Raw genomic sequence first — 48,813 nt, 5'->3', positions numbered from 1 at the left:
CTTTAGCGAAGATGCCCGTGGCCGTTGGTACTTCAACGTGTGTGTTGAGGTCGAACGTACTTGCCCAGCCGGACAGGATGAAATCGGTATCGACCTTGGGTTGAAAACCACGGCCACCTGTAGCGACGGCAGCGCCCTTGAGGCTGGACGGTTCTACCGTGACCTTGAAGGCAAGTTGGCCACTGCCCAGCGTGCCGGCAAGAAAACCCGCGCCCGAGCCATCCACGCCAAGATCGCGAACCGTCGCAAGGATGCACTTCACAAATTCAGCACCGCGCTTGTGCAGCGGTGCGGGCTGATCGTTGTTGGCAACGTCAAGCCCAAAGCGTTGGCTAAGACCCAAATGGCCAAGTCGGTGCACGACGCCGGTTGGGGCATGTTGAAAACGATGCTGTCTTACAAGTGCGATAGCGCAGGCATCGTTTTTCGTGAAGTCAACGAAGCGTACACCACCCAAGCCTGTTCGCATTGCGGCGTACTCCCGCCCAGTAGTCCGAAAGGTAGGACCGGCCTTGGAATAAGAGAATGGACGTGTGAGTGTGGTGTCACTCACGACCGCGACATTAACGCGGCGAAGAACATTCTCGCGGTCGGGCATGGCCGTCTACCTGTAGGAATCCCCGTCCTGTAGGGCGGGGAGGATGTCAAGGGCGAAACTCCAGCAGATGGCTTGACCCTATAGTGGCTACAGGGTGTTCACTTGGCAACAGGCCCATTTAAGGACGATCCCATGAACCAGCCTGTCAGCCACGATCATGATCACGAGCATGCCCACGCCCACGCGTGCTGTGGCTCGCATGCCGCGCCGTCCCGGGTGCAATTGACCCAGGACGCCAGCGACTCGGCTCAGCTCAGCCGTTTTCGCATCGAGGCCATGGACTGCCCCACCGAGCAGACTCTGATCCAGGACAAGCTGGGCAAGCTGGCAGGCATCGAGCAGTTGGAGTTCAACCTGATCAACCGCGTTCTCGGGGTGCGCCACACATTGGGCGATACCATCGAGATCGAGCGCGCCATCGACAGCTTGGGCATGAAAGCCGAGCCGCTCGATGCTGCCGAGGAGGTCATTGGCAGCGCAGCGCAGTCCCATGCGACCCGCTGGTGGCCGCTGGCACTGTCTGGCGCCGCCGCGATCGCTGCGGAGATCGTGCACTTCGCAGCGCTCGCCCCTGAGTGGGTCGTGGCGCTGTTGGCGTTGGCCGCCATCCTTGGTTGTGGCCTGGGGACCTACAAGAAGGGCTGGATCGCCCTTAAGAATCGCAATCTGAACATCAACGCGCTGATGAGCATCGCCGTGACCGGCGCGGTACTGATCGGCCAGTGGCCGGAGGCCGCCATGGTGATGGTGCTGTTCACCGTCGCCGAACTGATCGAGGCGCGCTCGCTGGATCGCGCGCGCAATGCCATCAGCGGCCTGATGCAGCTGACTCCGGACATGGCCACGGTCAGGCAAGCGGACGGCCAGTGGCGCGAGGTCGAGGTCCGTGAGGTAACGGTGGGCGCGCGTGTGCGACTGCGCCCCGGTGAGCGGGTCGGTCTGGACGGTGAGGTCACCAGCGGGCAGTCCAGTGTCGATCAGGCACCTATCACCGGTGAAAGCCTGCCGGTCGAGAAGACCGTGGGCGATCAGTTGTTCGCCGGCACGATCAACCAGGCTGGTGCGTTGGAGTACCGGGTCACGGCCGCTGCCGGGCAATCGACTCTGGCGCGGATCGTCAAGGCGGTGGAGGAGGCGCAAGGTGCGCGGGCACCCACGCAGCGCTTCGTCGACCGCTTCTCGCGGGTGTACACCCCTGCGGTGTTCGCCTTGGCGTTGGCCGTGGCGATCATTCCGCCGCTGTTCATGGCCGCTGCCTGGTTCGACTGGGTTTACCGGGCCCTGGTGTTGCTGGTGGTGGCCTGCCCCTGTGCCTTGGTGATCTCTACCCCGGTGACCATCGTCAGCGGACTGGCTGCCGCGGCGCGTAAAGGCATCCTGATCAAGGGGGGTGTGTACCTGGAGGGCGGCCGTAAGCTGGACTTCCTGGCCTTGGACAAGACCGGCACGCTGACCCATGGCAAGCCGGTGCAGACCGACGCCCAGGTGCTCGACCCACGGGTCGAAGGCCGGGCCCAGGCGCTGGCCGCCAGCCTGGCCGAGCGCTCGGACCATCCGGTCTCGCGCGCCATTGCCCAGTTCGCCAAAGCGCAGGGCTTGCCGCTGAGCGAGGTCGATGGTTTCGCTGCCCTGGCGGGCCGTGGCGTGCGCGGTGAGATCGACGGTGAAACCTACCATCTGGGCAATCACCGCCTGGTCGAGGAGTTGGGGCTGTGCTCGCCGGCACTGGAGGTGCAGCTCGATGCCCTGGAGCGCCAAGGCAAGACCGTGGTCCTGTTGCTCGACCGCGCCGGCCCGCTGGCGCTGTTCGCCGTGGCTGACACGGTCAAGGACAGCAGCCGCGAGGCCATCGCCGAATTGCATGGGCTGGGGATCAAGACGGTCATGCTCACCGGTGACAATCCGCACACTGCCCAGGCCATCGCCGCCCAGGTGGGCATCGACCGCGCCGAAGGCGACCTGCTGCCCGCCGATAAGCTGCAGAGCATCGAGCGGCTATATGCCGAGGGCCATCGGGTGGGCATGGTCGGCGATGGTATCAACGACGCGCCGGCCTTGGCCCGCGCCGAGATCGGCTTTGCCATGGCTGCGGCTGGCACCGACACGGCTATCGAGACTGCCGATGTGGCGCTGATGGATGACGACTTGCGCAAAATCCCCGCGTTCGTCAGGCTGTCCCGCCAAAGTGCGGCGATCCTGATGCAGAACATCGTTCTGGCGTTGGGCATCAAGGCGATTTTCCTGGCGATCACCTTTGCCGGTATGGCCACTCTGTGGATGGCGGTGTTCGCCGACATGGGTGTAAGCCTGCTGGTGGTGTTCAACGGTCTGCGCCTGCTGCGCAAGTAATGAGGTCCTGCAATGCTGAGTGCCGAGCTCAAAGCCTTCTACATGGTGGCCCGTCTGGGCAGCATCACCCAGGCGGCGAAGAAGCTCGGGCTCAGCCAGCCGACGGTGACCACCCAGATCCGCAACCTGGAGAGCCAATACGCGGTGGAGCTGTTCTTCCGCGGGGGCCGGCGTCTGGTGCTGAGCGAAGCGGGCGCACGCCTGCTGCCTAGGGTCAAGGCGCTGCTCCAGCAGGAGGCCGACATCGAGTTCGAATTGCGTAACAGCGGCCAACAGCAGGGCAACCTGCGTATCGCCGCCACGGCGCCTTACTACATCCTCGACCTGGTGAAGATTTTCCGCGAGCGACTGCCCCAGGTCGAGGTGGCGATGGAAATCGGCAACTCTCAGCAGGTGCTGGAATTGCTCGAGGACTACCGGGTCGATATCGCGGCTTCGTCGCAACTGGTCGAAGACACGCGCCTGGTGCGGCGGGTGCTGGGGACCGACCCGTTGGTGGTGGCCGTACACCGCAATCACCCGCTGGCGCAACGCCAGAGCGTGTCCATCGAGGCCCTGGCCGGGCACTGCCTGTTGATGCGTGAGCAGGGTTCGATCACGCGCAGGCTCACCGAGCAGATGATGCACGCGGCGGGGGTCAAGGCCGGGACGCTGTTGGAGATCGGCAGTCGCGAGTCGATCCGCGAGGCGGTGCTGCGCAACATCGGCATCAGCGTCATCGCCCGCCATGAGGTGCCGCATAACGCCGAGCTGCGGGTGTTGGCGCTGGAGGATGCGCCGGTGATGCACGAATACCTGTATTGCCTGAAAGAGCGGCGCCAGGCCCGGTTGCCGGCGGCCTTTCTGGGGGTGGCGCAGGAAGTGGCCGGGTCGCAGTTCTAGCGTCGTCTTCTTCGCGGGCAAGCCCGCTCCCACAGGTACTGCTTCGCTCTCTGGCTCCGTGCAGTACCTGTAGGAGCGGGCTTGCCCGCGAAAGGGCCCTCAAGTTCACTACAAAATCTACCTATACCACTATCACCCGCTTTTGCCCTAAAGCCACACAACCTTCGCACTGCCTTCCTAGCATGGCCTCACTTGTTCGATGAGGCCTCGCCATGAACCACGCCACTCCAGGCGCACAGATGAAAGTGCGCGGTATCCACAAACGTTTCGGCGCTTTCACCGCGCTCAACGATGTCTCGCTGGACGTTTCCGCTGGCGAGCTCGTGTGCCTGCTGGGCCCGTCGGGCTGTGGCAAGACCACCCTGTTGCGCTGCATCGCCGGGCTCGAGCGCCAAGACCGCGGCGAGCTGTATATCGGCGAGCGAGACATCTCCGAACTGCCGCCCCAGGCCCGTGATTACGGCATCCTGTTCCAGTCCTACGCGCTGTTCCCCAACCTCACGGTCGAGGCCAACATCGCCTACGGCCTGACCGGCAGTGGCCGCGACGCGAGTCGCCAGCGAGTGGCCGAGATGCTCGAACTGGTTGGCCTTGCCGGCAGCGAAAAGAAATACCCCGGCCAGTTGTCCGGTGGTCAGCAGCAGCGGGTGGCGCTGGCCCGGGCGCTGGCCCCGGCACCTTCGTTGTTGCTGCTCGATGAGCCGATGTCGGCGCTCGACGCCCGTGTCCGCGAGCATTTGTGCGGTGAACTGCGCCAACTGCAACGCCAGCTCGGCATCACCACGCTGATGGTGACCCACAACCAGGACGAGGCCATGCTGATGGCCGACCGTATCGCCGTGATGAATAACGGCCAGGTCGAGCAGTACGCCCCACCGCAGGCCATCTACGAGCGCCCGGCCACGCCGTTCGTTGCTGATTTCGTCGGCCAAGGCAATTGGTTGCCGTTCCAGCGCAGCAGCGACAGCCATGCGCAGGTCGGTGGCATGAATATGCGCTTGGCCCCGGGTGTTGCGCCGTTGGCCAATGGCCGACTGTTCTGCCGCCCGGAAGCGATCACCGTCAACCCATTGGTGCACGAGGAAAACCTGTTCCCGGCCAAGCTCAACGAGATTACCTTCCTTGGCAACCGTTGCCGCATGAGCTTCGAGTTCAAGGCCCTGCCAGGTCATTCGTTGCTTGCCGAGCTGGCGCCGGAAGCCATGCCATGTCTGGGCTCGCAAGACATCTGGGTGGCGGTGCCGCCGCACAGCCTGCAGGTGTTCGCCTGAGATGGCCGCGCCAATGACCCTGCCCCTCGGACAGGCCAAGCGTGCCTCGTACGCTGCCACTGCCGCGGGCGATCGATTGTTCGTGATCGGCGGTAAGAGCTTGCTGCTGGTGCTCCTGCTGCTGGCGGTGGTGATGCCGTTGCTGGCGATCTTCTGGCGTGGCTTGAGCGGTGACGCCGGACAGGGCGGTGGCTTGCTGGCGGCACGCGAGATGTTCGCCAGTGCCAACTTCCGCTGGCTGCTGGGCAACAGTCTGGCGGTCGCCTGCACCGTGGCCGCCGTCGTGGTGCCGCTGGCCTATCTGTTCGCCTATGCCCTGCAACGCACGCTGATCCCGGCCAAGGGCCTATGGCGCGGCATCTCGCTGTTGCCGCTGCTGGCGCCGTCGATGCTGCCGGCCATCGCCCTGGTCTACCTGTTCGGCAACCAGGGCCTGCTGCGCCATTTGCTCAGCGACAACATCTATGGTTTCTGGGGCATCGTTCTGGGCGAAGCCATCTACACCTTCCCGCATGCGCTGATGATCCTGCTCTCGGCCCTGTCGCTGGCCGATGCGCGGCTGTTCGATGCGGCGTCGAGCATGGGTGCCGGGCCGTGGCGGGCGTTCTCCAGCATCACCTGGCCGGCGTCGCGCCAGGCGGTATTCGCGGCTTTCTGCCTGGTGTTCACCTTGACCATCACCGACTTCGGCGTTCCGGTCGTGGTCGGTGGCGACTACCAGGTGCTGGCACTGGAGGCGTACAAGGCGGTGGTCGGTCAGCAACAGTTCGGCCGTGGTGCGTTGATCGGCATGGTGCTGCTGGTGCCGGCGCTGCTGAGCTTCGCCGTCGATGCCTGGCTGCGTCGACGTCAGGGCGACGCCATGAGTGGTCGTGCCCAGGTCTTCGAGCCCAAGCCGTCACGGATGCGTGATGCCTGCTTCCTGACCGTGGTGGCGTTGGTCTGCGCGGTGCTGCTGGTGGTGATCGGCATGGCGGTGTATTCGTCGCTGGTCACCTTTTGGCCATACAACCTGACCTTGTCGTTCAAGCACTACCTGTTCGAGGACACGGCAGGCGGTGGCTGGCTGGCCTACCGCAATAGCGTGACCATGGCCATTTGCACCGCGCTGGTCGGCAGCCTGGTGATCTTCACCGGGGCCTACCTGATGGAGAAGACCCAGGGTCAGCGCCTGCTCAACCAGATCCTGCGCCTGCTGAGCTTCATCCCCATGGCGGTGCCGGGCCTGGTGCTGGGGCTGGGTTACGTATTCTTCTTCAACTTCGCCGGCAACCCGTTGCACGTGTTCTACGGCAGCATGGCGCTGTTGGTGCTGTGCACCGTCGCTCACTACCTGACCACTGCGCAGATGACCGCGACCACCGCGCTGCGCCAGCTCGATGGCGAGTTCGAGGCCGCCGCGCTGTCGCTCAAGGCGCCGCTGTACAAGCACTTCGTACGGGTCACCGTGCCGATCTGCCTGCCTGCGCTGCTGGATATCGTTCGCTACCTGTTCGTCTCGGCGATGACCACCGTCTCGGCGGCGATCTTCCTCTACAGCCCCGACACCATCCTGGCTGCCGTCGCGGTGCTGAACATGGACGACGCCGGCAACGTCGGTGGTGCTGCCGCCATGTCGACCCTGATCCTGCTCACCAGCGCTGCCGCGTCCCTGCTGCTGGCCGCGGCTTCGCGTGGCCTGCTGCGCCGCTCCCAGGCCTGGCGCCAACGTGCGCCCGGTCACTGACCGATTGCCCAAACGATAGGAACCGCATCATGTTCAAGCCCCTCGCACTTGCCGCTGCCGTATCCGCCGTCTTCAGCCTGCAGGCTTCGGCCGCAGCCACCCAGTTGACCGTCTACACCGCCCTGGAAGCCGAGCAGCTGCGCAGCTACAAGCAGGCGTTCGAAAAGGCCAACCCGGACATCGAGATCAAATGGGTGCGTGACTCCACCGGGATCATCACCGCCAAACTGCTGGCCGAAAAAGACCGCCCACAGGCGGATGCGGTCTGGGGGCTCGCAGCGTCCAGCCTGGCCATCCTCGACCAGAACGGCATGCTTGAAGCCTACGCACCGAAAGACCTGGGCAAGATTTCGCCCAACTACCGCGATGCGGCCAATCCGCCGGCCTGGGTCGGCATGGACGTGTGGGCCGCGACCATCTGCTTCAACACCATCGAGGCCGAGAGGCAGGGCTTGAGCAAGCCGGTGAGCTGGCAGGACCTGACCAAGCCTGAGTACAGGGGCAAGATAGTCATGCCCAACCCGGCCTCGTCCGGCACGGGCTTCCTCGACGTGAGCGCCTGGCTGCAGACCTTTGGCGAGCCGCAGGGCTGGACCTACATGGATGACCTGCACCAGAACATCGGCCAATACGTTCACTCCGGTTCCAAGCCTTGCAAGCTGGCGGCGTCGGGTGAATTCCCAATCGGTATCTCGTTCGAGTACCCGGCAGTACAGCTCAAGCGCCAGGGCGCGCCGCTGGACATCGTGCTGCCCAAGGAAGGTCTGGGTTGGGAAATCGAGGCCACCGCGGTGATCAAGGGCTCGGCCAAGGCCGATGCCGCCAGGCGCCTTGCCGATTTCTCGGCAAGCCCGGCGGCGATGGAGCTGTACAAGGAAAACTTCGCGGTATTGGCCGCGCCCGGGATCGCCAAACCCCAGACAGAACTGCCGGCCGACTATGAACAGCGGTTGATCAAGAACGACTTCGCCTGGGCTTCGAAGAACCGCGACCAGATTCTGGCCGAGTGGCGCAAGCGCTATGACGGCAAGTCGGAGAAGGTGGCGCAGTAGGGTCTGTCTTGAGGGGTGTGGTGTTCACGAGATCGAGCGCCGCGCGGGCGGCGCTCGATCTCAACGGCGCTACACCTCTCAAGCCAGCCCTTACAGCCCCCTTAAATCTGCAAAACCAGCGCCTCGAGTTGCTCCTGCCGCTCCGCCTGGTTCACCTTCGCCCCTGGGTTGAGCGTCGACCACTGCGGGTGCGCCCTTGCCTTGCTCAAGGCCTCCGGCAGCTTGCCTTCGCGCCAGGCCTTTTCATCCAGCGGTGCGAGGCGAATGCTGTCCTGCGCTGCATGCCCACGGCGGTCCAGCGCCGCCATCAACTGCTGTTGGCGCAAGGCCAGCAACCGCAGCACGGTGTCATCCACGGTCAGTTCCCGCTGCCCCTTGAGCTTGCCCATCAGCCGCGACCCATAGTTGCGCGCCGTTTGCAGCGCGCCTCCGGCAACGGCACCGGCCAGTGCGGCGATGCCGAGGGTCAGCCCGCCCACCAGCAGGTCGACCCCGGCTCCGGCTGCGGCACCCGCTGCCACGCCGCTGCCCAGGCGTACACCGAGCAATTTCAGGGTTTCAGGGTTGAACAGGTCATCGCCCCAGCGGCCATCGAGCAGTGGCAGGTCTCCCGCGTTGGCGTCCTCGCGGCGGAAGGCATACAGCTTGAGCAATGCCTCGACGCAGCGTTGCTCGCGCTGGCGAACGTCTTGGCGCAGCGCCTCGATGGCCTTGGCTTCGGCGGCAGGTTCGGCCTGGACACTGCGCCGGCAGGCGGCGCAGTCGAGCAGCAGTTCGGCGATCAGGCGCTTGCCGCTGTGCTGACGGGCCAGACGCTGCGCCTGCTGGTCGTCGATCAGCCGTTGCAGGGCCGGGCGGGCATCTTCGAGCAGCAACGCCAGGCTTTCGTAGAGGCGCCGCTCGCCATCTTCTGGCGGCGCCACGCTGTCGAACCGCACCAGCGCATGCAGGCCAAGGCGGGCCAGGGCTTCGCGCCATTCGGGCTCGCGGTGCTGGTCGCTGGCCACGAAGTTCAGCACCGGCAGCAATGGCTTGCCGCAGCCGGCGAGTACCTCCAGCTCGTCGCGGTACTTGGCCAGCACCGGCTCGCGTACGTCGATCACATACAGGCCGGCATCGCTGGCCAGCAACTGGCGCAGCACCTTGGCCTCCTGTTCGAATCGCTGGCGGGCCTCGCTGCCTTGCAGGAAGCGAGCGAGGCGCGCCGGACCGTCCAGGCGTTCGCCTGGGCGCTCCAGGCGTTCCAGGTAGTCGAGCAGGGCGATGGCGTCTTCCAGGCCAGGGGTGTCATAGAGTTCAAGCAGTGGCTCGCCGTCCACCGACAGGCGTGCACCTTCGACGTGGCGGGTGGTGCTCGGACGGTGGGAAACCTCGCCAAAGCCGATGTCGCGGGTCAGGGTGCGCAGCAGCGAGGTCTTGCCGACGTTGGTGTGGCCGACCACGGCCAGTTTCAGCGGCTCAGTCATGGCCATGCTCCAGCCAGGTCAGGGGCGAGGTGTCGGCGTGGGGCAGGCCGAGGCGGTCGAGGGCTTCGTGCCAATCGCCCAGGCGTTGCGCGTCCAGGGCCTGGCCCGGCTCGGCCTGGAGCAGCCAGATGCGCGTCGCACCGGCGTAACGCGCCAGCTCCGCGAGCAGTGCCAGGCTGCCGCGGTCGGGCGAGCGCCGCGGGTCGCAGGCGATGGCCAGGCGCGCCGGCGGAAAGCGGCTGAGCTGTTCGAGCAGGCGGTTGCGCGACTCGCGGCTGTCGAGCACGCCGGCGTTGGTCACAGCCTTGGGCATTGCCGGCGGCCAGGGGCGCTGCTCGTCCAGTTCGAGGCCGACCAGAAGGGCACCGCTGCTGCCGCTTTCCAACTGGCCGGCCTGGAATTGCGGCAAGCTCTCGGGCGCGGCATCCTGCACACCGATCCGCTCGCTGCGCGGCATCAGGACCTCGCGCAGTTGCGCATAGCCCGGCAGGCTGAGGTCCAGGGCCAGGCGCTCGCGGCCCTGGCGCCAGCGCCACAGGCACAGGCCGGCCAACAGCAGGCGCGGCAGCAGGCCATAAACCAGGACTACGCCGAGCAACCAACTGGCCCAGGCCTGACGGGCGATGTCCAGGGCCGGAAGGGTCGCGCCGCTGGCGCGGATCATGGTTTCGTCCGGCACGGCGAAGCCCAGCAGCGAGGGCAGGGCGCCGAGGGTCTGGGTCAGGCGAATGAACGGTTCGGCCGCCAGCAACGTGGTTTCCCAGACGAAGCCATAGCGGCGGGTGGCCAGCAATGCCAGAAGCATGGCGAGTGCCGTCAGCATCGCCAGTAGCCACAGGCCATGCACCAGCGCGCCCAACACCCAGCGGTTCAGGCGCTGGCGTTGCAGCAGCACGAGCAGGGCGGGGGCCAGCTGGGCGGCCTTGGCATCGCGGGCGAAGCGTTCGCTCAACCACAGCCACAACCGCCCGAGGCTGGCGCCATGCTCGCCGCTGAGCATCAGACCCGCAGCCCAGCCCAGCAGCATCAGCAGGTTGAGCCCCAACAGGCTGCCCAAGGCCCAGAATACGTTGACCGGTCGCTGGCCATCGCCCAAGGCGGCGAAGGCCAGCCCAGAGCCGCTGACCACGGCCAGCAGCGCCAGGGCCAACAGCGCCAGGCGAGCGCCTTGCTTCCAGCGACCCAGGGCGGCGCTCATGCCGTCGCGCTCGGCCAGGAACAGCGCCCGGGTCTCGATCCGCGTAGCCAGGTCGCCGCCTTGCTGTCGGGCATGGCGGTTGGCTTCCTGATCCTCCAGGGGACCAGCCTGTTCCTCGCGCAGGCGCACCGCTTCGGTGAGCCAACGTTTGTCCAGTGATGTAGGTGCAGTCACAAGCTCTTCCATTGCACGGTTCAGGGCAGAAGCATAACCCACACGCCGGGTGCTATCCTCGCTGGCATGAATACATCACTTCCCCTCAGCCTGATCGCGGCTCATGCCGAGAACCGCGTCATCGGCATCGACAATTCCATGCCCTGGCACCTGCCGGGGGACTTCAAGTACTTCAAGGCAACCACCCTGGGCAAGCCGATCATCATGGGCCGCAAGACCTGGGATTCGCTGGGGCGGCCGTTACCGGGGCGGCTGAACGTCGTGGTCAGTCGTCAGCCGGGTCTGCAATTGGCTGGCGCCGAGGTGTTCGCTTCGCTGGAGGCTGCGCTGGTGCGAGCCGAGCAATGGGCGCGCGAACAAGGCGTGGGCGAGTTGATGCTGATCGGCGGGGCGCAGTTGTACGCGCAGGCGTTGGAGAAGGGGCTGGTGAGCCGGATGTACCTGACCCGGGTCGAGCTGCAGCCGGAGGGCGACGCCTGGTTCCCCGAATTCGATATGGCGCAGTGGCAGCGGGTGTCGAGCGAGGCGCAGGCTGAAGAAGGCAAGCCTGCGTATCATTTCGAGGTTTGGGACAGGCGTTGAGTTTATCGGGGCTGCACTGCAGCCCCGATAGCTCAGGAGTGCTTCAACTCGGCATGCTCATCGCCGCCCAACAAGTCTTTGTCGGTTTCCTTGAGCAGTTGGCTGGTCACCACGCCCGCGGTCATCGAACCATTCACGTTCAACGCCGTGCGGCCCATGTCGATCAGCGGCTCCACGGAAATCAGCAGCGCCACCAATTCGACTGGCAGGCCCATGGCCGGGAGCACGATCAGGGCGGCGAAGGTCGCGCCACCGCCCACCCCGGCCACCCCGGCCGAACTCAGGGTGACGATGGCCACCAGCGTGGCGATCCACAAGGGGTCGAACGGGTCGATGCCCACGGTCGGGGCGACCATCACCGCCAGCATCGCCGGGTACAGTCCGGCGCAGCCGTTCTGGCCGATGGTGGTGCCGAACGAGGCACTGAAACTGGCGATCGACTGCGGCACGCCCAAGCGGCGGGTCTGCGCTTCGATGTTCAGTGGAATGCTGGCAGCGCTGGAGCGGCTGGTGAAGGCGAAGGTCAGCACTGGCCAAACCTTGCGCAGGAACCGCAGCGGATTGACGCCGGTCAACGCCTGGATGATGGCGTGCACCCCGAACATCAACCCCAGGCCCAAGTACGACACCAATACGAAGCTGCCGAGCTTGAGGATGTCGTCCAGGTTGGAGCTGGCGACCACCTTGGTCATCAAGGCCAGTACGCCATAGGGCGTGAGCCGCATCACCACACGCACCAGACGCATGACCCACGCTTGCAGGGTATCGATGGCCGACAGGGCGCGCTCGCCCTGGGCGGCGTCATCCTTGATCAATTGCAGCGCGGCAAGGCCGACGAATACTGCGAAGATCACCACGGCGATGATCGAAGTCGGTCGTGCCCGGGCCAGGTCGCCGATCGGGTTGCTGGGGATGAACGACAGCAGCAGCTGCGGAACGTTGATGTCGGCGACCTTGCCGGCGTAGTCGCTGTGGATGGCCTGCAGGCGCGCGTGTTCCTGCACCCCGGCCACCAGGCCTTCAGCGCTCAGACCGAACAGGTTGGTCAGGCTGATGCCGATCAGGGCGGCGATGGCGGTGGTCAGCAGTAGTGTGCCGATAGTCAGCACACTGATGCGGCCGAGCATCGAGGCATTGTGCAAGCGTGCCACGGCACTGAGGATCGACGCGAAGATCAGCGGCATGACGATCATCTGCAGCAGGCCGACATAGCCGTTGCCGACCAGGTCGAGCCAGCCGATGGTGGCCTTGAGCACCGGGTGGCCGGCGCCGTAGACCGTGTGCAGGGCCAGGCCGAAGACCACGCCCAGCACCAGACCGAGTAACACCTTCTTGGCCAGGCTCCAGTCGGTGCGGCGGGTTTGTGCCAGGCCCAGCAGCAGGGCCAGGAACGCCAGCAGGTTGAGAGACAGCGGCAGGTTCATTGAAGCTCCAGGAGAATGCAGTAGGGGGCGTCGCTTCTGTGAGCGATTGCGAACGCAAATGCTAACAGGCTGAAAACAAACGAACTTATATCCAAAAATAATTTGCATAGTCGTTTTTGGAATATAGGCACGTCGCTCACACCTACGTCCACGACGCCCAGAGTTGCATGAGGGTCGCTGTCGGAGCCCGCGAACCTGGATGATTGCACTAGCGTCTTTGGGTCTTTTCAGGAGAAACGCACATGAAGTTCGCTTCGAAAGCCCTCGCGGGCGGCTTGGCCCTGCTGTGCTGTGTCGAATCCTTTGCCACCGAGCTCCAGCACTGGCCGGCGGACGCCGCCCGGCAGTTGAATGCCATGATTGCTGCCAACGCCCACAAAGGTAACTTCGCGGTGTTCGACATGGACAACACCAGTTACCGCTATGACCTCGAAGAGGCCCTGCTGCCTTTCATGGAAAACAAAGGCCTGCTGACCCGCGACAAGCTCGATCCGTCGCTCAAGCTCATACCCTTCAAGGACACCGCCGAGCACAAGGAAACGCTGTTCAGCTACTACTACCGCCTGTGTGAAATCGACGACATGGTCTGCTATCCGTGGGTGGCCCAGGTGTTCTCGGGGTTCACCTTGAAGGAACTGAAAGTGCAGGTGGATGAGCTGATGGCCGCCAACAAGCCGATCCCCAGCACCTATTACGAAGGTGACCAGGTCAAGTCTATAGAGGTGCAGCCGCCGAAGGTGTTCAAGGGCCAGGCTGAGCTGTACAACAAATTGATGGAGAACGGCATCGAGGTCTATGTGGTGTCTGCGGCTTCCGAGGAACTGGTACGCATGGTCGCCTCGGATCCCAAATATGGTTACAACGTCAAACCGCAGAACGTGATCGGTGTCAGCCTGCTGCTCAAGGACCGCGCTAGCGGCCAGGTGACGACCGCGCGCAAGCAGGTCGCCGAGGGACACTACGATGCCAAGGCCAACGAGCGACTGGAACTCACGCCTTATCTGTGGACGCCGGCAACCTGGATGGCGGGCAAACAGGCGGCGATTTTGACCTATATCGATCAATGGAAGAAGCCAGTGCTGGTCGGCGGCGATACACCCACCAGCGATGGTTACATGCAGTTCCATGGCGTCGACGTGAGCAAGGGTGGCATCCATCTGTGGATAAACCGCAAAGCCAAATACATGGACCAGTTGAACGGGATGATCGCGAAGAATGCGGCGGCGCAGGCCAAGGAAGGGTTACCGGTGACGGCAGACAAAAACTGGGTGATCGTGACGCCGGAGCAGATTCAGTAAGGAGCAGGTTCTAAGTTGTTACGGCTGAGCCCTGGCATCGCAGACTGTCAGGGCTCCTTTAGCCATTCTGGATGGGCCGCATACATACCGGGCACGAACATCCCTCACGGCAGTGGTGGGGGGTAAACCCAGTGGTCAAGTCAATCGGGCCCGCTAGCGTAACGGGTCAGTGCAGTCTCGGTGGAGGTAATTTATAAGAACAAAGACACGCCCAGTCTTCCAATCAGAAAGACCAAGATTAGTAGAAAGAGGGTTCTGATCAATCCGCTTCCGTATCGCAGCGCCAGGAATACGCCTGTCACAGAACCAGCGATGTTGCAGGCAGCCACCAGTCCGCCGATCATCCACAAAACATTCCCTGATGATATGAAAAATACCAGTGCTGCACCGAAGGTCCCCACGTTTACCAGCTTTGCTGATACTGAGGCATTGAGAAAGTCAAACCCGAAAAACCGGACAAATACGAACAGTAGGAGACTGCCGCTACCAGGACCGAAGATACCATCATAGAAACCAATAGCCCCTCCCAAGACAGTACCGAGTAGTACGGTTCGAGTAGTCAGATCTAAATTCCGGTCGACGTGGCCGAAATCCTTTTTGAAGAAGGTGTACGTCGCCATGGTTATAAGAAGACTAAAAACCACGTACTCCATGAAAATTTTGGGAATAATTGATACAGAATAAGCCCCGAGATAGGAAGATGCGAGTGCAGATAACGACATGGGTGCCACAAGCTTCCATTTTATTCTGATGTTTCTTGCATAGCGAAGTGTTGATGTTAACGTGCCTGCTAGCACCGCTAGTTTGTTCGTCCCGAAAACGGTAGCCAGGCTGTACTGAGGGAGCGCGTGCAGTAGAGCGGGAACTTGTATTAGTCCGCCTCCCCCCACCGCTGCGTCAATTAAACCACCGCAGAAAGCAAAGAACCCTAAAGCTAACAGTGCATAGTCAACGGTCATAAATGATACCGAGTTTATGGCGTGGAGGATGGCCGTTCTCATTGCCCGTCGATGAATTAACCACCAAGTCCGTGCTGTAAAAGGGCTTGATGCAGAGAGCAGAAGGCTTTGCCGACGCGCTGATTATAATCAATCATCTTTTCCTTGAGTTTACATAGATCGAAATCCAAGTTGGCGAGTTGATGGTACTTCTGCACAGCAGCTAGCGCGTGTAAACCATGGCGACTTTCAACGGTGCCGGAGTGACTCATTACATATCCATTCGCCTTGCGCAGTGCGACGTTATCGTTGGCTAGAGAGGGGTGCATGTCTATGATTTTATTGTTTATATATTGCGCTAGAAAATTATATTCGCTTCCGTTCCACAGTTCTGAAGCCACAGCGGTCATCATTGCGTTTATCACAGCGTATCTGTATTGATCAGACTCGACAGGGAGTTTATGTCCTGCTACACCGGTCCGGTATAGAAATTCAGAAAATTCGCTACATTCATCTACTGAGTACTGGCAATTCTCCCAGCCGTGAGCTCCGAATGCTGCAGCCATGCTCGGAAACATTCCGTCATGGCCGGAGTGTCCCAAACCCAAGTCATCTTTCGCTACCTCGTACATATGCGCCATTACAGTGTTGTGCATATGTTGTTCCGCAATGTTGACGTACAGGGCGTCCCGGGATAGCCGCACGATCAGTTTGGCCGACACCAGACTTGTTGTCTTGTGTGTTTCGTTCCATCCATGAAAGAAAATTAACAGGCCAATGTCTGCATTTCGTTTGTCGAGAAAGGTAAGTAGTGCACGCTCGGCTCGCTGCTGGGACAAGACTGTCTCAGGGTGGTGAAATACATCTTCCAGCATTGCTTTTATTTCACTTGCGCGTTCTATTTGAGCAAGCAGCGGTCTATGACGCAAGCCGTTGATGTATTCTCGCTCAGGTATTTTGAGCCTCTCGATATGCTTTTCAAAATTGCTTATGAAAAGTGTAGAGAAATCTTGCATGGATCTGGCTTTCATGTCACGCATTGCGGAGCCTCATTTAGTTATTTTTAAGCGAGTTATACGCGAAGCGAAAATCCATTAGCTTTGTCGAAAGGTATAAGCGCGTGCAGTAACTTTAGGTACGGTTACTGGGTGTGTGTGAATTGGTTATCGGATGCTTGAATAAGAGCACGCGTTTCAAATGTCGTCAATGCACTTTTTCGTGCTCGTTGAAATATCAGAGAGTTCCTACGGATACGTCTTCTTGCTCAGTAGGATGGTTCTGTAGTTGGGTTGGATAGAAGATGTTGCGGCGATGACTTGTTCTAGTGCGCTGAAATGCCACTCCCCTTTAATTGCATGCGACATCGCTCAGGGCTGGCTTGGTAGAGACGATATAGGATTTATTACGTCGTGGAGATTATCCGGATATTTCGTAATGGAGCGGGCTGGAGGGCTGGTCTTGCATTTCCAGGCACTGTAAGAAGATTGATTTCTTGTGCACGATGTTCCGAGCTCAAAAAAGTGCACAAGTGCATTGATTGTCCTGACCCGAAATGAAAAACCGGCGCTTGAAGCGCCGGTTTTCTTTTGCCATGAAACCCTTACAGCCCTTCGAGCATCGCCTTGTTACGCACTGCACCCTTGTCGGCGCTGGTGGCCAGCAGGGCATAGGCCTTCAGCGCGGTGGTCACCTTGCGCGGGCGGACTTCGGCGGGCTTCCAGCCTTTCTTGTCCTGCTCGATACGGCGGTGGGCCAGCTCTTCATCGCTGACCTGCAGGTTGATCGAACGGTTGGGGATGTCGATCAGGACCTTGTCGCCATCGCGCACCAGGCCGATGGCGCCGCCGGCAGCGGCCTCTGGCGAGGCATGGCCGATCGACAGGCCCGAGGTACCGCCCGAGAAACGGCCGTCGGTGAGCAGGGCGCAGGCCTTGCCCAAGCCTTTGGATTTGAGATACGAAGTCGGATAGAGCATCTCTTGCATGCCCGGGCCGCCTTTCGGACCTTCGTAGCGGATGATGACGATATCACCGGCCTTCACCTCGTCGGCGAGGATGCCGCGTACGGCGCTATCCTGGCTCTCGAAGATCTTCGCGGTGCCTTCGAACACCAGGATCGACTCATCGACACCGGCAGTTTTCACCACGCAGCCGTCCAGCGCGATGTTGCCATAGAGCACGGCCAGGCCGCCCTCTTGCGAGTAGGCGTGCTCGACGCTGCGGATGCAGCCGTTCTCGCGGTCGTCGTCGAGGGTTTCCCAACGGGTCGACTGGCTGAAGGCGGTCTGGGTCGGGATACCGGCTGGGCCTGCCTTGAAGAAGGTGTGCACGGCTTCGTCATCGGTCTGGGTGATGTCCCATTTGGCGATGGCTTCTTCCATGCTGCGGCTGTGCACGGTCGGCAGGTCGGTGTGCAGTAGGCCGCCACGGGCCAGTGAACCGAGGATGCTGAAGATGCCGCCGGCGCGGTGGACGTCTTCCATGTGGTACTTCTGGATGTTCGGCGCCACCTTGCACAGCTGCGGCACCTTGCGCGACAGGCGATCGATGTCGCGCAGGTCGAAGGCGACCTCGCCTTCCTGGGCGGCAGCCAGCAGGTGCAGGATGGTGTTGGTTGAACCGCCCATGGCGATGTCGAGCATCATGGCGTTCTCGAACGCCTTGAAGTTGGCGATGCTACGCGGCAGCACCGAGTCGTCGTTTTCGCCATAGTAACGCTTGCACAGCTCGACGATGGTGCGCCCAGCGGTGAGGAACAGCTGTTCGCGGTCGGCATGGGTGGCCAGGGTCGAGCCGTTGCCCGGCAGGGCCAGGCCCAGGGCTTCGGTCAGGCAGTTCATCGAGTTGGCGGTGAACATGCCGGAGCAGGAACCGCAGGTCGGACAGGCACTGCGCTCGTACTCGGCGACTTTCTCGTCGGAGGCCGAAGAGTCGGCGGCGATGACCATGGCGTCGACCAGGTCCAGGCCATGGCTGGCCAGTTTGGTCTTGCCAGCTTCCATCGGGCCGCCGGAGACGAAGATCACCGGGATGTTCAGGCGCAGGGCGGCCATCAGCATGCCGGGGGTGATCTTGTCGCAGTTCGAGATGCAGACGATGGCATCGGCGCAGTGCGCGTTGACCATGTACTCCACGGCGTCGGCGATGATCTCGCGGCTCGGCAGGGAATACAGCATGCCGTCATGGCCCATGGCGATGCCGTCGTCGACCGCGATGGTGTTGAATTCCTTGGCTACGCCACCGGCGCGTTCGATCTCGCGAGCGACCAGCTGGCCCAGGTCCTTCAGGTGCACATGGCCTGGGACGAACTGGGTGAACGAGTTGGCGATGGCGATGATCGGTTTCTTGAAGTCTTCGTCCTTCATCCCGGTGGCGCGCCACAGGGCACGGGCGCCGGCCATGTTGCGGCCTTGGGTGGAAGTCTTGGAACGATAATCAGGCATGTAACACTCCTGGCGGCTTGATCAGGTCACGAATAGGGGAGTGAGCTTCTCTTGTCCTTAGCGCCGCAGGCCGGTTGCCACTGGCACGGATGGGGCCAAGACTTCGCGGGATCGCCGCGTGCTTGGCCAGAGCTCATAAACCCGCCGGGGATGACTGGCGATGAATACGCCGATTCTACACCGCTGGCGCGGCGAGGGAATGAATTAGCGTGTGCAAGCCGAGGTGCGGTCGTGCCCAGCTAACTATATAGGGCCCGTTGCAGGCGCAGATCAGTAACCTGGCAGGGACTCATCGACCCCAAAAGGACTTGATCATGCAAACTACTTACACCGGTTTTTGCCTTGGCGGCCTGCTTTTTGGCTGGCCACAGCGGCGCAGGCGCACCGTGCAATTGAGTGAGCTGCCCCTGCCGAGTACCCACGACACGGCAACCTGCTTTCTACGGGTCTCGTTTCGGTAGGGGAGGTCGACTTGATTGCCAATATCATTGCCAATAACCACCACGTCGCGCATGACTTGGGGAAATGATTTGTAGGTCGCTTCTGAAACGCACATCCCTGCCTTTTTCCCTGCAGACGCGGCTGGCCACCTTGCCTATTATCCCCACGCCGCATGTGCGGCTCGACGAGATTCATTCTTGATGGACCTTCCCAGTTTTCGGTTCGACACGAACCCACGATCTGGCACTGAGTGCGTTGTCGCCAGGGCTTGCGAAGACCTGAGCCTGTCTGGCTGAGGTCTCCGGGCGCCTGCGTCGGCGCCTGGAGAACTGCATGCAACCTGTTTCCGATTTTCGTGATACCCCACGGGCCCTGCGCCTGGCCGCCCAGACCCGCCGCGATGAGCTTCTGCAGCCGGAAGGCTATGGCGACGGCACGGCTGGCCGCTTGATGAGCGGCGATTATTCGAGTCTCGATGCCGGCCTTACGGCCAGCCAGGCCATCGACATGCTCCGTCGGGAAGCGGCAGACGCCGAAACCATCTATCAGTCCTATGTGCTCGATGCGCAGCGTAACCTGCTGGGTACGCTGTCCTTGCGAGAATTGATACTCGCCGCGCCTGATCAGCCCATCGAGGACATCATGGTGCGCGACGTGATCAGTGTTCGCACCGCAACCCACCAGGATGAAGTCGCACGGCGGATCCGCGAGCACGAGCTGCTAGCTGTGCCGGTGCTCGACGAAGCGGGCTGCCTGGTGGGAATCGTCACCTACGACGAAGTGCTCGATGTGGTGGTGGGCGAAGCCACAGAGGATTTCCACAAGGGCGCATCGATCACCAACCATGTCGGTAACCTGGGCGATGCCACGGTCGGCCTGTTATACCGCAAACGCGTGCTGTGGCTGGTGGTACTGGTGTTCGGCAATCTGTTCTCAGGCGCGGGTATCGCCGCCTTCGAAGAAACCATCGCTGCCAATATCGTTCTGGTGTTCTTCCTGCCGCTGCTGGTGGACAGTGGAGGCAACGCCGGGGCACAGTCGGCGACCTTGATGGTGCGTGGCCTGGCGACGGGCGAGGTGGTCATGGCGGACTGGCTGCGCATGCTCGGGCGTGAATGCGGTGTTGCGCTGGCGCTTGGCTGCACCATGGCGGTGGCGGTGGCATCGCTTGGGGCGCTGCGCGGTGGTGCGGAAATTGCCCTTATCGTCGCCAGCAGCATGCTGGTGATTGTCCTGGTGGGCAGCTTGATCGGCATGAGCCTGCCGTTCATGTTCACCAGGTTGAAGCTCGATCCGGCCACTGCCAGTGGCCCACTGGTGACCTCGATCGCCGATGCGGCCGGGGTGTTGGTGTACTTCGGGATCGCATCGTATGTACTGAATCTCTGATTCGGTACTTGCACGAGGTCGATTGGCCCGAGTGCCGGCAAGCCGGCGCTCGGGCCAATGCGGATCAGCTGTTGGGCAGCAACCGGCAGGTGATGCTCTTGATGTAGCGGGTTTCGGCGATGGCCGGGTGGACCGGGTGATCAGGGCCCTGGCCGCCGCGCTCGAGCAGTTGCAGGTTGCGGTCCAGGTGGCGGGCGCTGGTCAGCAGGATGTTGTGCAGATCGTCCTCGGGCAGGTGCATCGAGCACGAGGCGCTGACCAGGATGCCGTCCTTGGTCAGCATGCGCATGGCCTGTTCGTTGAGGCGACGGTAGGCCGCTTCGCCGTTTTTCAGGTCCTTCTTGCGTTTGATGAAGGCGGGTGGGTCGGCAATGATCACGTCGAAGCGTTCTTCGGCGGCCTTGAGCTCGCGCAGGGCCTCGAATACATCGCCTTCGATGCAGGTCAGCTTCTCGCTGATGCCGTTGAGCGCGGCGTTGCGTTCGACGCCGTCCAGGGCAAAGCCCGAAGCATCGACGCAGAACACCTCACTGGCGCCGAACGCGCCGGCCTGCACGCCCCAGCCGCCGATGTAGCTGAACAGGTCGAGTACGCGCTTGCCTTTCACATAGGGCGCCAGGCGTGCGCGGTTCATGCGGTGGTCGTAGAACCAGCCGGTTTTCTGGCCTTCGCGTACTGGGGCTTCGAACTTCACGCCGTTCTCTTCGAGCGCCACCCAATCGGGCACTTCGCCGTAGACGGTCTCGACGTAACGTTCAAGGCCTTCGGCGTCACGGGCGGCCGAGTCGTTCTTGAACAGGATGCCACTTGGCTTGAGCACCTGTACCAAGGCGGCGATCACGTCGTCCTTGTGTGCTTCCATGGTGGCCGAGGCGAGTTGGACCACGAGGATATCGAAGAAGCGGTCGACCACCAGGCCCGGAAGCAGGTCGGAGTCACCGTAGACCAGGCGGTAGCAGGGCTTGTCGAACAAGCGCTCGCGCAGCGACAGGGCGACGTTCAGGCGGTGCACCAGCAGCGATTTGTCGAGCGGCAGCTTGGCATCGCGCGACAGCAGGCGGGCACAGATCAGGTTGTTCGGGCTCAGCGCGACGATGCCCAGGGGTTTGCCGCTGGCCGCCTCGAGGACTGCTTGCTGACCGGCCTGAAGGCCTTGCAGTGGGGTGGCGGCAACATCGACTTCGTTGCTGTAGACCCACAGGTGGCCGGCGCGCAGGCGGCGGTCGGCATTGGCTTTGAGGCGAAGGCTGGGCAGGGACATGACGTCGCTCCGGAAAAAAGAGCGGGATTATAGCGTGTTGGTCCCTGGGGCGGTGCGGGGTTCGACAAAGTGTTGGGCCCCATCGCCGACAAGCTCGCGCCTGCAGCGATGGGACCGCAGAGATGGATCAGCCTTTCAGGGCCTTGATCAATGCTTCGTTGAATGCGGGGATATCATCCGGTTGGCGACTGGTGATCAGGTTACCGTCGACCACCACCTCTTCATCCACCCAGTTGCCCCCTGCATTGCGGATATCGTCCTGCAGGGTCTTGTAGCTGGTCATGCGCTTGCCTTCGACAAGCCCGCAAGACACCAGCAGCCAGCCGCCGTGGCAGATCACCGCCAGTGGTCGACCTGCGGCGGCATGGCTTTTCACCAGCTTTTGCGCACCAGGGATCAGGCGAATGGTGTCGGAATTCTGTACACCACCTGGCAGTACCAGGGCATCGTACAAGTCCAGGTTGGCGGCTTCGAACGTCGTGTCGACGGCAAATTCATCCGCCGGTTTGTCGTGGTTCCAGCCGCGCACCGAGCCTTGTTTGTCGCTGAGGATATCCACGACCGCACCGCACTGTTGCAGGGCATCGCGAGGGCCGGTCAGCTCGACCTGCTCGAAACCATCGGTTACCAGGAAGGCGACGCGCTTGCCGTTCAAATCGGTACTCATCGGTGGTACTCCTTTTTCAGTAGGGCTGTACCAGAAGGCCTGCGCTGCGAGGGCAAAGTTCCTGCGCAATGCGCCAATGGTTACAGCGCTGCCGATTGCTGCGTCAGGCGCTGGACAGAGGTTAGAATCGCCCGTCCCCATCGAGTAAGCACTAATGTCCCAGGAACTCAGCGCCGAGCAGATCCAGCAAGCCCTGCAAGGCATCACCATCCCGCCGCAACCGCAGATCATGGTCGACCTGCAGTTCGAGCAATACATGCCCGACCCCGACCTCGAGACCATCGCCAAGCTGATCTCCCAGGATCCGGGCCTTGCCGGCGCCCTGCTCAAGTTGGTGAATTCGCCGCATTTCGGGCTTTCCAACAAGATCGGCTCGATCCAGCGTGCAGTTAACCTGTTGGGTAGCCGCTCGATCATCAACCTGATCAACGCCCAGTCGATCAAGGGCGAGATGAGCGACGAGACCATCGTTACCCTCAATCGCTTCTGGGACACCGCCCAGGACGTGGCCATGACTTGCCTGACCCTGGCCAAGCGTACCGGCATTCAGTCCGCGGACGAGGCCTACACCCTCGGCCTGTTCCACGATTGTGGTGTGCCGTTGATGCTCAAGCGCTTTCCGGAATACATGGAGGTGCTGGAGGATGCCTACGCCAAGGCCGATGAGCGGACCCGGGTAGTGGACACCGAGAATCGAGTGTTCAACACCAACCATTCGGTGGTCGGCTACTTCACCGCCAAGTCCTGGCGCCTGCCGGAGCACATCAGTGCGGCGATCGCCAATCACCACAATGCCCTGGCGGTGTTCCGCGAAGAGTCCTCGCGCAACGCCCAGACTCAGCTCAAGAACCTGCTGGCGGTCCTGAAGATGGCCGAGCACATCTGCGCCTCCTATCGAGTGCTGGGCAATCAATCGGTCGATCACGAGTGGCAAGCGGTCGGCCCGCTGGTACTGGACTACATCGGTCTGTCGGAATACGACTTCGAGCAGCTCAAGCAGAACATCCGCGAGCTGGGAGGGCACTGACGCATGCCAGAACTACCAGAGGTCGAGACGACCCGGCGCGGTATCGCTCCGCATCTGGAGGGCCAACGGGTCAGCCGTGTGGTGGTGCGCGACCGCCGCCTGCGCTGGCCGATCCCGGAGGACCTGGATGTGCGCTTGTCCGGGCAGCGTATCGTCACCGTGCAGCGACGGGCCAAGTACCTGTTGATCAACGCCGAGGTCGGCACGTTGATCAGTCACCTGGGCATGTCGGGCAACCTGCGCCTGGTCGAGGTGGGGCTCCCCGCGGCCAAGCATGAGCACGTGGACATCGAATTGGAATCGGGGCTGATGCTGCGCTATACCGACCCCCGTCGGTTCGGTGCGATGCTGTGGAGCCTCGACCCGCTCAATCACGAACTGTTGCTGCGCCTGGGCCCGGAGCCGTTGACCGACCTGTTCGACGGCGAGCGGCTATTCCAGCTGTCCCGTGGGCGTTCGATGGCGGTCAAGCCGTTCATCATGGACAACGCAGTGGTGGTGGGGGTGGGCAACATCTACGCCACCGAGGCGCTGTTCGCCGCTGGCATCGATCCGCGCCGGGAGGCAGGCGGGATCTCGCGAGCCCGTTACCTGAAGCTGGCCATCGAGATCAAGCGGGTACTGGCGGCAGCCATCGAGCAAGGCGGTACTACCCTGCGCGATTTCCTCGGCGGGGATGGGCAGCCGGGATACTTTCAGCAGGAACTGTTCGTCTACGGGCGCGGTGGCTTGCCCTGCAAGCTATGCGGCACGACTTTGCGCGAGGTGAAGCTCGGGCAGCGCGCCAGTGTGTTCTGCCCGCGCTGCCAGCGCTGATACAGGCGCCCCTTCGCCGGCTTGTCGGCGATGGGGCGGTGATCAGTCCTTGCCGGTGATGCGGCGGTACTTGGCCATCAGTTGCTCTTCGGTCTCCGGGTGCGCTTCATCCAGTGGGATGCAGTCGACCGGGCAGACCTGCTGGCACTGCGGCTCGTCGTAATGGCCTACGCACTGGGTGCACAGGTTGGGGTCGATCACGTAGATCTCTTCGCCTTGGGAGATGGCCTCGTTCGGGCACTCGGGTTCGCAGACGTCGCAGTTGATGCAATCGTCGGTGATGATCAGGGACATGGGGGCTCCGGCCTGGGCATTGGGCCCGGGCATGTTCAAACGCAATGGGCACAATTGTGCCGCATTCGCGCCCGCAGTGCACGCGGGCGCGATGATCAGGCGGTGTAGCTCACTTCTTGAAGCGCTCGGTCAGTGCGTCGGCCACCGCCGGGTGGACGAACTTGGTGATGTCGCCGCCCAGCGCCGCGATCTCCCGGACCAGGGTCGAGGAAATGAACGAGTAGCGCTCCGAGGGCGTCAGGAACAGGCTTTCGACGTCCGGGGCCAGTTGCCGGTTCATGTTCGCCAACTGGAACTCGTACTCGAAGTCCGATACCGCTCGCAGGCCGCGCAGGAACACGTTGGCGCCTTGTTCCTTGGCGAAGTGCGCCAGCAGCGAGGAGAAGCCGATGACTTCGACATTGGGCAGGTGCTTGGTGACCTCACGTGCCAGCGCTACCCGTTGTTCCAGAGGAAACAGGGGGTTTTTCTTCGGGCTGGCCGCTACCGCGATGATCACGTGGTCGAACAGCCGCGAAGCGCGCTCGACCAAGTCGCCATGGCCTTTGGTAATGGGGTCGAAGGTACCTGGGTACAACACTCGGTTCATCGCGTCATCCTGGCTGGAGTGCGTCGGGAGTCGGATGGTAGCGCAGCGAACGCGCTGCGGCCAAGTGACACGGTCGGCCGAAGGTAATTATGGACAGTCTCTGGGTTCGTCTTCATGCGCCGTTGGCCAGGCGGCGGGCAAGCGCATCGGTGAGTCTGGCACTGATGGCATATACCGACAGTTGTGGGTTGGCGCCGATGCTGGTGGGGAATAGCGAGCCGTCGTGAATCGACAGGTTTTCCAGTTGGTGATGGCGGCCCAGGCTGTCGCAGACTGCCTGGCGCGGGTCTTCGCCCATGGCGCAGCCACCCATCACGTGGGCGCTGCCCAGACGCGTACGAAACGGCTCCAGGCGCAGGCGGTCGATCATCCCACGTGTCTGCGCCAGCTCGCTGGCCCGGCCGGCATCGCTGTGCAGCGGCATGACCTCGGTGGCACCAGCGGCGAACTGGATCTGCGCCATGCTGTGGTACGCCCGGCGCAGGCCATCGCGCAGGTAGTCGGTGATCGGGTAGTCGAGTACCGGCGAGCCATCGCTGCGCAACGTCACGTTGCCGCCAGGGCTGTCGGGGTGGAAGCCATCACGCAGCAGCGCCAGCATCACGTGGGTGTGCGGCAGTTCGGCCATGCGCTGGGCGTTGTCGGCCCCATGTCCGCCGAACAGAGTGCTGGCCAGGGCCGGATGCAGCGGCGGTACCTCCAGTTTGTAGCCGACGGGCCCGGTGACGCCCGCCGCCCACTGAAAATGGTCGCTGTAGATCGATTGCGGAGCACCGTAGTACGGGTCGATGCGTTCACTGAAGCGCGCGGCACTGAAGTTGACCAAGTGCAGGAAAGTCCGCCGACCCAAGCGTCCATGCGGGTCGGGGGCCTCGGAGCGCATCAGCAGGGCGGGGCTGTTGATGCCGCCGCCCGCCAGAATGTAGTGCCGGGCGCGTATCCGGATGGTGCGCCCGGTACGCTGAACGCCTTGGGCGTCCAGCGCCTGGCAATGGAGGTGGGCGATGCGCTCGCCGTCGTGCTCGAAGCGCTCTGCACGGGCCAGATACAGCAGTTCGCCACCCTGTTCGAGGGTGGCGGGGATTCGGGTGACCAGCATCGACTGCTTGGCGTTGACCGGGCAGCCCATGCCGCAATAGCCGAGGTTCCAGCAGCCACGCACGTTACGCGGGATCACCGCCCAGCGGTAACCGAGCTGTTCGCAACCGCGGCGCAGCACTTCGTTGTTGGCATTGGGGGGCATGGCCCACGGCGTGATACCCAGTTCCTGTTCCATGCGCTCGAACCACGGGCGCAGGGCGTCGGCGTCCAGGCCGGTCACACCGTGTGCCGCAGCCCAGTGGGCCAGGGTCGGTGCTGGCGTGCGAAAGCACGAGGCCCAGTTGACCAGGGTGGTGCCGCCCACGGCGCGGCCTTGCAGAATGGTGATGGCGCCATCCTTGCTCATCCTGCCCAGGCCTTCCTGGTAGAGGCTGGCGTAGGCCTCGTTCTCCAGCAGGTGGAAGTCGCTGCTGGTCTTGAGCGGGCCTTCCTCGATCAACAGCACCTTGAAGCCCGCCGCACTGAGCATCTGCGCGCTGGTGGCGCCACCAGCGCCGCTGCCGATCACGGCGATATCGGCCTCCAGGTTCAGGTTCTGCTCCAGGCGCGAGCCGTCGTAGGTGATCCAGCCGCGCTCCAGGCCTTGGCGAAAGGGGTCGGTCACTGGCATTTGCGATGCTCTTGTGGGTTGTCGGTCAGATGTTCGGTGGCCCAGGATAGCCGCAGGCAGCCCACGCTTCCGGGCGCTCGTACCAGGCCATCAACAGCAGTTGCAGCAGCGAGGCATGCCCCATGCGCAGCAGGTTCAGCGAGCTGTCCTGCCAGCGTTGCAGGAAGGCCGTGACCTCCCCAGGACTGGCCTCGGACCAGGCGCCCCAGATACCGGTCAACGGACCTCGCGTCAGGGGCAGGCTGAGCACGTCGAACAGCTGTCGGGTGAGCTTGAGCATTTCCGGCGACAGCGCCGCCAACGTGTGGTCAAGGCTATGCAGGACCAACGTGTCGCTGGCGCCTGTGCCAGCAAGGACCACTGGGATCAGCGCCAGCAGCACGGGCAGGTCGTCTTCGCGCAGCGCCTGGTAACCGCTGGCAGGCGTTTGTTGGGTGCAGCCGAGCAGGCTGGCGGTGCCGAGGAAAACACTGGCACCGAGGCTCAAACGCAGCAGATCACGACGATGCATGGCCCGGACCTCAGCGGATGAAAAGCTTGTAGACCAGGCGCTGCAACGCTTTGCCATAGGGCGGGTAGATCAGCCGGGCGGCATTCAGGCGCTGTTTGGCCAACACGGCCTTGGCCTTGCTGAAGGTCAGGAAACCATCGTGACCGTGGTAATGACCCATGCCGGAAGGGCCGATGCCACCGAATGGCAGGTCATCCTGAGCCACGTGCAGTAGGGTGTCATTCAGGCAGACGCCGCCGGAATGGCTGTGCTGCAGCACCCGGCGTTGCTCGGCTCGATCGTATCCGAAGTAGTACAGCGCCAGTGGGCGCGGGCGCTGGTTGATATAGTCCAGAGCCTCATCGAGGTGGTCGTAGGGCACCAGCGGCAGCAAAGGGCCAAAGATCTCGTCCTGCATCACCTGCATGCCGTCGTTGACCCCCAGCAGCAGATGGGGCGGCAGGCGTCTGCCTTGGGGGGCCTCGCCAGGGTACAGGTCGATGACCTCGGCACCTTTTCTGCGGGCATCGTCCAACAAGTGCTGCAAGCGCTGCCACTGCCTGGGGTTGATGATCGCGCTGTAGTCGTTGTTGTCAGCGATGCGCGGGTACAACCGGTGCACCGCCTCGCGGTAGGCCTCGCTGAACGCCTGCAGGCGTGCTCGGGGCACCAGGACGTAGTCGGGGGCGACGCAGGTCTGGCCGGCATTGAGGGTCTTGCCGAAGGCGATGCGCTCGGCGGCTGTCGCCAAGGGCACGTTGGCCGAGACGATGGCCGGAGACTTGCCGCCCAGTTCCAGGGTCACTGGCGTGAGGTTTTGCGCGGCGGCCAGCATGACCTGGCGTCCGATAGAGGTGGCGCCAGTGAACAGCAAGTGGTCGAACGGCAGCCTGGCGAAGGCCTGGCCGATCTCGATCTCGCCCAGCACCACGCTGACCAGGTCTGCCGGGAACACCCGCTCGAGCAGCGCCTTGAGTGCCTGGGCTGTGGCCGGTGTGGCCTCGCTGAGCTTGAGCATGACCCGGTTGCCAGCGGCCAGCGCGCAGGTCAGCGGGCCGATGGCGAGAAACAGCGGGTAGTTCCAGGGCACGATGATGCCGACTACGCCCAGGGGCTGGTAGAGCACCCGGGCATTGGCCGGCTGGAAGGCCAGGCCGACGCTTCGCCTGGCCGGGCGCATCCAGCGTTGCAAGTGGCGCTCGGCATGGCGGATGCCTTGCACCGAGGGCAGTAGCTCGGCCAACAGGGTCTCATCGGCGCTTCGGCCGTCGAAGTCCTGGTCGATGGCAGCGATCAACGCCTGTTGCTCTGCCAGCAGTGCTGCCCGCAGGCTTTTCAGCCATTGTCGGCGCTGCGCCGCAGGGGGCATGGGATTGCCGGCGAAGGCCTGGCGTTGGGTGGCGAACGTCCACGCCAGGTCGGTGTCCGATGGCACAGCAGTCAGGGCGATGGGCGAGGTCACGGCGGTGTCCCGTCTCGGCTGGTTTTTTCTAGAGCCTATACTCTAAAAGTGACCCTGGCGCGATTTTTTTTCACGCAACCCGACGGTGCATCAGCAGCGCGATACACCGTAATATGGCGGCATTATCGAGAGCCTGCAGATTGGGAGCTGAGCATGGCCCCGCGCATGAAGACCCGCGAGCGCATCGTGCACAACAGCCTGGAGCTGTTCAACCAGCAGGGCGAGCGGAGCGTCACCACCAATCACATCGCCGCGCACCTGGAAATGTCGCCCGGCAACCTGTACTACCACTTCCCCAACAAGCAGGCGATCATCGCCTTGCTGTTCAGCCAGTACGAAGCGCTGGTGGACAGCTTTCTGCGTCCGCCGCAGGGGCGCGCGGCCACTGTCGAGGACAAGCGTTTCTACCTCAAGGCGTTGCTCGCGGCGATGTGGAACTACCGTTTCCTGCACCGCGACCTGGAACATCTGCTCGACAGCGACCCCGAGCTGGCTGCCCGTTATCGGCGTTTTTCCGAGCGCTGCCTGCGCCAGGGCCAGGCGATCTACCGTGGTTTCGTCGAGGCCGGGATCCTGGCCATGGAGCCGGCGCAGATCGAGTCGCTGACCATCAATGCCTGGATCGTCCTGACCTCATGGGTACGTTTTCTCAGCACCACCCGCGAGCATTCGGCGCACTTGGGGGAAGAAGCCTTCAAGCGCGGTGTCTATCAGGTATTGGTGCTGGAGCTCGGCTTCGTCACCGCCAATGCCCGCGGTGCCGTGGAAACGCTCTGCGAAGAATTCCACGTTCCGTTCAATCAGGCCCTGGAGCACTAGGCCAGGGTCACCGTGCCATCGATCAGGAGACTGTCATGCCCCTTGCGCAATTGATCACCCCGCAACAGCTGGCCGAGCGTCTGGACTCGCCCAAGCTGGTGATCCTCGATTGTCGTTTTGCCCTGGAGGATGCCGACTACGGCCAGCGCAGCTATGCCGAGGGGCACATCGCCGGGGCGCATTTCGCCGACCTGGAACGTGACCTGAGCGGCCCGGTGAGCAAGGGCAGGACCGGCCGCCATCCGCTGCCGGATGCGCGCCGACTGGTCGAACGCCTGCGCGAATGGGGTGTGGACGACGACAGTGAGGTGGTGCTGTACGACGATGGCCCCGGCGCTTTCGCTGCCCGTGCCTGGTGGTTGCTGGTCTGGCTGGGCAAGCGCAGCGGTGTGGCGATCCTCGATGGAGGTCTCAAGGCCTGGCACGCTGCCCATCTGCCGCTGAGCCTGGATCCGCCGGCCAAACGCGAGGGTAGCTTCGAGGGCGAGCCGGACCCCAGGCTGTTGATCGATGCGGAGCACTTGGCCAAGCGCCTGGGCAGCGCCGAGTTGACCCTGGTCGATGCGCGGGCGTTGCCACGTTTTCGCGGCGAGGTGGAGCCCATCGATCCAGTGGCAGGACACATTCCCGGCGCCCAATGCGCGACATTCACCGACAATCTCGGTTCGGATGGGCGCTTCCTGGCGCCAGAAGCGCTCAAGCAGCGCTTTGCCCAGCTATTGGCCGGGCGTGCGCCCGAGCAGCTGGTGGCGTACTGCGGGTCCGGGGTGACGGCGTGCCACAACCTGTTCGCCTTGGCACTGGCAGGCTACCCGCTGGGCCGGCTGTATGCCGGGTCGTGGAGCGAGTGGATCAATGATCCGCAGCATGGCGTGGCCATTGGAGAGTAGCCCAGGCTGAAGGGTTTAACTGCCTTCGACCAGCCACTGCGGAATTCGCCGCTCCAGGTAATAGCTCGGATTGCGCAGGCTGCCCTCGACGAAGCCCACGTGGCCGCCGCGCGCATGCAACTCTAGCTGCGTCCTTGGCGCCAGTTCGTTGGTCGTTGGCAGGCTGTGGCTGGAAACGAAAGGGTCGTCGGCGGATTGAATGATCAGTGTCGGTGTGCGGTTCTGCCCCAGGAAATAGCGGCTCGACGAGCGGCGATAGTAGTCCTGGGCATCGGCGAAACCATTGAGCGGGGCTGTCACCTTGCCGTCGAAATCCCAGAACGTCCGCAGGTTGCGCAAGGGTCCAAGGCGGTCCAGGGTGGCCAGCCGTTCGTGGTGCCCCTGGTCACGGAAGTGACGCTGCTTGACCTGCACATAAGCAAGCATTTCTCGCATGAAATGTGCCTGGTAGACCTTGGAAAAGCCCTGGCCAATGCGGTCGGCGCATAGATCCAGGCGAAACGGCACCGACACCGCCACGGCCGCCTCCAACCCGCTGGCCGTACCGCTTTCACCCAGGTACTTGAGCAGCACGTTGCCGCCCAGCGAATAGCCCACGGCATACAGTGGGGCCATGGGCCGCTGGGCTTGCAGGTGGGCGACGACTTCGGCCAGGTCTTCGCTGGCGCCAGAGTGATAGCTGCGTGGTAACAGGTTCGGTTCACCCGAACAGCCGCGCCAGTTCACAGCCACACTCGCCCAGCCGCGGGCCTGCAGCGATTGCTGCAAGCCTTTGACATAGGGCGAATGGGAAGAGCCGGTGAGACCATGCAGGATCATCACCAAGGGCGAGCCGGGCTGATGCGGCCCATGCCAGTCCAGGTCGAGGAAGTCGCCATCGGCCAGCCATAGGCGCTCGCGGTTGCGTTCGAGCGTCGGCAGCTTGCGCCACAACGGTCCCCACAGGGTCTGCAGGTGAGGATTGGACAGGCCGGTGGCCGGGCGGAAGCTGGCGGTAAGACTGGGCATGCTGGGCGACTCGTGTTGTGCCTGTCTAGAGTGCCACGAAATACCGCTCCTGTGTCTGTACCCATTAGTCGGTGTCGGGCAGTTCCGGCAGCGGTTGCTGATCGACGGTTGGCCCCACGCTTACCCACACCGCCTGGCGCAGGTCGAGCCTGCGCCTGAGGGTTTCCCGTACTGCGCCCGTGGTGAGACCGTTCAGCATGGCGTTGTAGCCGTTCAGATAGCCCTCTGGTTGGCGCTGCCTGGCGGTGACCGACAACAAACCGGCGAGTCGTTTGTTCTGGGCAACGTTACGCAGCAGCTCGCCAGCCAACTGGTGCCGAGCCTGTTCCAGTTCCGCCTCGGTGGGTCCTTCATCGATGAACCGTTGCAACAGCGTGCCGACCAGTGTCTTGCTGGCCTCTACCAGGTCCGAGGCGATGTCCCATTCGATCATGAACACGCCGCCTGAACGCATCGCCGAGATCTTCGAACTCACGTCATAGGTCAGCCCCCTGCGCTGACGCAGTTCGGTCATCAGCCTGGAGTCCAGGCCTGAGGTCAGGATCTCGCTCGCCAGCACCATGGCCAGGAATTGCGGATCGTTTGCCGGAACGTTCATGGGCAATGCGAGGAGCACGCAATTGCTCGCGCCGGGTCGCTCGACATGCAACGTCATGGCAGGGACTTCGGCCACTGCTGGCGGAGGTAGGGCTGTCCAGTCCTGTGGCAAAGTCTGGCTGATGCGGTGGGCAATGGCCTTGGCCTCGGTAGTGGATAGGTCACCCACCAGAGTCATTTGCAGGTTGCTGGCACTATAAGCTCTGCGGTGGAAGGCCCTGAGGTCGTCTACCGTGACGGCTTCGATTCCCTCCGGCGTGGTGCCGTTCGGGTTGCCATAGGGGTGGCCATCGAATAGATAGCCGAAGGCCGCGGAGCGTGCCTGCACGATGGGGTTTCTGAGGCGTGAGGCGGTATATGCGAGCGTCTGCGACTTCACTTTTTCCAGCGCGGCCGGCAAAAAGTCAGGCTTAGCGGCCATTGCGCCGAACAGTGCCAGGGCAGGGTCGAGCAAGGTCCGCTGGCTGAGGCTGCGCAAGCTCAGCACGGCTTCTTCCAGGCGCACCTCCTTGCTGACTTCTGCGCCCAGGCGCTCCAGGGCCACCGCATGCTCGCTCGCGGTGAGCCCATCGCTGCCTTCATCGAGCATGTACAGCGTCAGCGCAGCCAAGCCCGATTTGTCGGTGTCCTGGACGACTCCGGCGCCAAAGCGCAGGACCAGATCGACGACGGGCAGCCCTCGCGCTTCGACGAACTGGACGCGTGTACCGGCCTCGGTCGTCCAGGTCTGCACGTGGGTATCGACAGGTTCCAGGTGGTTGAGGTCCAGCCCTTGGAGGGAAGTCAAACGGGTCATGTCATTCATCATGGCTCTCCATGCCACTCATGAAAGTGGTCGTCAGGCGGTCGTCGCTCAGGAAGGCTTCTACGGCTTGGCAGACTTGCACGTCGGTCAGGCCCTCGATCATCGTTGTCTCGAACTCCAGTTCGGTTGGGTCGAGGCCACAGGCGGCCATGCGGCCCAACATGTCGGCTTGTTTGGCGATGTCATCCCGGGCAAACACCTCTTTCGCCATCAGCTGGGCTTTGGCCCGCTGGAGTTCTGCTGCTGTGGGCGGCGTCAGGCGAAGCGCGCTGATTTCCCGCAGCAATTGTTCCTGAGCCTGCTCCGGCGTGGCTTTGGCGGGGTCGTTGAAGGCACTAAATGTCAGCAGGCCGTCGCCGCGAAGCAGCAGGTCATAGCCGCCTTTCACGCCTTGCAGCAGCGGTTGTTCCGCGACCATCGAGCGCTGCAGTCGTGCGGAGGCGCCCTGGGTGAGCAGTTCGGGGATCAGGCGCAACGCCTGGGCTTGGGTCGGGTCATCAGCGGTGGCCAGGCTAGGGCAGTTGAAACTCATGATCAGGCCTTCGCGCAGGCCCTCGATGCGCACCGATTGCGTGCGGCGGGTCAGCGTCTGGTCGTGTCGAGGGAGTGGCGCGATGGGCAGGGGATGAGCGGGAATCGCGCCGAAGTGACGCTCTACCAGCGTGCGCAATTGCGCCGGGTGCGCGGCGCCAACCACCGCCAGTGTGGCGTTGTTGGGGTGATACCAGCGCTGGTACCAGCTAAGCGCCGCGGCCTGAGCCAGCTGCTGCAGGTCTTCTCGGAAACCGCGGGTTGGTGTGGCGTAGCCGCTCCTGCCGTGGGCCAGCAGCTTGTGTTGCTCGACAGCGACGGCAAAAGGTTTGTTGTCGACATCTACCCGGCGCTCTGCCATGACGACGGCGAGTTCGCGCTCGAACGGTGCTTCGCTCAGTGTCGCCGTGGCCATCGCATCGGCCATGGCTTCAAGGGCGACCTCCATACGGCTGGCAGGCAAGGTGACGGGATAGACCGTGGCGTCCGAGAAGGTATAGGCATTGGGATCGCCACCGAGACGCGACATCAATTGGAAGTATTCGCCCGCGGCCAGTTTGCTGCTGCCTTCGAACATCAGATGCTCAAGGGCGTGGGATAACCCGCTGTGACCCTCGGGCTCGTAGCTGGAACCCACGTGGTACCAGAGTTGGACGCTGACCAGCGGGGCGCGATGATCTTCGCGCAGATAGACCTTGAGGCCATTGGCCAGGGTGAAGTGCTGCAATGAGAATTGCGCACGTGAGGTGTCGGGCATGGCTGAACTGCTCCTGGATGAATCGGAAGGAGCAGCTTCAGCCATGCCCGAGGTGCAATGGCGGTAGTTAAGTCTTCAACTCGTGGCCATCGGCCCGATCAATCTCTGTGCCACAAGGCGTAATGCACCTGCCCGGTCTTTTTCTCGCGATGCAGACGCCAGTTGCCCGGCATCGCCAGACTCGACGGTGCCGCTTCGCTTTCGGTGTAGATCCAGGCTTGCTCACGCAGCCAGGCGTTCTGCTCCAACAGGCCGCAGGTGTCGGCCAGCAGGTCTTGGTGGAATGGCGGGTCGAGGAACACCAGATCGAACTGCTGCTTGGCCGGGCCCTGGAGGTAGCGCAGGGCGTCGGTTTGAAGGATCTGGCCGCGTGGACAGCGGAGGATCTCGAGGTTGTTCTTCAGATTGGCGATGGCCGCCGGGTTGCTGTCCAGGGCCACCGCATCTTCTGCGCCGCGCGACAGCGCTTCGAGCACCAGGGCGCCACTGCCGGTGAAGGCATCCAGCACCCGCGCCCCTTCGATGTACGGCGCCAGCCAGTTGAACAGAGTTTCGCGCACGCGATCAGGCGTCGGCCGCAGGCCTTCGCCGTCCGGTACCGCCAGGCGGCGGCTGCGCCACTCACCGGCGATGATGCGTAGGTGGCCCTGGCCCTTGCTTTGGCCGGCTTGCGGGCGGGCGGGAGGGGTGGATCTGGGCATTAGTGCTCCGGTACGCCGAGCGGTTGCTCGGCGGGTTTGTCAGTGGGGGCCGGCAGCGGTTTCTGCGGCACTTTCGGGCCGACGGTGACGATCACCAGCTTGTCGGCAGCCAGGTGCTTGTTCATCGCGACCTTGACCTGGTCGACGGTCAGCGCCTGGGATTGCTGCATGAAGTCTTCCAGCCAGGTCAGTGGCAGGTTGTAGAAACCGATGGCACCTAACTGGCCGACGATGCTGGCATTGCTGGCGTTGGACAGCGGGAAGCTGCCGGCCAGCTCACGCTTGGCATCGTCGAGTTCCTGCTGGGTCGGACCGTTCTTCAGGTACTCGGCGAGGATCTCCTGGACCAGCTTCAGCGTGCCCTCGCTGAGTTCGGCACGGGTCTGCAGGTTGATCATGAACGGGCCGCGAACCTGCATGGGGCTGAATGCCGAGTATACGCCATAGGTCAGGCCGCGTTTTTCCCGCACTTCGCTCATCAGCCGAGTGCCGAAGGCGCCACCGCCGAGGATCTGGTTGCCCAGGGACAGGGCAGGCCAGTCGGGGTCCTGGCGATCGATGCCCAGCTCAGCGAGCATCAGGTGGGTCTGTTTGCTCGGAAAGTCGATGTGGGTCATACCCGGTTTGGGCTCGACCGGCTCGGCTGGCGCGGCCAGTGCAGGGCCCTTGGGCAGGGCGGCGGAGACCTGGGCGGCGACGGCCTCGGCTTCGCTGCGGCTGAGATCGCCAACCAGGGCGATGACCGCGTTGCCAGCGGTGTAGGCCTTGGCGTGGAAGGCGCGCAGTTGTTCCAGGGTAATGCCCGGGATGCTTTCGGCGGTGCCGTCGCTGGAGTGGGCGTAGGGGTGGTCGCCATAGAGCTTGGCGAACAGCGCCTTGCCGGCGATCTTGCCAGGGTTCTGTTTTTCGTACTCGAAACCGGCCAGCAGCTGGTTCTTGATGCGCTTGAGCGCGTCTTCGGGAAAGGTCGGCTTACCGGCCACCTCGGCGAACAGCTTGAGCGCCGGTTCGCGTTTGTCCTTGGCGCTCAGGCTGCGCAACGAGGCAATCGCCATGTCGCGGTAGGAGCCGTTGCCGAAGTCCGCGCCCAGGCTTTCGAAACCTTCGGCAATGGCGGTCACGTCCTTGCCGGCCACCCCCTCGTTGAGCATGGCGTTGGTCAGGGTGGCCAGGCCTGGCGTGGCGCCATCCTGGCTGCTGCCGGCGGCGAAGGTCACGCGCAGGTCGAACATCGGCAGCTCGCGAGCCTCGACGAAGAGTACGCGGGCACCTTCGGCTGTGGTCCAGTTCTGGATGTTCAACTGGCGCCGGCTGGGCGTCTTGCCGTCCAGCTCGGCCAGCGACTGCAAGGTATTGGCCGGGCGCGCGGCGCTGGTCTCGGCTTCGGCGTGGACCGGGCGTGCCAGCACGGCGGCCAAGGCCACCACCAGGGCGATGATGCCAGCGCCGATCAGGGTGTAGCGTGGTGCGCTGCGATCACTCATGAGCGGACTCCTCGGGCAATACATGGGCAACGCTCAGGCGTTCGCGGGTGAAGTAGGTGCGCGCGGCATTCTGGATGTCCTGCGGCGTCACGCGCTTGAGCTCGTCCAGCTCACTGTCGATCAGCTTCCAGGACAGGCCGACCGTCTCCAGTTGGCCAATGGTGGTGGCCTGGCTACTGATGGAGTCGCGGTCGAAGACCAGCCCGGCGATCACCTGGGCACGCACCCGCTCCAGCTCTTCGCTGCTCGGCGGTGTGGTCTTGAGCTCATCGAGCAACTGCCAGATGCCTTTTTCGACATCGGCCAGGGTCTTGTGCTTCTGCACGTTCGGCGTGGCCGAGATCATGAACAAGCTGTCGCCACGGGTGAAGGCGTTGTAGCTCGACGAAGCGCCGGCCACCAGCTCCTGGTCGCGCTCCAGGCGTGCCGGCATGCGCGCGCTGTAGCCGCCGTCGAGCAGTGCCGAGATCAGGCGCAGGGCATGTACGGTGCTGGGGTCCTTGGCGGTGGCCAGGCCCGGCACGTTGAAGCCGTAGATCAGGCTCGGCAGTTGAGTGCGGACATGCAGCGTGAGCAGACGGTTACCGGGCTCGGCCAGTTCCAGCGGCAGCTTGGCCGGCGGTACGGCGCGTTTCGGGATGGCGCCGAAGTACTTCTGGGCCAGGCCCTTGACCTCGTCGGCGGTGACATCGCCGACCACCACCAGGGTCGCATTGTTCGGCGCATACCAGGATTCGTACCAGTTACGCAGCTCTTCGACCTTCATTCGCTCGAGGTCGGCCATCCAGCCGATGGTCGGTGTGTGGTAGCCGCTGGCCGGATAGGCCATGCTGCGGAACAGCTCGAAGGCCTTGGCGCTCGGCTGATCGTCGGTGCGCAGGCGGCGCTCCTCCTTGATGACCTCGATTTCGCGGCTGAACTCGTCGGCCGGCAGGCGCAGGCTGGCCAGTCGATCGGCCTCCAACTCCAGGGCGACGGGCAGGCGGTCACGGGCTAGCACCTGGTAATAGGCGGTGTAGTCGTCGCTGGTGAAAGCGTTCTCCTCTGCGCCCAGGTCGCGCAGGATGCGCGAGGCTTCGCCGGGGCCGACCTTGGCGCTGCCCTTGAACATCATGTGCTCCAGGGCGTGGGACAGGCCCGTCTGCCCGGGCGTTTCGTAGCTGGAGCCGACCTTGTACCAGATCTGCGAAACCACGACCGGGGCGCGGTGATCCTCGCGTACGACCACTTTGAGGCCGTTGTCGAGAATGAATTCGTGGGTCGGCTGCACATCGGCGGCGAAGGCGGCCAGTGGCAGGCAGAGCGTGCTGAGCAGCAGGCCAGCGGCGCGGCGGGCTAGAGCATTCATACGGTGTTTGACCTGTTCGGCGGCCCGCAGGGTTTAGCGTCGGCGGGCCAGGAGGTGCTAGGATACTGATCCGGTTGCCTGGCGACCATGCCTGTCGCCGTTCTGGCCCACAGGACCCTACGACAAAACATTGCGCATGAACCAGCCGGATTCAAAATAGTCTGTTCTGCGTTTAGAGAATTCCTGATGCGCCAATGCTGGCCCATCGCTACCCTGAGATAGCCGTCTTCCATGTTTGGTTCCAACGACGACAAAAAAGCGCCGGCCGAGGCTGGCGAGAAAAAAGGCCTGTTCAGCTGGTTTCGCAAGAAGCCGCAGCAACCTGTCGCCGAACAGCCACAAGCCCCTGACACGCAACCCGCAGAGCCGGTAGCGCCGCAGGTCGATCCCCAGCCTGCGCCGGCCCCGGCTGAGCCAGTGGAGGTGCCTGCTGCCCCCGCGCCGGTGGTCCCTGCAGCCTCCACAGCACCAGAGCCTGTGCCGCCTTCGGAGCCGGCCCCGGCCCCTGTAGACACCGGCTTGCCGGCGGCTGCGCCGCCCGCCGCAGCAGAGCCACCGTGCCCTGCGCCGATAGCGACCGTCCCAGAGGCCGCGCAGCCCCCGCAAGCCCAGCCCGTCGAGGCGCCCGTCAGCAACCTGGTCCTGCCCGTTGCCGAAGAGCCCGTCGCCCTGGTCCCGGACCTCGAACCCAAGGCCCCGCCGGCCATCCCCGAGCGGCCGGCGCCAGAGCCGGTAGCACCTGTTGCCGCAGCTCCGGCCAGCGCCGAACAGTCCAAGCTGGGCTTCTTCGCCCGCCTGAAACAGGGCCTTTCGAAGACCAGCGCCAGCATCGGCGAAGGTATGGCCAGCCTGTTCCTGGGCAAGAAGGTCATCGATGACGACCTGCTCGACGAGATCGAGACTCGTCTGCTGACTGCCGACGTCGGCGTCGAGGCCACTTCCGCGATCGTCCAGAACCTGACCCAGAAGGTCGCCCGCAAGCAATTGGCCGACGCCGACGCGCTGTACCAGTCGCTGCAGGAAGAGTTGGCCGCGCTGCTGCGTCCGGTCGAACAGCCGCTGAAGGTCGAGGCGCAGAACAAGCCCTACGTGATCCTCGTGGTCGGCGTGAACGGCGCCGGCAAGACCACCACCATCGGCAAGCTGGCCAAGAAGCTGCAGCTCGAAGGCAAGAAAGTCATGCTCGCCGCCGGAGACACCTTCCGCGCTGCCGCGGTCGAGCAGCTGCAGGTATGGGGCGAGCGTAACCAGATCCCGGTGATCGCCCAGCACACCGGCGCCGACTCCGCTTCGGTGATCTTCGATGCCGTGCAGGCCGCCAAGGCCCGGGGCATCGATGTGCTGATCGCCGACACCGCCGGACGCCTGCATACCAAGGACAACCTGATGGAGGAGCTGAAGAAGGTGCGCCGAGTGATCGGCAAACTGGACGCCGAGGCGCCCCATGAGGTGCTGCTGGTGCTCGATGCCGGCACCGGTCAGAACGCCATCAGCCAGGCCAAGTACTTCAACCAGAGCGTCGAATTGACGGGCCTGGCGCTGACCAAGCTGGATGGCACCGCCAAGGGCGGGGTGATCTTCGCCCTGGCCAAGCAGTTCAAGTTGCCGATCCGCTTCATTGGCGTGGGCGAGGGCATCGATGACCTGCGCACGTTCGAGGCCGAACCTTTCGTCAAAGCCTTGTTTGCCGAGCGGGAGCACCCATGATCCGATTCGAACAGGTTGCCAAGCGCTATCCCAACGGCCATGTCGGCTTGCATGAGCTGAGTTTCCGGGCGCGTCGGGGCGAATTCCTGTTCGTCACCGGGCATTCGGGCGCCGGCAAGAGCACCTTGTTGCGCCTGCTGCTGGCCATGGAGCGACCGACCAGCGGCAAGCTGATGCTGGCCGGGCAGGACCTGGGTCAGATCAGCAATGCACAGATCCCGTTCCTGCGCCGGCAGATTGGCGTGGTGTTCCAGAACCACCAACTGCTGTTCGACCGCACGGTATTCAACAATATCGCGCTGCCGCTGCAGATTCTCGGCCTGTCCAAGGCCGAGATCACCAAACGCGTGGATTCGGCGTTGGAGCGCGTATCGCTGGCCGACAAGGGCGAGCTGTTCCCCGCGGACCTGTCCACGGGCCAGCAGCAGCGGGTCGGTATCGCCCGCGCCATCGTCCATCAGCCGGCCTTGTTGCTGGCGGACGAGCCGACCGGCAACCTCGATCCGCGCCTGGCTGCGGAAATCATGGGTGTGTTCGAGGACATCAATCGCCTCGGCACCACGGTTCTGATCGCCAGTCATGACCTGGCACTGATTGCGCGCATGCGCCACCGCATGCTGACCCTGCAGCGCGGTCGTCTGATCGGCGATGGGGAGGCCGGGCAATGAGCACTACACGTACACCCAAGGTTTCCGAGCGCGTCGCGCCCAAGCCTGCGGACCCACAGCCGGCGAAGAAAAAACGCGGCGACCATGACGACGACGGCCCGGACTTCCGCACACTGCTGCACGCCTGGCTGGAAAGCCATCGCGCCAGTCTGGCCGACAGCTTGCGGCGCCTGGGCAAGCAGCCGATCGGCAGCTTCTTCACCTGTCTGGTGATGGCGGTTGCCCTGAGCATGCCCATGGGCCTTTCGCTGCTGCTGAAGAATGTCGAGAAACTCGGCGGCTCCTGGCAGCGGGCGGCGCAGATCTCGCTGTACCTCAAGCTTGACGCGGGCAGCCGCGAAGGTGAGGCACTGCGTGACGAGATCAAGGGTATGCCGGGCGTGGCTGACGCCCAGTACGTCAGCCGCGAGCAGGCGCTGGAGGAGTTCCAGCAACAGTCGGGTCTGGGCGAAGCCCTGCGTGAACTGCCCGACAACCCGCTGCCTGGCGTGGTGGTGGTGACTCCAACCGAGGTGGACAAGCCGGCCCTGGAGGCATTGCGTCAGCGCTTGGCTGAATTGCCGCGGGTCGAGGTGGCGCAACTGGATCTGGTCTGGGTCGAGCGTCTGGCCGCCATACTCAAGTTGGGTGATCGGTTCGTCTTTGGCCTGGCGGTGATGCTGATTTCAGCGCTGCTTTTAGTAATTGGTAACACAATTCGCCTGCACATCGAGAACCGGCGTACCGAGATCGAAGTCATCAAGCTGGTCGGCGGCACCGACAGCTACGTACGCCGGCCTTTCCTGTACATGGGCGCTCTGTACGGCCTGGGCGCGGGCTTGCTGGCCTGGGGGATCCTGGCGTTCGGACTGAACTGGCTGAACGAAGCAGTGGTAGGGCTTTCGGGGTTGTACAACAGTGATTTCGCCCTGGGCGGGGTGCCGGCCTCCGATGGTCTTTCTCTCTTGATCGGAGCGGTCTTGTTGGGGTATATCGGTGCATGGATCGCGGTAGCCCGACACCTGAACGAGTTGGCGCCACGATAGTTTTCTTTGCCAGCATTGACTTTTTTTCATCTTGTGAACCACTCGGAACTTGTACAGTGGTTCAAGGTCTATGTTGGCAGTGCCCACAAGGCACGAGTCTAGTGAGTCGGAGGTTCTTGAATGACCACTTCGTTGCAACCTGCCTATGCCCTGGTCCCCGGTGCGAACCTGGAGGCCTACGTGCACACGGTCAACAGCATCCCGCTGCTGACGGTCGAGCAGGAGCGTGAACTGGCCGAGCGTCTCTATTTCGAGCAGGATCTTGAGGCCGCTCGGCAAATGGTAATGGCCCACCTGCGTTTCGTCGTGCACATTGCACGCAGCTATGCCGGCTATGGCCTGGCTCAGGCCGACCTTATCCAGGAAGGCAACGTCGGCTTGATGAAAGCCGTCAAGCGCTTCAACCCGGAGATGGGCGTGCGCCTGGTTTCCTTCGCCGTGCATTGGATCAAGGCGGAAATCCACGAATTCATCTTGCGCAACTGGCGTATCGTCAAGGTCGCTACCACCAAGGCCCAGCGCAAGCTGTTCTTCAACCTGCGCAGTCAGAAGAAGCGTCTGGCCTGGCTGAACAACGACGAAGTCCATCGCGTGGCGGAAAGCCTGGGCGTCGAGCCTCGCGAAGTGCGCGAGATGGAAAGCCGCCTGAGCGGCCAGGACATGGCGTTTGACCCGGCCGCCGAGGCGGACGACGACAGCGCGTTCCAATCGCCGGCGTACTACCTGGAAGACCATCGCTACGATCCGGCAACGCAGCTGGAGGACGCCGACTGGAGCGACAACTCCACCAGCAACCTGCACGAAGCGCTCCAGGGTCTGGACGAGCGCAGCCGCGATATTCTCTACCAGCGTTGGTTGGCCGAGGAGAAAGCCACGCTGCACGAGTTGGCGGACAAATACAGTGTGTCGGCTGAGCGTATCCGTCAGTTGGAAAAGAACGCGATGAACAAGGTCAAGGCGTTGATCGCGGTTTGATCTAGTTTGGTGGGATTGGAAAACCGCTGGCTCGGAGACGGGGCGGCGGTTTTTTTATACTCGTCTTGAGGGTTGCTGCGTTGTTGAGATCGAGCGCCGCTACAACTCCAAGCTTACGCTGCACTCGCCCTCAAGGCCGGCGCGAAGCATCCAGTTGCATCAGATAGCTCGGCCCACCCAACTGGCTCATCTGTCGGCGAATCCAGCCGGCCCGGCTGGCGACGTAGGCACTCGGCCGGCTGGCGCTCCACTTGATCGGATTGGGCAGCACTGCTGCCAGCTGCGCGGCCTGTTGGCGGCTCAGGCGGCTGGCATCGATGCCGAAGTGATAGCGAGCCGCGGCCTGGGCGCCGAACACGCCTTTGCCCCACTCGGTACTGTTGAGGTACACCTCGAGGATCCGTTCCTTGGACCAGAACAGCTCGATCAGTACGGTGAACCACGCTTCCAGGCCCTTGCGCAACCAGCTGCGACCCGACCACAGGAACAGGTTCTTGGCCACCTGCTGGGTCAGGGTGCTGGCACCGCGGATACTGCCGCCACGCTCGTTGTAGGCCAGCGCTGCCTGAATCGCTGGGATGTCGAAGCCCCAATGGCTGGCGAATTTCTGGTCCTCGCCGGCAATGACCGCCACCTTGAGCTGATCGGAGATGTTGTCCCAGGGCTCCCAGTCGCGTTGCAGGTCGATCGGTTCGCCGCTGACCCAAGATTCCACCTTGCGTTCGACCATCAGGGCCGTACCTGGCGGCGGTACCCAGCGAAACACCAGGACCAGCACGATGCTCGCGGCGGCAAACCAGAGCAGGACGCGGACGAATCGGCGGAAAAGGGATGACAGCATGGCAATGGCTTGGCCGGACCGGTGGAAGGGGCCATTATACAGACCCGTTCCAAGGAGTCGTCCCATGCTTCGCAGCTTCCTGATGCTCGCCGCGTTTTTCGGCTTCACCGGTGTCGCGCTCGGCGCGTTCGCCGCCCATGGCCTGAAAAGCCGGCTCAGTGCCGACTACTTGGCGGTGTTCCACACCGGCGTCACCTACCAACTGGTGCATGCCCTGGCGATCCTCGCGGTGGCGGTGCTATCGGTGCACTTGCCTGGACGCCTGGTGGCCTGGTCCGGTGGTCTGTTCGCGGTCGGTATCGTCCTGTTCTCCGGTAGCCTTTATCTGCTGACCCTGAGTGGCCTGGGCAAGCTTGGCATGATCACGCCTTTCGGTGGGCTCTGCTTCCTGGCCGGTTGGCTGTGCCTGGGCCTGGCAGCCTGGCGACTGGGCTGACCGCCCGGTCCACATTCGCGACTAATGGTGCCCGTCGCCCTTGGGTTCAAGGGTTGATCGGGGCTAGAATGCGTGCCCCAAAGTACAATGGTGGCCGTGCGCATGCGCATTCAACTGAACGGTGAACCTTACGAATTGCCTGTTGGCGAAAGCGTCGCGGCCTTGCTGGCCCGCCTGGAGCTGACCGGGCGCCGCGTGGCGGTGGAACTGAACCTGGACATCGTGCCGCGTAGCCAGCACGACAGCACCCTATTGAACGAGGGCGACCAGGTCGAAGTGGTCCATGCCATCGGTGGCGGTTGATCCGTCCCGGCGATTCACCCGCAAGTCCCGTAACCTTTTCCCGAGGAACAACGATGAGCAACGTTCGTAGCGACAAGCCCTTCACCCTGGCCGGGCGCACTTTCCAGTCGCGCCTGCTGGTAGGCACCGGCAAATACCGTGACATGGAAGAAACCCGCCTGGCCATCGAGGCTTCGGGTGCCGAAATCGTCACTGTCGCCGTGCGCCGTACCAATCTGGGCCAGAACCCGGGCGAGCCGAACCTGCTCGACGTGCTGCCGCCTGACCGCTACACCATCCTGCCCAACACCGCCGGCTGCTACGACGCGGTCGAGGCCGTGCGCACCTGCCGCCTGGCCCGCGAGCTGCTCGATGGCCACAACCTGGTCAAGCTGGAAGTCCTGGCCGACCAGAAGACCCTGTTCCCCAACGTGATCGAAACCCTCAAGGCCGCCGAAGTGCTGGTCAAGGACGGGTTCGACGTGATGGTCTACACCAGTGACGATCCGATCATCGCCCGTCAGCTGGCCGAAGCCGGCTGCATCGCGGTGATGCCGCTGGCCGGCCTGATCGGCACCGGCCTGGGTATCTGCAACCCCTACAACCTGCAGATCATCCTCGAGGAATCCAAGGTGCCGGTGCTGGTCGATGCCGGTGTCGGCACTGCCTCCGACGCCACCATCGCCATGGAAATGGGCTGCGAGGCCGTGCTGATGAACTCGGCCATCGCCCATGCCCAGCAGCCGGTGCTGATGGCCGAAGCCATGAAGCATGCCATCGTCGCCGGCCGCATGGCCTACCTCGCCGGCCGGATGCCGAAAAAACTCTACGCCAGCGCCTCTTCGCCGCTGGATGGTCTGATCAAGTAAGAGCCCCCGATGACTGACTCGCAAGATACGCCGATTCCCGCCGACGGCGACCAGCGCCACCACCGCCGCATCAAGAGCTTCGTGATGCGTGCAGGGCGCATGACCGAAGGCCAGCAACGTGGCCTCGACCAGGGGGGGCCGCTGTTCATCCTGCCGCTGACCGACAGCCCGGTCGACTACGACCAGGTCTTCGGCCGCACGGCACCGCGTACGCTGGAGATCGGCTTTGGCATGGGTCACTCGCTGCTGGAGATGGCCGCTGCCGCCCCGGAACAGGACTTCATCGGTGTCGAAGTGCACCGTCCAGGTGTGGGCGCGCTGCTCAACGGCGTGCTGACCCAGGGCCTGAAGAACCTGCGGGTGTATGACTGCGATGCCATCGAAGTGCTCAACCGCTGCGTGGCCGATAACAGCCTCGACCGGCTGATGCTGTTCTTCCCGGACCCTTGGCACAAGGCGCGCCACCACAAGCGCCGCATCGTGCAGCTGGAGTTCGCCGAGCTGGTACGGCGCAAGCTCAAACCCGGTGGCGTGTTCCACATGGCGACCGACTGGGAGCCCTATGCCGAGTACATGCTGGAAGTGATGAGCGCAGCGCCCGGCTATCGCAACCGTGCTGCTGACGGCACCTATGTACCGCGTCCGGAAGAGCGTCCGATCACCAAGTTCGAACGCCGTGGCGAGCGCTTGGGGCATGGGGTGTGGGATTTGAAGTTCGAGAAGGTGGATTGATCGGCTGATCGGGCCCTTCGACATGGCCTGAGAACCATGCCGGTGAATTTCTTCGAAGGGCCATCAACCTGGCCAATTCACTGAGAACTCTGCACAGTTTTCGAAGGCATCGAAGTACCGGTTAGATGCTGGAAGATTGGCCCGCCAACACGGAGGCCAAGGCTTATGAAGCGTTTGCTTGGTACGCTGAGCCGCCAGGTGGTTGGGCTGCCCCGGTCTTCCGGGGCAGCTTCTAGCAGCCTCAACCCCGGCGATCCGCCACAACGCCAATCAACACCAGTACCACCAGCAACACCGGTGCCAGCGCATAGTTGTTGAACTGTCCCAGACCCTTCACCACCCATGGCGTGGCATAGATCAGCGCGGCGCCACTGCCGATCATCACCAGCAATGCCATGAACGGCACGCGCAGCGCACCGGCCAGGCCGCCCAGGCGCTGTTCAACCCAGCCCTTGATATCGGTGCCGAACAGCACCAGCAGACAGCCGACCAGGGCCAGGGAGATTTCCGAGAGGTGGCTGCGGCTCCAGCGGGAAACCGTCGCGAGCAAGTCAAGTACCAGATCCATGGGTCATCCTTAGGTCAAGAAATACTGCAGCAGGTCGTTGAGGAACAACTGGCCGCGTGGCGTTGCCACCAGCCGATCCGGTTCGACCTGCAAAAGGCCTTTTTGTTCGGCCGCACGCCTCGCTTCGGTAAGCTGCGCCAGGGGCAGGCCGGTGCGCTGGGTGAACAGCTCCGCCTCCACGCCTTCGGTCAGGCGCAGGGCGTTCATCAGGAATTCGAACGGCAACTCGTCGACTGGCAGCAGCTTCTCGCCAGCCTTGAACGGTTTGGCCAGGTTCAGGTAATCCTTGGGCAGGCGGGTCTTCCAGGTGCGAAGGATTCGACCATCGGCAAACGTCAGTTTGCCGTGGGCGCCCGCGCCGATGCCGATGAAATCGCCGAAGCGCCAGTAATTGAGGTTGTGCCGTGCGGCGCGCCCGGCCTGGGCGTAGGCTGACACTTCGTACTGTTGGAAGCCGTTTGCCGCCATCAGCGCCTGGCCGGCTTCCTGGATATCCCAGAGGATATCGTCCTCGGGCAACTCCGGCGGCTGGTTCCAGAACACCGTGTTCGGCTCCACCGTCAGCTGGTACCAGGACAGGTGCGTCGGACTCAAGTCGATGGCTTGGCGCAAGTCGCCCATGGCATCGTCCAGAGACTGGTCGGGCAGGCCGTGCATCAAGTCCATGTTGAAGTTGTCGAAACCGGCGGCGCGGGCCATGGCGGCGGCGCGGATCGCTTCGTCGCCGTTGTGGATGCGCCCCAGGGCCTGCAGCTTGGCGGGCTGGAAGCTCTGCACGCCGATCGACAGGCGATTGATACCGGTCTGCCGGTAGGCCTTGAACTTCTCCTGCTCGAACGTACCGGGGTTGGCCTCGAGGGTGATCTCGATATCTGCAGTGAACGGGATGCGTTGCTCCACCCCGCGCAGCAAGCGCCCCAGCGCGTTGGCGCTGAACAGGCTCGGGGTGCCTCCGCCGAAGAAGATCGACGTGATCGGCCGGCCCTGCACGGCGGGCATCTCCTGGTCGAGGTCGGTCAGCAAGGCATCGACGTAGGCCTCTTCCGGCAACTCAGACCCGGCGGCGTGGGAGTTGAAGTCGCAGTAGGGGCACTTGCGCACGCACCACGGAATGTGGATGTACAGCGCCAGCGGGGGCAGGCTGGAAAGGCCTGCCGCGCCTGGCTGGGACAACGTTTCGATCATGCCAGGCCCAGACGTTTACGCAGCAGCGCCATGGCGCGGGCGCGGTGGCTGAGCTGATTCTTGTCCACCGGGGCGAGCTCGGCGCTCGAGCAGTCGCGCTCCGGCACCCAGAACAGCGGGTCGTAGCCGAAGCCATGCTCACCGCTGGCCTGGAACAGGATACGGCCGTGCCACAGGCCCTCGCAGAGGATCGGCAGCGGGTCGTCGGCATGGCGCACCAAAGCCAGCACGCAGACGAACTGAGCGCCACGTTCTGCCTCGGGCACGTCCTTGAGGGCTTCGAGCAGCTTGGCGTTGTTCGCTGCATCGCCCTTGCCATCGGCATAGCGTGCCGAGTAGATGCCGGGGGCACCGCCGAGGAAGTCCACCGCCAGGCCCGAGTCGTCGGCCAGCGCCGGCAACCCTGAGATACGCGCGGCATTGCGCGCTTTGAGGATGGCGTTTTCGACGAACGACAGGCCGGTTTCCTCCGGCTCGACCTGGCTGAACTCGCCGATCGAGCGCAACTGCACCGAGGTGCCGAGCATGGCCTGGAGTTCCTTGAGTTTGCCGGCGTTATGGCTGGCCAATACGAGTTGCTGGAGATTCATCATTCGCCTGGGAACACTTCCTGGTTGAAACTGAGTGGGTGGCTGATACCGCCGGTTTCGACGTTCAGGTCGAAAGTCAGTGTCTCGGCCTGTTCGATCTTGAACTGAGCGATGTAATACACCGCCCCTTGGTCGGTGATCTGCCGGAACGACAGTGGGCTGCTGCGTCCGGTGAGGTCTTTCACCGTGCCGCTGACCACCGCGATGCTCGGCTTGCCGGCCTTGATCACGGCAATGTTGAGCACGCCCTGGTTCTTGCTGCGGACCAGACCGGTGGCGGCGGCAATATTCGGCTGCAGCATGCTGGAGGTGAAGGCGCTGTAGTGGACCGTCACATCGCCGAACACTTCCTTGCGCTCGGGGCGGGCGGCGTCGGCCGCCAGGGCTGGCAGGGCCAGGCACAGGCTGATCAGGAACAGGGCTAGGCGACGCATGGTGCGAGTCCTCCGGTGGGCGTCAGACCGCGAGCTGATGCTCCTGCAGGCTTGGGCTGCTGACGCGGTAGATGCCGATTTCACCTAGAAGATTAGGCCAAAGCCGCCCGCCCCACCCGTTGCGGTGCAAGTGATCCACAGCCAGGCGGTCGAGGACCTTGGCGTGGCGCTCGTGGCACAGTTCTTCGAAGTCGGCGAAGGTGCAGAAGTGGATGTTCGGCGTGTTGTACCAGGTATACGGCATGAAGTCCGATACCGGCATGCGGCCTTTGGTCGCCAGATACCAGCGGCAACGCCAGTGACCGAAGTTGGGGAAGGTGATGATGCACTGACGTCCGACCCGCAGCATCTCGTCGAGGATGCGGTCGGGGTATTCGACGGCCTGCAGGGCCTGGGTCATGATCACCACGTCGAAACTGTTGCTGGCGAAGTTGCCCAAGCCCTTGTCCAGGTCCTGTTCGATGACGTTGACGCCCTTGGCCACGCACGCGGCGATGTTGTCAGGGTCGATCTCCAGGCCATAACCGCTGACCTGCTTGCGGTCACGCAGCGAAGCCAGCAGCTCGCCGCTGCCGCAGCCCAGGTCGAGTACCCGGCTGCCGGCGGGGATCCAGTCGTGGATGATTTCCAGATCGGCTCTCATGCTGTCCTCAGATGGCGATGCGGTTCATGTAGTTCGAGAATCCCTGGATGTAGCGAGGTGTTGGGATCAGGAAGGCATCGTGGCCGTAAGGCGAGTCGATCTCCAGATAACAGACGTTCTTGCGTGCGGCCATCAGGGCATCGACGATTTCCCGCGAGCGGGCCGGCGAGAAACGCCAGTCGGTGGTGAACGACATGATGCAGTAGTCTGCCTTGACGTGGGCCAGGGTGGCAGCCAGGTCGCCGCCGTGGGCGGCTGCCGGGTCGAAGTAATCCAGGGCCTTGGTCATCAGCAGGTAGGTGTTGGCGTCGAACCGACCGGAAAACTCCTCGCCTTGGTAGCGCAGGTAGCTTTCGACCTGGAATTCGACG

The 48,813-nt window shown here is 63.2% G+C and carries 47 protein-coding genes (1 of these 47 cut by a window edge); 21 read left to right on the top strand and 26 right to left on the bottom strand.

What is annotated here, in order from left to right; all coding sequences use genetic code 11:
• Positions 1 to 37 precede the first annotated feature (37 nt).
• The 6 genes from E2H86_RS04515 (at position 38) to E2H86_RS04485 (ending at position 7,878) form a co-directional block, all read left to right on the top strand.
• Positions 38 to 631: an RNA-guided endonuclease InsQ/TnpB family protein gene (locus tag E2H86_RS04515; RefSeq protein ID WP_243744029.1), complete on the top strand. Its 594-nt coding sequence runs from the start codon at positions 38 to 40 to the stop codon at positions 629 to 631.
• Between the two features lie 99 nt (positions 632 to 730).
• The gene (locus E2H86_RS04510; protein WP_133325142.1) at positions 731 to 2,947 is read left to right on the top strand and encodes a heavy metal translocating P-type ATPase; all 2,217 of its coding nucleotides are present in this window, start codon (positions 731 to 733) and stop codon (positions 2,945 to 2,947) included.
• A gap of 12 nt (positions 2,948 to 2,959) precedes the next feature.
• Positions 2,960 to 3,829, top strand: a complete 870-nt coding sequence (locus E2H86_RS04505; RefSeq protein WP_133325140.1) for a LysR family transcriptional regulator — start codon at positions 2,960 to 2,962, stop codon at positions 3,827 to 3,829.
• A gap of 212 nt (positions 3,830 to 4,041) precedes the next feature.
• A complete protein-coding gene (locus E2H86_RS04495) occupies positions 4,042 to 5,100 on the top strand; it encodes a putative 2-aminoethylphosphonate ABC transporter ATP-binding protein (RefSeq protein WP_133325138.1) in 1,059 nt (352 codons plus the stop codon).
• A 1-nt stretch (position 5,101) separates the two neighbouring features.
• Positions 5,102 to 6,826 (top strand): putative 2-aminoethylphosphonate ABC transporter permease subunit, encoded by a 1,725-nt coding sequence (locus tag E2H86_RS04490; RefSeq protein ID WP_133325136.1) that lies wholly within the window; start codon positions 5,102 to 5,104, stop codon positions 6,824 to 6,826.
• A 29-nt stretch (positions 6,827 to 6,855) separates the two neighbouring features.
• Positions 6,856 to 7,878, top strand: coding sequence for a putative 2-aminoethylphosphonate ABC transporter substrate-binding protein (locus tag E2H86_RS04485; protein ID WP_133325134.1), 1,023 nt, complete (start codon positions 6,856 to 6,858; stop codon positions 7,876 to 7,878).
• A 101-nt stretch (positions 7,879 to 7,979) separates the two neighbouring features.
• On the opposite strand, the gene E2H86_RS04480 is transcribed toward E2H86_RS04485, so the two are convergent.
• Positions 7,980 to 9,344, bottom strand: coding sequence for a GTPase/DUF3482 domain-containing protein (locus E2H86_RS04480; RefSeq protein WP_133325132.1), 1,365 nt, complete (start codon positions 9,342 to 9,344; stop codon positions 7,980 to 7,982).
• Positions 9,337 to 10,728: a DUF2868 domain-containing protein gene (locus E2H86_RS04475; protein ID WP_133325130.1), complete on the bottom strand. Its 1,392-nt coding sequence runs from the start codon at positions 10,726 to 10,728 to the stop codon at positions 9,337 to 9,339. The genes E2H86_RS04480 and E2H86_RS04475 overlap by 8 nt, the downstream gene beginning before the upstream one ends.
• Before the next feature lie 54 nt (positions 10,729 to 10,782).
• On the opposite strand from E2H86_RS04475, the gene E2H86_RS04470 reads away from it, so the two are divergent.
• The gene (locus E2H86_RS04470; protein ID WP_133325128.1) at positions 10,783 to 11,298 is read left to right on the top strand and encodes a dihydrofolate reductase; all 516 of its coding nucleotides are present in this window, start codon (positions 10,783 to 10,785) and stop codon (positions 11,296 to 11,298) included.
• 32 nt (positions 11,299 to 11,330) lie between these two features.
• Here the strand turns inward: E2H86_RS04470 and E2H86_RS04465 are convergent, their stop codons facing one another.
• Entirely contained in the window at positions 11,331 to 12,722 is a 1,392-nt protein-coding gene (locus E2H86_RS04465; protein ID WP_133325126.1) for an L-cystine transporter, read from the bottom strand.
• Positions 12,723 to 12,964: 242 nt separating this feature from the next.
• Between E2H86_RS04465 and E2H86_RS04460 the strand changes: the two genes are divergently transcribed.
• Positions 12,965 to 14,020 (top strand): haloacid dehalogenase-like hydrolase, encoded by a 1,056-nt coding sequence (locus E2H86_RS04460; protein WP_133325124.1) that lies wholly within the window; start codon positions 12,965 to 12,967, stop codon positions 14,018 to 14,020.
• A 191-nt stretch (positions 14,021 to 14,211) separates the two neighbouring features.
• On the opposite strand, the gene E2H86_RS04455 is transcribed toward E2H86_RS04460, so the two are convergent.
• From E2H86_RS04455 to ilvD, 3 genes are all read right to left on the bottom strand, one after another.
• Entirely contained in the window at positions 14,212 to 14,979 is a 768-nt protein-coding gene (locus E2H86_RS04455) for a sulfite exporter TauE/SafE family protein (protein WP_133325122.1), read from the bottom strand.
• A 56-nt stretch (positions 14,980 to 15,035) separates the two neighbouring features.
• Positions 15,036 to 15,998, bottom strand: a complete 963-nt coding sequence (locus E2H86_RS04450) for a hypothetical protein (RefSeq protein WP_243744027.1) — start codon at positions 15,996 to 15,998, stop codon at positions 15,036 to 15,038.
• Positions 15,999 to 16,558: 560 nt separating this feature from the next.
• Entirely contained in the window at positions 16,559 to 18,400 is a 1,842-nt protein-coding gene (gene ilvD / locus E2H86_RS04445; protein ID WP_133325120.1) for a dihydroxy-acid dehydratase, read from the bottom strand.
• 774 nt (positions 18,401 to 19,174) lie between these two features.
• Between ilvD and mgtE the strand changes: the two genes are divergently transcribed.
• Positions 19,175 to 20,230, top strand: a complete 1,056-nt coding sequence (gene mgtE, locus E2H86_RS04440) for a magnesium transporter (RefSeq protein WP_133325118.1) — start codon at positions 19,175 to 19,177, stop codon at positions 20,228 to 20,230.
• A gap of 64 nt (positions 20,231 to 20,294) precedes the next feature.
• On the opposite strand, the gene E2H86_RS04435 is transcribed toward mgtE, so the two are convergent.
• Positions 20,295 to 21,491, bottom strand: a complete 1,197-nt coding sequence (locus E2H86_RS04435) for a class I SAM-dependent rRNA methyltransferase (RefSeq protein ID WP_133325116.1) — start codon at positions 21,489 to 21,491, stop codon at positions 20,295 to 20,297.
• 127 nt (positions 21,492 to 21,618) lie between these two features.
• Positions 21,619 to 22,158, bottom strand: a complete 540-nt coding sequence (locus E2H86_RS04430) for a type 1 glutamine amidotransferase domain-containing protein (protein ID WP_133325114.1) — start codon at positions 22,156 to 22,158, stop codon at positions 21,619 to 21,621.
• A 208-nt stretch (positions 22,159 to 22,366) separates the two neighbouring features.
• Here E2H86_RS04430 and E2H86_RS04425 point away from each other — a divergent pair, with 208 nt between their 5' ends.
• Positions 22,367 to 23,185, top strand: a complete 819-nt coding sequence (locus E2H86_RS04425) for an HDOD domain-containing protein (RefSeq protein ID WP_196171387.1) — start codon at positions 22,367 to 22,369, stop codon at positions 23,183 to 23,185.
• Positions 23,186 to 23,188: 3 nt separating this feature from the next.
• A complete protein-coding gene (gene mutM, locus E2H86_RS04420) occupies positions 23,189 to 24,001 on the top strand; it encodes a bifunctional DNA-formamidopyrimidine glycosylase/DNA-(apurinic or apyrimidinic site) lyase (protein WP_133325110.1) in 813 nt (270 codons plus the stop codon).
• Between the two features lie 42 nt (positions 24,002 to 24,043).
• Here mutM and E2H86_RS04415 read toward each other — a convergent pair whose 3' ends face one another.
• The 5 genes from E2H86_RS04415 to E2H86_RS04395 form a co-directional block, all read right to left on the bottom strand.
• Positions 24,044 to 24,295, bottom strand: a complete 252-nt coding sequence (locus E2H86_RS04415; protein WP_016489663.1) for a YfhL family 4Fe-4S dicluster ferredoxin — start codon at positions 24,293 to 24,295, stop codon at positions 24,044 to 24,046.
• Positions 24,296 to 24,404: 109 nt separating this feature from the next.
• Positions 24,405 to 24,884, bottom strand: coding sequence for a pantetheine-phosphate adenylyltransferase (gene coaD / locus E2H86_RS04410; protein ID WP_133325099.1), 480 nt, complete (start codon positions 24,882 to 24,884; stop codon positions 24,405 to 24,407).
• A gap of 112 nt (positions 24,885 to 24,996) precedes the next feature.
• Positions 24,997 to 26,595 carry a GMC family oxidoreductase gene (locus tag E2H86_RS04405; RefSeq protein ID WP_133325097.1) on the bottom strand — a complete coding sequence of 533 codons (1,599 nt, stop codon included), beginning with the start codon at positions 26,593 to 26,595 and terminating at the stop codon, positions 24,997 to 24,999.
• 25 nt (positions 26,596 to 26,620) lie between these two features.
• The gene (locus tag E2H86_RS04400; RefSeq protein ID WP_133325095.1) at positions 26,621 to 27,106 is read right to left on the bottom strand and encodes a twin-arginine translocation pathway signal protein; all 486 of its coding nucleotides are present in this window, start codon (positions 27,104 to 27,106) and stop codon (positions 26,621 to 26,623) included.
• A gap of 10 nt (positions 27,107 to 27,116) precedes the next feature.
• Positions 27,117 to 28,547, bottom strand: coding sequence for a coniferyl aldehyde dehydrogenase (locus tag E2H86_RS04395; protein WP_133325093.1), 1,431 nt, complete (start codon positions 28,545 to 28,547; stop codon positions 27,117 to 27,119).
• 153 nt (positions 28,548 to 28,700) lie between these two features.
• On the opposite strand from E2H86_RS04395, the gene E2H86_RS04390 reads away from it, so the two are divergent.
• Both E2H86_RS04390 and E2H86_RS04385 read left to right on the top strand, forming a co-directional pair.
• Entirely contained in the window at positions 28,701 to 29,366 is a 666-nt protein-coding gene (locus E2H86_RS04390) for a TetR/AcrR family transcriptional regulator (protein WP_133325091.1), read from the top strand.
• Between the two features lie 35 nt (positions 29,367 to 29,401).
• The gene (locus tag E2H86_RS04385; RefSeq protein ID WP_133325089.1) at positions 29,402 to 30,256 is read left to right on the top strand and encodes a sulfurtransferase; all 855 of its coding nucleotides are present in this window, start codon (positions 29,402 to 29,404) and stop codon (positions 30,254 to 30,256) included.
• Positions 30,257 to 30,271: 15 nt separating this feature from the next.
• On the opposite strand, the gene E2H86_RS04380 is transcribed toward E2H86_RS04385, so the two are convergent.
• The 6 genes from E2H86_RS04380 to E2H86_RS04355 form a co-directional block, all read right to left on the bottom strand.
• Positions 30,272 to 31,264: a hydrolase gene (locus E2H86_RS04380; RefSeq protein WP_133325087.1), complete on the bottom strand. Its 993-nt coding sequence runs from the start codon at positions 31,262 to 31,264 to the stop codon at positions 30,272 to 30,274.
• 64 nt (positions 31,265 to 31,328) lie between these two features.
• Complete coding sequence (locus E2H86_RS04375; protein WP_243744026.1) at positions 31,329 to 32,666, bottom strand: M16 family metallopeptidase; 1,338 nt, start codon at positions 32,664 to 32,666, stop codon at positions 31,329 to 31,331.
• Positions 32,659 to 33,954 carry a M16 family metallopeptidase gene (locus E2H86_RS04370; RefSeq protein WP_133325083.1) on the bottom strand — a complete coding sequence of 432 codons (1,296 nt, stop codon included), beginning with the start codon at positions 33,952 to 33,954 and terminating at the stop codon, positions 32,659 to 32,661. Before E2H86_RS04370 ends, E2H86_RS04375 begins: the two co-directional genes overlap by 8 nt.
• A gap of 98 nt (positions 33,955 to 34,052) precedes the next feature.
• Positions 34,053 to 34,655, bottom strand: coding sequence for a 16S rRNA (guanine(966)-N(2))-methyltransferase RsmD (rsmD, locus tag E2H86_RS04365; RefSeq protein WP_133325081.1), 603 nt, complete (start codon positions 34,653 to 34,655; stop codon positions 34,053 to 34,055).
• Positions 34,655 to 36,139: a M16 family metallopeptidase gene (locus tag E2H86_RS04360; protein WP_133325079.1), complete on the bottom strand. Its 1,485-nt coding sequence runs from the start codon at positions 36,137 to 36,139 to the stop codon at positions 34,655 to 34,657. The genes rsmD and E2H86_RS04360 overlap by 1 nt, the downstream gene beginning before the upstream one ends.
• The gene (locus E2H86_RS04355) at positions 36,132 to 37,487 is read right to left on the bottom strand and encodes a M16 family metallopeptidase (RefSeq protein WP_133325077.1); all 1,356 of its coding nucleotides are present in this window, start codon (positions 37,485 to 37,487) and stop codon (positions 36,132 to 36,134) included. The genes E2H86_RS04360 and E2H86_RS04355 overlap by 8 nt, the downstream gene beginning before the upstream one ends.
• Before the next feature lie 231 nt (positions 37,488 to 37,718).
• On the opposite strand from E2H86_RS04355, the gene ftsY reads away from it, so the two are divergent.
• The 4 genes from ftsY (at position 37,719) to rpoH (ending at position 41,862) form a co-directional block, all read left to right on the top strand.
• Positions 37,719 to 39,194 (top strand): signal recognition particle-docking protein FtsY, encoded by a 1,476-nt coding sequence (gene ftsY / locus E2H86_RS04345; RefSeq protein ID WP_133325073.1) that lies wholly within the window; start codon positions 37,719 to 37,721, stop codon positions 39,192 to 39,194.
• On the top strand, positions 39,191 to 39,862 hold the full coding sequence (gene ftsE / locus E2H86_RS04340; protein WP_133325071.1) for a cell division ATP-binding protein FtsE: 672 nt from the start codon (positions 39,191 to 39,193) through the stop codon (positions 39,860 to 39,862). The genes ftsY and ftsE overlap by 4 nt, the downstream gene beginning before the upstream one ends.
• Positions 39,859 to 40,887 carry a permease-like cell division protein FtsX gene (gene ftsX, locus E2H86_RS04335; RefSeq protein ID WP_133325069.1) on the top strand — a complete coding sequence of 343 codons (1,029 nt, stop codon included), beginning with the start codon at positions 39,859 to 39,861 and terminating at the stop codon, positions 40,885 to 40,887. Before ftsE ends, ftsX begins: the two co-directional genes overlap by 4 nt.
• A gap of 120 nt (positions 40,888 to 41,007) precedes the next feature.
• Positions 41,008 to 41,862, top strand: coding sequence for an RNA polymerase sigma factor RpoH (gene rpoH, locus E2H86_RS04330; protein WP_133325067.1), 855 nt, complete (start codon positions 41,008 to 41,010; stop codon positions 41,860 to 41,862).
• Positions 41,863 to 41,992: 130 nt separating this feature from the next.
• On the opposite strand, the gene mtgA is transcribed toward rpoH, so the two are convergent.
• The gene (mtgA, locus tag E2H86_RS04325) at positions 41,993 to 42,703 is read right to left on the bottom strand and encodes a monofunctional biosynthetic peptidoglycan transglycosylase (RefSeq protein WP_133325065.1); all 711 of its coding nucleotides are present in this window, start codon (positions 42,701 to 42,703) and stop codon (positions 41,993 to 41,995) included.
• A gap of 64 nt (positions 42,704 to 42,767) precedes the next feature.
• Between mtgA and E2H86_RS04320 the strand changes: the two genes are divergently transcribed.
• The 4 genes from E2H86_RS04320 (at position 42,768) to trmB (ending at position 45,022) form a co-directional block, all read left to right on the top strand.
• A complete protein-coding gene (locus tag E2H86_RS04320; protein WP_133325063.1) occupies positions 42,768 to 43,139 on the top strand; it encodes a DUF423 domain-containing protein in 372 nt (123 codons plus the stop codon).
• A 102-nt stretch (positions 43,140 to 43,241) separates the two neighbouring features.
• Complete coding sequence (gene thiS, locus E2H86_RS04315; RefSeq protein WP_133325061.1) at positions 43,242 to 43,442, top strand: sulfur carrier protein ThiS; 201 nt, start codon at positions 43,242 to 43,244, stop codon at positions 43,440 to 43,442.
• Between the two features lie 53 nt (positions 43,443 to 43,495).
• Positions 43,496 to 44,290 (top strand): thiazole synthase, encoded by a 795-nt coding sequence (locus E2H86_RS04310; protein ID WP_008092966.1) that lies wholly within the window; start codon positions 43,496 to 43,498, stop codon positions 44,288 to 44,290.
• A gap of 9 nt (positions 44,291 to 44,299) precedes the next feature.
• On the top strand, positions 44,300 to 45,022 hold the full coding sequence (trmB, locus tag E2H86_RS04305; protein ID WP_133325059.1) for a tRNA (guanosine(46)-N7)-methyltransferase TrmB: 723 nt from the start codon (positions 44,300 to 44,302) through the stop codon (positions 45,020 to 45,022).
• Between the two features lie 241 nt (positions 45,023 to 45,263).
• On the opposite strand, the gene E2H86_RS04300 is transcribed toward trmB, so the two are convergent.
• The 6 genes in view from E2H86_RS04300 to metX are tightly spaced (at most 22 nt apart) and all read right to left on the bottom strand, a layout consistent with a single transcriptional unit that may run on beyond the window.
• Positions 45,264 to 45,590 carry a DUF3392 domain-containing protein gene (locus E2H86_RS04300; protein ID WP_133325057.1) on the bottom strand — a complete coding sequence of 109 codons (327 nt, stop codon included), beginning with the start codon at positions 45,588 to 45,590 and terminating at the stop codon, positions 45,264 to 45,266.
• Positions 45,591 to 45,599: 9 nt separating this feature from the next.
• The gene (gene hemW / locus E2H86_RS04295) at positions 45,600 to 46,775 is read right to left on the bottom strand and encodes a radical SAM family heme chaperone HemW (protein ID WP_133325055.1); all 1,176 of its coding nucleotides are present in this window, start codon (positions 46,773 to 46,775) and stop codon (positions 45,600 to 45,602) included.
• Positions 46,772 to 47,368: an RdgB/HAM1 family non-canonical purine NTP pyrophosphatase gene (gene rdgB / locus E2H86_RS04290; protein ID WP_133325053.1), complete on the bottom strand. Its 597-nt coding sequence runs from the start codon at positions 47,366 to 47,368 to the stop codon at positions 46,772 to 46,774. Before rdgB ends, hemW begins: the two co-directional genes overlap by 4 nt.
• Entirely contained in the window at positions 47,365 to 47,799 is a 435-nt protein-coding gene (locus E2H86_RS04285) for a DUF4426 domain-containing protein (protein WP_133325051.1), read from the bottom strand. Before E2H86_RS04285 ends, rdgB begins: the two co-directional genes overlap by 4 nt.
• Positions 47,800 to 47,821: 22 nt before the next feature.
• On the bottom strand, positions 47,822 to 48,442 hold the full coding sequence (metW, locus tag E2H86_RS04280) for a methionine biosynthesis protein MetW (protein ID WP_133325049.1): 621 nt from the start codon (positions 48,440 to 48,442) through the stop codon (positions 47,822 to 47,824).
• A 7-nt stretch (positions 48,443 to 48,449) separates the two neighbouring features.
• On the bottom strand, positions 48,450 to 48,813 hold the final stretch of the coding sequence (metX, locus tag E2H86_RS04275) for a homoserine O-succinyltransferase MetX (RefSeq protein ID WP_133325047.1). 776 nt of this gene lie beyond the right edge of the window; 364 of the gene's 1,140 nt are visible here — the last part of the coding sequence; the start codon falls outside the window, past its right edge; it ends in the stop codon at positions 48,450 to 48,452.

This window comes from Pseudomonas putida (genome assembly GCF_004357765.1).
GTDB lineage: Bacteria > Pseudomonadota > Gammaproteobacteria > Pseudomonadales > Pseudomonadaceae > Aquipseudomonas > Aquipseudomonas putida_U.
Note: the sequence above shows the minus strand (reverse complement) of the source record. Positions and strands in the feature narration are given on the sequence as shown.

Coding starts and splice junctions, on each gene's coding strand:
- E2H86_RS04510 (WP_133325142.1), top strand. CDS start 731: ATGAACCAGCCTGTCAGCCACGATCATGATCACGAGCATGCCCACGCC.
- E2H86_RS04505 (WP_133325140.1), top strand. CDS start 2,960: ATGCTGAGTGCCGAGCTCAAAGCCTTCTACATGGTGGCCCGTCTGGGC.
- E2H86_RS04495 (WP_133325138.1), top strand. CDS start 4,042: ATGAACCACGCCACTCCAGGCGCACAGATGAAAGTGCGCGGTATCCAC.
- E2H86_RS04490 (WP_133325136.1), top strand. CDS start 5,102: ATGGCCGCGCCAATGACCCTGCCCCTCGGACAGGCCAAGCGTGCCTCG.
- E2H86_RS04485 (WP_133325134.1), top strand. CDS start 6,856: ATGTTCAAGCCCCTCGCACTTGCCGCTGCCGTATCCGCCGTCTTCAGC.
- E2H86_RS04480 (WP_133325132.1), bottom strand. CDS start 9,344: ATGACTGAGCCGCTGAAACTGGCCGTGGTCGGCCACACCAACGTCGGC.
- E2H86_RS04475 (WP_133325130.1), bottom strand. CDS start 10,728: ATGGAAGAGCTTGTGACTGCACCTACATCACTGGACAAACGTTGGCTC.
- E2H86_RS04470 (WP_133325128.1), top strand. CDS start 10,783: ATGAATACATCACTTCCCCTCAGCCTGATCGCGGCTCATGCCGAGAAC.
- E2H86_RS04465 (WP_133325126.1), bottom strand. CDS start 12,722: ATGAACCTGCCGCTGTCTCTCAACCTGCTGGCGTTCCTGGCCCTGCTG.
- E2H86_RS04460 (WP_133325124.1), top strand. CDS start 12,965: ATGAAGTTCGCTTCGAAAGCCCTCGCGGGCGGCTTGGCCCTGCTGTGC.
- E2H86_RS04455 (WP_133325122.1), bottom strand. CDS start 14,979: ATGACCGTTGACTATGCACTGTTAGCTTTAGGGTTCTTTGCTTTCTGC.
- E2H86_RS04450 (WP_243744027.1), bottom strand. CDS start 15,998: ATGCGTGACATGAAAGCCAGATCCATGCAAGATTTCTCTACACTTTTC.
- ilvD (WP_133325120.1), bottom strand. CDS start 18,400: ATGCCTGATTATCGTTCCAAGACTTCCACCCAAGGCCGCAACATGGCC.
- mgtE (WP_133325118.1), top strand. CDS start 19,175: ATGCAACCTGTTTCCGATTTTCGTGATACCCCACGGGCCCTGCGCCTG.
- E2H86_RS04435 (WP_133325116.1), bottom strand. CDS start 21,491: ATGTCCCTGCCCAGCCTTCGCCTCAAAGCCAATGCCGACCGCCGCCTG.
- E2H86_RS04430 (WP_133325114.1), bottom strand. CDS start 22,158: ATGAGTACCGATTTGAACGGCAAGCGCGTCGCCTTCCTGGTAACCGAT.
- mutM (WP_133325110.1), top strand. CDS start 23,189: ATGCCAGAACTACCAGAGGTCGAGACGACCCGGCGCGGTATCGCTCCG.
- E2H86_RS04415 (WP_016489663.1), bottom strand. CDS start 24,295: ATGTCCCTGATCATCACCGACGATTGCATCAACTGCGACGTCTGCGAA.
- coaD (WP_133325099.1), bottom strand. CDS start 24,884: ATGAACCGAGTGTTGTACCCAGGTACCTTCGACCCCATTACCAAAGGC.
- E2H86_RS04405 (WP_133325097.1), bottom strand. CDS start 26,595: ATGCCAGTGACCGACCCCTTTCGCCAAGGCCTGGAGCGCGGCTGGATC.
- E2H86_RS04400 (WP_133325095.1), bottom strand. CDS start 27,106: ATGCATCGTCGTGATCTGCTGCGTTTGAGCCTCGGTGCCAGTGTTTTC.
- E2H86_RS04390 (WP_133325091.1), top strand. CDS start 28,701: ATGGCCCCGCGCATGAAGACCCGCGAGCGCATCGTGCACAACAGCCTG.
- E2H86_RS04385 (WP_133325089.1), top strand. CDS start 29,402: ATGCCCCTTGCGCAATTGATCACCCCGCAACAGCTGGCCGAGCGTCTG.
- E2H86_RS04380 (WP_133325087.1), bottom strand. CDS start 31,264: ATGCCCAGTCTTACCGCCAGCTTCCGCCCGGCCACCGGCCTGTCCAAT.
- E2H86_RS04375 (WP_243744026.1), bottom strand. CDS start 32,666: ATGAATGACATGACCCGTTTGACTTCCCTCCAAGGGCTGGACCTCAAC.
- E2H86_RS04370 (WP_133325083.1), bottom strand. CDS start 33,954: ATGCCCGACACCTCACGTGCGCAATTCTCATTGCAGCACTTCACCCTG.
- rsmD (WP_133325081.1), bottom strand. CDS start 34,655: ATGCCCAGATCCACCCCTCCCGCCCGCCCGCAAGCCGGCCAAAGCAAG.
- E2H86_RS04360 (WP_133325079.1), bottom strand. CDS start 36,139: ATGAGTGATCGCAGCGCACCACGCTACACCCTGATCGGCGCTGGCATC.
- E2H86_RS04355 (WP_133325077.1), bottom strand. CDS start 37,487: ATGAATGCTCTAGCCCGCCGCGCCGCTGGCCTGCTGCTCAGCACGCTC.
- ftsY (WP_133325073.1), top strand. CDS start 37,719: ATGTTTGGTTCCAACGACGACAAAAAAGCGCCGGCCGAGGCTGGCGAG.
- ftsE (WP_133325071.1), top strand. CDS start 39,191: ATGATCCGATTCGAACAGGTTGCCAAGCGCTATCCCAACGGCCATGTC.
- ftsX (WP_133325069.1), top strand. CDS start 39,859: ATGAGCACTACACGTACACCCAAGGTTTCCGAGCGCGTCGCGCCCAAG.
- rpoH (WP_133325067.1), top strand. CDS start 41,008: ATGACCACTTCGTTGCAACCTGCCTATGCCCTGGTCCCCGGTGCGAAC.
- mtgA (WP_133325065.1), bottom strand. CDS start 42,703: ATGCTGTCATCCCTTTTCCGCCGATTCGTCCGCGTCCTGCTCTGGTTT.
- E2H86_RS04320 (WP_133325063.1), top strand. CDS start 42,768: ATGCTTCGCAGCTTCCTGATGCTCGCCGCGTTTTTCGGCTTCACCGGT.
- thiS (WP_133325061.1), top strand. CDS start 43,242: ATGCGCATTCAACTGAACGGTGAACCTTACGAATTGCCTGTTGGCGAA.
- E2H86_RS04310 (WP_008092966.1), top strand. CDS start 43,496: ATGAGCAACGTTCGTAGCGACAAGCCCTTCACCCTGGCCGGGCGCACT.
- trmB (WP_133325059.1), top strand. CDS start 44,300: ATGACTGACTCGCAAGATACGCCGATTCCCGCCGACGGCGACCAGCGC.
- E2H86_RS04300 (WP_133325057.1), bottom strand. CDS start 45,590: ATGGATCTGGTACTTGACTTGCTCGCGACGGTTTCCCGCTGGAGCCGC.
- hemW (WP_133325055.1), bottom strand. CDS start 46,775: ATGATCGAAACGTTGTCCCAGCCAGGCGCGGCAGGCCTTTCCAGCCTG.
- rdgB (WP_133325053.1), bottom strand. CDS start 47,368: ATGATGAATCTCCAGCAACTCGTATTGGCCAGCCATAACGCCGGCAAA.
- E2H86_RS04285 (WP_133325051.1), bottom strand. CDS start 47,799: ATGCGTCGCCTAGCCCTGTTCCTGATCAGCCTGTGCCTGGCCCTGCCA.
- metW (WP_133325049.1), bottom strand. CDS start 48,442: ATGAGAGCCGATCTGGAAATCATCCACGACTGGATCCCCGCCGGCAGC.